The sequence below is a fragment of the Flavobacterium sp. LK-23 genome (assembly GCF_058135255.1).
Genome location: NZ_JBYUVT010000009.1, coordinates 114,037 through 171,707 on the forward strand (window position 1 = coordinate 114,037; position 57,671 = coordinate 171,707).

Genomic DNA, 57,671 nt, shown 5'->3' on the forward strand with positions numbered 1-57,671 from the left:
AAAAATCATTATTCAAATGTGACATTATTTCCGGGGGATGAAATTGAAGTTTCTGTATATAATGAAGGAGTAAAAGTTACTGGTAATGTGTTATTAACATCTGAGATACCGTATAGAAATGGAAAAGGATTTAAGTATTATATTAATTCTGTAGGAGGTGTAGATAGTAAGGGTTGGAAAAGAAAGGCATATATTATATATCCTAATGGAAAAGCGGCTGTAACAACCTCATTTTTGTTTTTTAAATCTTACCCAAAAGTAGAGCCTGATTCACAAATTGTTGTGCCTGAAAGACCAGAGAAGAAAAAGATGAGTGCTGGAGAATGGGCAGGGCTAGGAACTGCGTTTGCTAGTTTAGCATTATTAATTGTGACTGCTTTTAAATAATTGTTTTTATGAATAATAGACCAGTAGAAAACGAAGAAATTTCGTTGAAAGAATTGTTACAAAAAGTTAAAGAATGGTATTCATATTTACTGTTTAAATGGAAGTTAATTGTTTTAGCTGGAATACTAGGGGCTGGTATAGGATTAACATATACATATTTTAAAAAAACAATCTATACCGCTACTTTGTCTTTTGCTTTAGAAGATGATAAAGGAGGTGGAGGATTAGGTGGAGCCTTTGGTTTAGCGAGTACTTTAGGTTTCGATCTCGGAGGTGGAGGAGGTAGTATTTTTACAGGCTCAAATCTTAATGAACTGTTTAAATCCAGAACGATGATTTCCCAAACTTTAATGAGTCCGGTAATAATAGATGGAAAAAAAATTTCTTTGGCGGAAATGTATATTGGAATTAATGGATGGAGGGAAAAATGGAAGAATGATCCTGAATTAAAAGCAATACAGTTTTTGCCAGAAAAAGCTAACAGCTCGTTTACTAGGCTTCAGGATAGTATTATGGGGATCATGCATCAAAACCTTATAAATACGTCATTATCTATTGGTCAAAGAGATAAAAAAACATCAATTGTTTCAATGGATATAAGATCTACCAACGAAATGTTTTCTTTTTATTTCTGTGAAGCTTTAGCTAAAGAAGTTGGGAAATTCTATGTAAATACACGTAGTAAAAAAGCACGAATGAACATGGAAATTCTTCAACGTCAAACAGATTCAATTCGTAGAGAATTAAACAGCGCAATTACTGGAGTTGCTGTCGCAAATGATAATACTTTTATGCTTAATCCGGCTTTAAATGTAAAAAAGACACCTTCAGTTCGTCGTCAAGTTGATGTACAGGCTAATACAGCTTTATTAACGGAACTAGTAAAGCAAAGTGAACTGGCTAAGGTAACTTTGAGAAAAGAAACTCCTTTAATACAAGTTATAGACAGACCCATACTTCCGTTGAATAAAGAACGTTTTGGGAAATTAAAAGGTTTAATTTTAGGTGGAGGAATTGCAGTATTTTTAACCGTCCTATTTCTTATATTCAAACGTATAATAAAAGAAATAAGTAGATAGGTTTGTCGATTATTATACACTATAATTATCACCTTAATATTATCAAATTGAAATAAATAGTAATTATGTTTAAAGATAAAGTTTTGTTAATTACTGGAGGCACTGGTTCATTTGGATCTGCTGTTTTGAATCGCTTCTTAGATACTGACCATTTTAGAGAGATACGAATTTTTTCACGTGATGAAAAAAAACAAGATGACATGCGTAACTCATATAAGAATGATAAAATAAAATATTTTATTGGTGATGTAAGGGATTATAATAGCATTGAGTATGCAATGACTGGTGTCGATTATGTGTTTCATGCGGCTGCTTTAAAGCAAGTTCCTTCTTGTGAATTTTTTCCAATGCAAGCTGTAAAAACAAATGTTGAAGGGACACAAAACGTTATACGAGCAGCAGCGGCAAATAATGTGAAAAAGGTAATTTGCCTATCTACAGATAAAGCAGCTTACCCAATCAATGCAATGGGAATTTCAAAAGCAATGATGGAGAAAGTAGCTGTGGCGGAGGCTCGTAACTTGAAAGAAACGATTGTTTGTTTAACCCGTTATGGAAATGTAATGGCTTCTCGGGGTTCAGTAATTCCATTATTTCTATCGCAAATTCAAAAAGGAGAGGTTCTAACAATTACAGATCCAAATATGACGCGTTTTTTAATGTCTCTTGAAGAAGCTGTAGAATTAGTTCTTTTTGCGTTTGAACATGGTAAGCCGGGAGACCTATTTGTAAATAAAGCGCCAGCTGCAACTATTGGAGATTTAGCACAGGCAATATGTCAATTAAAAAACATAGATTGTAAATTTAATATTATTGGAACTAGGCATGGAGAAAAATTGTATGAAACTTTATGCACTAGAGAAGAAATGATGAAAGCTGAAGATATGGGGGATTTTTACCGTATACCCGCAGATAACAGAGATTTAAATTATGCTAAATATTTTTCACAAGGCCAAGAAATTAAATCTGAGATAGATGATTATAATTCGCATAATACGAAAAGAGAAGATGTTGAAGGCGTAAAAAAGTTATTAAATAAGCTTAATTTATTTAGTAATTAGCCATATTAAGAGATATTTTTATAGTTTTTTGAAAGTTTAATTGAATAGAAATTCATTCAATATTTTATGACAAAGTTAAAAGTTGCTACCATTTTAGGTACTAGACCAGAAATTATTCGTCTGGCTGAATGTATAAAAAAATGTGATATATATTTTGACCATATTTTAATTCATACTGGTCAGAATTATGATTACGAGCTAAACGAGATTTTTTTTGAGGATTTAGGTTTAAGAAAGCCTGATTTCTTTTTGAATGTCTCTGGGCTGCATTTAGGAGAAACCATTGGTAATGTGATTTCTAAATCATACGAAATATTAGCAAAGGAATTACCTGATGCTTTATTAGTCCTTGGAGATACTAATAGTGTTTTAAGTACTATTGCTGCAAAGAGGTTAAAAATTCCTATTTTCCATATGGAAGCAGGGAATAGATGTTTTGATCAGAATGTTCCAGAGGAAATTAATCGTAAAATTTCAGATCATATTAGTGATATTAATTTGACTTATACGGAAAATAGTCGTCGTTATTTGTTGAGTGAAGGATTTAGAAAAGATCATGTTTTTCTTACGGGGTCTCCTTTAAACGAAATTTTAATAAAGCATAATGAAAACATATTAAACAGCGATGTTGTTGATAGATTAAATTTAAAGAAAGACAATTATATTGTAGTAAGTGCACATCGTGAAGAAAACATCGATTTGAACGATAATTTTGAAGTGCTGGCAAATTCATTAAATACAGTTGCCGATCATTATAAGATGCCAATTATATTTTCAACACATCCTCGAACTAGAAATCGCATAGAAAAGAAGAAAATAAAATTTCATTCGTTGATTTCTAATGTGCCCCCATTGGGTTTTTTCGATTATGTTAATTTACAAAAAAATGCTTATATAGTTCTTTCTGACAGTGGTACAATAAGTGAGGAATCTGCTATGATGGGATTTCCGGCAGTAAGCATTAGAACAAGTACTGAGCGACCTGAAGCTATTGACTCAGGAACAATCGTTTTAGGTGGCATATCTTCGGAGCAAATATTAAATTCTATTAAAATTGCCAAAGGATTATTTGATTCAAATATAGAATTACCAAAAGAGTATTTAGTTACAAATACTTCAGATCGTGTTATTAAAGCAATTCAGAGTTATACCTCTATTGTTAATCAAGTAATTTGGAACAAATAGGATCTATGAAAAAAATCTTAGTTATAGGAATAAAAGGTATGGCTGGCCATATGATTTTTAATTACTTTAATAAAAACAGGGAATTTGATGTTTATGGAATAGCACGAAACATTGAAAATGGGGAGAAAATTTTTAACATTGATATTTCTGACACAAAGGCTTTATCTTCTATAATTATTGATAATCAATTTGATTATGTTGTAAATTGTATCGGAATTTTAAATAAAGAAGCTGAGGATAATCCAGCAAAAGCGATCTGGTTTAATAGTTATTTTCCTCATTATTTAGAAGAGATTACCTATGATACTAATATTAAGGTCATTCATATTAGTACGGACTGCGTGTTTTCAGGAAAAAAAGGAAACTATAACGAGCAAGATTTTAAAGATGGTTTAGGATTTTATGCTCAATCAAAAGCATTAGGCGAGTTAAATAATAGTAAGGATGTAACAATTCGTACATCCATTATAGGACCTGAATTAAATCATAATGGGATTGGTCTTTTTCACTGGTTTATGATGCAATCAGAAGGGAGTAATATAAAAGGTTTCACCGAAGCATATTGGTCGGGAGTTACAACCTTAGAGCTTGCAAAAGTTGTTAGTGAAATTATAAAGCAAAATATAACTGGATTAATTCAAATAGCTCCAAAATCTAAAATTGATAAATATAGTTTAATTTCTTTATTTAACTCTATTTATAAGGATAGTATCATTTTAATCGAGAAGAATGGAGATTACAAGGTAGATAAAAGTCTTGTAAGTATTAGAAAAGATTTTGATTATGAAGTTCCTGATTATAAAAATATGTTGGAAAATCAGAAGAAATGGATTTCAGAACATTCTTCTATTTACTCACAATACTTAAATTAAAATGATTTCAATAGTTACGGCTTATTATAATAGGAAAAGACTTTTTGTTCGCACTTTACAAAGTATTAGTTTAAATTATGGAAAAATTGATTTTGAAGTAATTGTTGTTGATGATGGAAGTGACGATAATGAAAGATTAGAGGATTTGCAGAAAGATTTTCCTTTTTTGAGGGTAATCCGTTTAGAAAAGGAAAATAAATGGTATAGTAACCCATGTATTCCATTTAATATTGGTTTCGAAGAAGCAATAGGGGATAAAATAATTATTCAAAATCCTGAATGCTATCATTTTGGAGATATCTTACAATATGTTAATGAAAATTTAAAAGAAAATCATTATTTGTCATTTGGGTGTTTTTCTCTAGATAAAAAGAATACAGATGATGATTTGCTTTTTTTTGATCGAGAAAATATTTCTTCAATTATTGAAGAAAACTCCTATGTTGTAAAAACTGATGGAGGGCTAGGCTGGTATAATCATTCTCAACATCGTCCAGGTGCCTATCATTTTTGTACAGCTTTAATGACAAGTGATTTGGTTGATCTAGGAGGATTCGATTCAAGATATTCTAATGGCTTTGGCTATGATGATGATGATTTAATATTTCGAATAAGACAGAAGGGCATGAAGATTAAATTTTTAAATAATATTGTTGCTATTCATCAAAATCATTATGTACATCAAGTTTCAATTGATGAGCAAAAGCAAAAATATACCAACGAGAAAGCAAAAAGAAATCAAAGTATATTCAACAATATAACGAAAAAAGCACGGTGCTATAGAGCGAATTATTTGAAAATTGGGAATTATTATCAGGAAGATAAAAATACTTTTGTCCAGTTGATTAAGAGACGCCTAAATTTACTATTTGCAAACTAAAGCTTTTCTTTTATATAAATCAATCGTAGAATGACCTATTCTAAAAATCGTACACTTCTTAATAATATTGCTTCGTTAGGATTAGTTCAAATTGTCAATTATATCTTTCCCTTAATAACAATACCATTTGTTTCAAGGATTTTAGGTCCTGATGGTTTTGGTATTATCAATTACATAACTGCATTTATCACTTATTTTATTTTAATTGTAAATTATGGATTTGATTTTACAGCAACTCGAAAAATTGCTGTTGATCCAGATAATTTGGAAGTACGGTCAAAAGTTTTTTCTGAAGTAATCTGTGCTAGACTCATATTATTAGTTGTTACGGCTATTTTTTTTGGAATTTGTATTAGTTTTATATCCCTTTTGCAGGAAAATTTTTTATTGTCTTTGGTTTTATTCCTAAATGTTGTTTCTGCGTTTTTAACTCCTCAATATATTTTTCAAGGGTTACAGAAGTTATCTATATTAAGTGTGATGACAATAATAAAAGGTGTAATTAATGCAAGTCTAATTTTACTTCTGATTTCCGAAAAAGACGATTTAGTTTTGTACGTTGCTATTGGGGTCTTTAGTAATTTTTTAATTAGCATTGTTTCTTTCTTCTATGTTTTATTTGTATTCAATATTAAGTTCACTTTTTATTCAATAAAACATTCACTTCAATTACTAAAAGAAGTTAGATTGGTTTTTTTTTCATCAATAATCTTTTCATTATATACAACTACTAATATTATAATTCTTGGTTTTTTTGCTAAAACAAAGTCAATTGGTTTTTACACAACAGCAGTTAGTTTTATATTGATTGTACAAAGTGTTGTCAATATTCCTTTAGCATCATCACTTTATCCATATATCGGCCGTGCTTTTTCAGAAAGCAAAGAAGCTGGGTTATTAAAGCTTAGAAAAATTCTTCCTATTGTTTTTTATTTTTCAGTATTAGTGTGTTTAGGGATTCTCGTTTTAGCGCCATTAATTGTTTTTATTATTTATGGTAAAAGTTTTGAAGGTTCAGTTATAGCCATTCAAATTTTAAGTTTTCTACCATTTCTATCATCTATGAGCAGCATCATGGGGGTACAGACGATGCTAAATTTAAATATGGATAAATTATTTTTAAGGATTACTAGTTTTGCGGCATGTTTAAGTCTAATCTTAAACGTAATAATGGCATATTATTTTAGCTATATAGGCACGAGTATAAGTTATCTGTTTACAGAAATAATTATTGGAGTTTCGTTTTTTATCGTTCTTAAAAATAAAGGTTTGATATTATTTGAAAAAGAAAATTTCAAACTAAAAAATGTTTTTATGCAGATTAAAACTATAAAGAATATCTAATTTTTATGGGAGGTACTTATTATATAACATATTTGTCAGATGAAATAAATGAAGGGGGTATGGCTAGAAATTTGGCATTTTCAAATAAGGTGAGCCATTTTGAAACTCTAAGGCTTAATATGTACTTATATAGAAATAACATACTTAAAAGAATTTGGAAAGGAATTATTTTTTTGTTGTTTCTTTTATGTAAAAAGAATAATACAATTATAGTTCATCAATCGGCAATAACTTTACTTTTTCCTTTATTAACAAAAAAAATAAGTAGAAAAATTTTCAAATCTATTTTAGCAGGGATTTCTAGTAAAAATAAATTAATTATCGAGGTTAATGACTTGCCATATGAACAGGCTATTGATTTAGATTTACCTGTACTGCAGTCTATGCTTAAGCTGGAAGATGTCTTATACAGTATTCCTAATTGTTATTATATTTTTGCTTCTACAGAGATGAGAAGGTTTGTAAACGAAAAATATAATATACAGCATGACCATTCAAATGTTGTTATTAATGGAGGGCCAAAACTCATAAGTAATAAATCTTTTTTAAACAATCAAAAATGGATTAGTAGTGATAGTACAAAATATGTTTACGCTGGCAGTTTAAATAAGGGTAGGCAAATAGAACCAATTATCGAGGTTTTTTTGCAAAATCCAGATAGTATTTTGGTACTTATTGGGATATGGGGAGAATGGTTAAATGAAATAGATCTACCACAAAATATTATTTATTTAGGAGATTTTGATGAAAATACCGCTCAAAATATAGTCTCTGTGTGTGACTTAGGAATAATTCCTTATGATGAAGAAAAGTTTTATTATAATCTTTGCTATCCTACAAAAGCTTCATTTTATATAACTGCTGGAATTCCGTTTTTATCTACTCCTTTAAAGGAATTAAAAAATGTTTTTGAAAGTCAAGATATGGCATTCTTTGAGAAATTTAATGACTGGAATGATTTTGTAAAAAAATTTGATAAATCAATTTTGGCGAAAAAAAAAGAAAAAGTTAAGAATGGAATTTCTAAATTTTATTGGGATAATTTAATTGATCAATGCTTTTGCGAAATTCTAACGGAATCTAAAAAATAATATAATCATCAAGAACTAATTTAAGAGAATTTAAATAATAATGTCAGGAGAAATAAAAAAAGTAAGTGTCGTATTATGTTCTTATAACGGAAGCTTATATATAGAAAAACAATTAGATTCTATATTAAAGCAAACATACCCGATTGATGAAATTATTATTGTAGATGATTGTTCAACAGATTCAACTCGAGATATTTTGCAAGAATATCAAAGGAGAAATGACATCATTAAACTTTTTTTTAATGAGAAAAATTTAGGATCCAATAAATCTTTTAAATATGCAATCTCTTTAGCTTCTAATGAATATATTTTCTTATCAGATCAAGATGATATTTGGTTTACTTATAAAATAGAGAAGCAAATGAATGTAGTTAAAAATGATAGTACAAAGCCGCTATTGGTTTTTCATGACTTATCTTTAATTGATGAGGATGGACAAGCGGTTTTTCCTTCATTTTGGGAACTACATGGTTTTTTTGCAGAAAAATTCAATTTTAAAAAACTCCTTATTTTTAATATTGTAACAGGATGTACATGTCTTATTAACAAAGCCATGAAAGATGAACTTATGCGTTGCGATATGCAGGATATCATAATGCATGATTATTTAATAGCACTAATTGCTTATGGGTTTGGCGAGCCAATTTTTATTAATGAACAATTAATGTATTATAGAACCCATTCAAATAGTGTAACCATTAAAGAAAAAAATACTTTTTTTGACAGGGTTAAAGGTTTTGTTTCAAGAGTGAAGAATAGAAATTATTTATTGCCCAATATTCTGCAAGTTCAAAAATATAATGAGCTTTATAAACATAACTTGAGTAGTGAGAATAAAAAATTAGTAGCTAAATTTTTAGGGCTTAAAAATAAAGGCACCTTACAAAGAATTATTTATAAGAGGTCGATAAACTAAATTTTAAACTTCAAAAAAAATATTCAAAAAAAATGGATTTTAGTAAAAAAAAAATATTGTTTATTGGACCAAAATTTCACGATTATGAAAATATGATTATGGAAAACTTCAAAAAAAATGGCGCGTCAGTGGATTTTTTTCCTGAAAGATCATATGGTTTTGATTTCAATTTTATAAATAATTTTTTTAATAGATACTTAGAAAAATACCAAATTAATCACTACGAAAAAATATTAAAATCGATTAATAACAAACATTACGATTATTTATTTGTAATAAGAGGTTATTTGATGCCTAAATCTTTTTTAGAGAGTTTTAAGCGAATTAATCCAGAGAGCAAAACGTTAATGTATCAATGGGACTCAGAGAGAACAAATACTTTTCAAAATCTTATTCCATTTTTTGACAGTGTAAAAACATTTGATTTTAAAGATAGTGATGACTTTAAAATTAAATACGTCCCTTTATTTTATACAAAAGATATAGAAGAATATCATTTAAAAGAGAAAAAAATAAAGTTCGACTTCTTTTTTATGGGATTTTTCTTTGAGGAAAGATATGAAGCAATATTAAAATTTAAAAAATTCTGTGAGATAAATGGCTATTCTTTAAAGCCATTTTTATATATGCCTTTTACTACTCGAGTTAAGTATTTTTTGAAAGGAAGAAAATTGGATAGATCAATTGTTTCCTTTATTCATATGAATAGATCTGAATATCTTCAAACGCTTTCGAATACAAGAATAATGGTTGATGTTAGCAATTCTAGACAAACAGGATTAGCAATGAGGGTCATTGAATCGTTAGCTTTTTGTACTAAAGTAGCAACGAATAATGTTTTCTATAAAAGTGATAAACTTGTAGAAAAGTCTGGGATGGTTGCGCTATTTGATTTGGAGAATATAAAAATAGATAAAGATTTTTTTGAAGCTGAATTTAAACAAGATCAGAAAATTGTACTTTCTTTAGAAGAATGGCTAAAGCAAATTTTCTTTGATAGATAAATTATGAGTAATAAAATATTATATCTTCCTTGTTTTGTATATGCAACTTCATTTGCATTGATACTTATATTATACCAAATAGGATGGTCAGATCTATTTCCAGAATTAAATGGATTTTTATTATATTTTTTATTTATAACAATTCTTATCGCATTAGGCTTAAGTTTTATACAATTAAAAACATTAAGAATTCCTGTTAATGAGGTAAACTTAAAGCCATCTTTTGTAAAAAAATCATTATTGTTTATTTTTGTAGGCTATTTCTTGGAGTTTTCATATGAGAGAAGTATACCTATAGTAACTACATTTCTAAATTCATCATATTCTTATCAAGATTTTAATGGTATTCCTACTTTTCATGTAATACTCAGTACATTTAATATTTTTTTTTCAATATTGATGTTTAATTTTTACTTGTGCAATAAAAAGAAAAAGAACTTGTTTTTTTTCATATTGACTTTATTTCCATACATATTAGTGATGAATCGTGGTGCTTTTATGATCGTATTTTCTGCCATGATCTTTATATTTCTAATGCAATTAAAAAAAATAAGTATAAAAACTATTATTAAACCAATTGTGGTATTGGGGCTAGTGTTATATCTATTTGGTGTTGTTGGAAACGTAAGACAGGAACAAAGTAAAGAAGATAAAGAATATTTATTGAGAGTAGGAGGGGCGACCGATACTTTTATAGATAGTGGTATTCCAGGTGAGTTTTATTGGAGCTACATATATCTTATTTCGCCAATCGGGAATCTTCAAAATATTATTAATGAAAAGAAAGATCAGTTCCTTGTTAACAATGTTGGCATTTTTATAACAAGTCAGTTATTTCCAGATTTTCTAAGTAAAAGGCTTGTGGCATTATTTGGATATACTGACATGATGGAAAATAGTGATGGCGAAAACTATCTAGTTACGCCAATTTTGAACGCTTCGACTATTTATTTTCCCGCATATTTTTTTCTAGGATCCTTTGGTTTGATCTTCATGTATTTAACTATGATGATCAGCTCTATAATTTACCCTTTATTAGTAAAAAAGAGCAGTATTTATTATTTTACATCTTTGGCATCCTTAAATTCAATAATCCTGTTGTGTACATTTAGTAATATGTGGTACGCTACAGGAACTATTTTATTATGGCCAATCATTTTTAATATAGCCGATCGAATAAAAATCAGATAAAGTTTTATGAGTATAAATATTTGCAAAGTAAGTGTTGTCGTTCCTTTCTACAATGTTGAAGAGTATTTTCATCAATTTTTGTTGAGCTTATTACCACTAGAAGATGGTTGTGAAGTGATATTAGTTGATGATGGTTCAAAAGATTCTTCAATCGACATTGCAATTGATTTTTCAAATCGTTTTAGTAATGTTACTTTATATAGAAAAGAAAACGGTGGATTAAGTTCTGCAAGGAATTTTGGTTTACAATTTGCTAAAGGAGAGTATGTTATTTTCTTTGATAGTGATGATTACATAGAGAGTAAAAATACTATCTATAAAATGTATGAAAAGGCTGTAGAAAAAACATCAGATATAGTTGTAGCACCTTACTACGAATTTTTGATTTTAGAGAAAAAGAAATTAAGATTAGATCGCGTTAATTTTCATGAAGATCTTATTACTTTAGAAGATAAAATGAATAAGTTGTTCGAAAATGACATATCCTTTGCAGTTTGGAATAAAATGTTTAGAAGAGAATTTCTAAGTGAAAATGCTTTAAAATTTAAAGAAGGTATATGGTTTGAAGATTTGGATTTTATATTTAAATCATTTTTTTATTCTAGAAAAATTTCAAAGATTGAGGATACCTTAATAGGATATAGACAAAGAGATGGATCTATAATGAAAACAATATCTCCAAAGATTTTGGATAAGATTTATGTTTTAGACGATTTGATGATTTTTTTACAAAATGAAAATGAGAAAAATCTATTTTATGAACAATTTAAAATTCTATATCTAAGGATGGTTTTTTCTGTTATTTATAGTATAGTTGTCAATAAGGGAAATAAAGAAGTAAAACAAAATCTTTTAAATAAAATTTTCGAATTCCCTTTTTTTATCACTATACTTAATGAAGATTTGGTTTTAAAGAATAAACTTTCTAAAGCTGAGAGAATTTTGTTTTATCTGATTATGAATAAAATTATAACTAAAAAAAACATTATTTATTTGAGGTATTTTAATAAACTTAGAGCATTATGAAAAGTTATACCTTACTAGGTTTAATAAAAATGTTCATATTTTTATTAAGAACTAAGTTTGTTTTTAAAAATGCAAGAATTATTAGGTTTCCAATAGATATAAGAGGAAAAAAATTTATTCAGGTTTCTAAAGGTTTTACTACAGGATTTGGTTGCCGTATTGAAGCATACCCTTTGAACGGTAATAAAGCATTATTTATTGGGAGAAATTTTCAGATGAATGATTATGTGCATATAACGGCAATGGAAAGTGTAATAATTGGAGATAATGTGTTAATTGCTAGTAAAGTTTATATTTCAGATTGTTCGCATGGAAGTTATTCTGGTGATGAGTTAGATAGTGATCCAGATTCTATTCCAAAGGACAGGAAAATGTATTCAAAACCTATTCTTATTGAAGACAATGTTTGGTTAGGAGAATTCGTTTCTGTTTTGCCCGGTGTAACAATAGGTAAAGGAACTATAGTTGGAGCCAATTCAGTAGTGACAAAAAGTTTGCCAGCAAATGTTATAGCCGTTGGATCTCCGGCAAAACCAATTAAAGAGTTTAATTTTGAAACAAAAAAATGGGAATTAATTAAAAAGTAAAAAATCAAATCATATCATAATAATGAAAAATATATTAATTACTGGAGGTGCGGGATTTATTGGAAGTAATCTTGCTCTAAAACTAATAGAAAAAGGACATAAAATTACGGTTTTAGATAATCTTTCTAAACAAATACATGGCGAGAATCCTGAAGTAACTTCTCCCCTATTTAAGAGTATAAAAGATAAGGTTGCATTTATAAATGGAACAGTTACATCGAGAGAAGATTGGACAAAAGCTATTCAAAATCAAAATGTAATAGTTCATTTTGCTGCCGAAACAGGAACTGGGCAATCAATGTATTGTATTGAAAAATATACAGAAGTTAATATTCAGGGTACTGCAATTATGTTAGATATTTTGGCTAATAGCAATCATTCTATAGAAAAAATTGTTATAGCTTCTTCTAGATCTATTTATGGTGAAGGAAAATATAAACATCCTGAGTTAGGAATAGTTTATCCTTCTCATAGAAAAGAAGAAGATATGTTGGCTGGAAATTTTGAACTAACATATAAAGATAATAAAATACTTGAGTTATTATCTACTGATGAAGAATCGAAAATTCATCCTTCTTCTGTTTATGGTATTACAAAGCAAAATCAAGAGCAAATGATTATGACTGTTTGCCCTACACTAGGTATAGCCCCAGTAGGATTTAGATATCAAAATGTTTATGGTCCTGGACAATCATTGTCTAATCCGTATACAGGCATTTTGTCTATTTTCTCAACCCAAATTAGAAATAATAATCCAATTCAAATTTTTGAAGACGGAAAAGAGACAAGAGATTTTGTGTTTATTGATGATGTTGTAAATGCGACAATTCTTGGAATTGAAAAAGAAGAAGCAAATGGACATGTTTTTAACGTAGGAACTGGTGTTGCGACAGATGTTCTTGAGGTTGCAAATTCATTGATTAAAGCATATGATATTAATGTTCCTGTAACTGTGACTGGAAAATTTAGATTAGGAGATATACGTCATAACTTTGCTGATTTAACTAAAATTAAATCCCTATTAGGATTTGAACCAAAAGTTTTTTTTAAAGAAGGTATTGAAAAATTTTCTGCATGGGTATTACAGCAAGAAATCCAAGAGGATAAACTTAGTCTTTCATTGGAGGAAATGAAAAAGAAAGGTCTACTAAAGTGATAAAAAAGAATAGTTTTGAAAACAAGAGGATTCTTTTTTTTTCTGTTAAATTATTTAATTATGAAAATATTATTGCAGATAAATTAAGATCGTTGGGGGCTCATGTTGATTATTATGATGAAAGGCCAAGTAATTCAATACTAACAAAAGGAATAATCAGATTAAAAAGAAGTCTCTATCATGTTAAGATTTCTAACTATTATAGAGACATTTTAAAGGATATTGAAAGTAAAAATTACGATTACTTTTTTTTGATTAAAGGAGAAGTTATCCCCCAGTATTTTATAGATAAAGTTAGAGAGTTAAATCCTAATATTTTTCTTTTATACTATACTTTTGATTCTTTTCAGAATAATCCAAATGGAGTGAATATCTTGAATAATTTTGATAAAAAGTACACTTTTGATTCAAAAGATTCGCAAACTTATAATCTTGAATTTAGACCTTTGTTTTTTTCTGACGATTATTATAAATTGGCAATTAATAATAATCCAAAGTATGATTTACTTTTCATAGGAACTGCCCATTCAGATAGGTATGTTATTAGTGAAAACGTAGCAAAGTGGTGTAAAGAGAAGAAACTTAAAAATTTTGCATTTTATTATTCTCCCAGTAGGTTAGTTTTTTTCTTTTTTAAATTGTTTGATGAATCGTTTAAAAAATTTAAATATAAAAACATTTCATTCAAGAGTTTAAAACATGAAGAAATAATTAATTTATATAAAGATTCTAAAGTTATTTTAGATATAAATCATCCGAATCAAAGAGGATTGACAATGAGAGTTTTTGAGGCATTAGGAAGCAGTAGAAAATTAATAACTACAAATACTGATATTAAACAATATCCTTTTTACAATACTAATAATATATATGTAATTGATCGAAACGATATTAGTTTGGATTATGGTTTTTTTGAATTGCCTTTTATAGAAATAAATGAAGATTTATATCATAAAATGTCAATATCTGGTTGGCTTGAAGAATTGTTCTTTGATGAACATTCATTAGATTGGTTAAATTAGGTTATAATTTTTAAATTTTAAGTTTTGGTTAATACACTTCTAACAGGAGCAAATGGATTTTTAGGATCAAGTATTAAAGAGGAATTGGTTAGCGATTTTAATGTCAAAACACTTTCTAGAAATAGTGCTGACTATCAAGTTTCTTTAGAAAAAGATAAGCTTGATTTTATAGAAAATTTTGATCTAATTATTCATGCAGCTGGAAAAGCTCACTCCGTTCCAAAAACTGAATCTGAAATAAAAAAATTTTATGATGTAAATGTTTTAGGAACATCAAATTTATTAAAAGCACTTGAAAAATCTTTGCCAAAAGAATTTGTCTTTATAAGCTCTGTTTCGGTTTACGGACAAGAAACAGGCAAAAATATTAATGAAAATCATCCATTATTAGCAAATGACCCTTATGGATTAAGTAAAATTAAAGCTGAAGAAATTGTAAAAAAATGGTGCCATGAAAATAATGTAATCTGTACCATTTTAAGATTGCCATTATTGGTGGGTAAAAAAGCTCCCGGTAACCTTGGAGCAATGGTAAAAGCTATCGAAAAAGGCTATTATTTTAATATTGGTGGAGGCAAAGCAAAAAAAAGCATGATCTTAGTAAAAGATGTAGCTTTGTTTATTAAAATTGTCAAATCTGTTGGAGGAATTTATAATATTACTGATGGAATACATCCAGATTTTAATCAGCTTAGTTTAATGATTTCTAAAAATAAAAAACAACAATTTGATCTTCCGATTAATGTTGCATTATTTCTTGGTAAAATTGGAGATATCCTTGGCAATCGTTTTCCTGTTAACTCTTCGAAAATAAAAAAGATTATATCAGATCTAACATTTGATGATTCAAAAGCTAGAACGTTTTTAAAATGGAATCCTCATTCAGTTCTAGAATACTTAGAAAAAGAAAGTATAAATTAAATATTTAAAGAATCAGAACAAAAAATGGAATACATATTTCTAGAAATTATATTAGTGACTATAATGTTGCTATATTTTAGAGTAGCTGATCGTTTTAATATAATTGATAAACCTAACCAAAGGAGTTCACATACAGAAATAACGTTAAGGGGTGGAGGAATCATTTTTTGGTTTTCAGCCTTGCTATATTTTGTACAGCATATTGATAACAATTCTTTCTTCTTTACTGGTATAACATTAGTTAGCTTAGTTAGTTTTTGGGATGATATCCAAAGTTTGTCAAATAAGATTCGAATTTCCATTCATTTCCTTGCAATCACTTTGATTTTTATAGATTTAAATTTATTCCATTTAATGCCGTTTTGGGGAGTTGGAATTACATATATTTTAGCCATTGGGCTTATCAATGCTTACAATTTTATGGACGGAATTAATGGTATCACTGGCCTTTATACTTTAGTAGTTATGGGATCATTATTGTATGTCAATACAAAAATCCAGTTTTTTACAGATGGGATGTTTATAAAATATGTAATGCTGGCCAGTTTAGTTTTCTTATTTTTTAATTTCAGAAGAAAAGCAAAATGCTTTGCAGGAGACGTTGGAAGTATTGCCATAGCTTTTTGGGTAATTTATTTGGTGTTAGAACTAATACTAAAAACAGAATCGGTTATTTGGTTGTTATTTTTGGCTGTTTATGGAGTGGATGCAGTTTGTACAATTCTGCACAGACTTTATCTTAAACAAAATATTTTTGAAGCTCATAGATTGCATTTATATCAAGTACTTAGTAATGAATATAAAATACAGCATAGATTGGTGTCTCTTCTTTATGCTTTAGTTCAAGCAGGAATTTCTTTAATAGCGATTTTTCTCTACCAAAAAGTTCAGGATGAAATTATATTCGTAATTGTAATTTTACCTTTATTACTCCTTTATTCTTTAAAATTTTATTTACTAAAAAAAGTAATTTACGATTGAACCATGGAACCTAAAATAATTCAGGGAGGAAAATTCTCAGATCATCGAGGAAGCATATCTTATGTAAACGATTTTAGTTTTAGAGATATTGAAAGATTTTATATTATAAGTAATTCTGGGGAAAATCCAATTCGTGCTTGGCAAGGGCATAAACTAGATGCTAAGAATTTTTATTGTCTTTCAGGTTCTTTTAATATTCATTTCGTAAAAATTGATGATTGGGAAAATCCTTCAAAGGATTTGATTATTGAGACTATTTTTGTTTCTGAATCTGACAGCAAAATTGTTCATATACCTGCGGGTTATGCAAATGCAATAGAATCTCTTGAAGAAAATTCAAAAGTAATATCTTATTCTACATTACCATTAGCAAATGTAACTGATGATGATGTACGTTATCCATCTGATTATTGGTTTTTTAAGTGATGAAAGATAAGAGGATTTATTTATCATTATCTCAAGAAAGTGGTTATGAGCAAGAATATATACAGAAAGCTCTAAAAACAAACTGGATAACTTCGGGAGGCCCAAATGTAGATGAGTTTGAAAATGTACTTCAGACTTATTTTGGAAATGAATACTTTGTTGCAGCATCAAATTCAGGTACATCGGCTATACATTTAGCATTAATTTTGTTAGGTGTTAAAGCTGGTGATGAGGTAATTTGTCAGAGTATGACTTTTTCGGCTTCAGCAAATCCAATTTTATATCAGAATGCATCTCCGATATTTGTAGATAGCGAAGTTGATACTTGGAATATTTGCCCTGAAAATCTTGAAATTGCTATAAAAGATCGAATAAAAAAGGGGAAAAAGCCAAAAGCAATTATAGCGGTTCATTTATATGGCATGCCTTATAAAGTAGATGAAATACATTTAATTGCTGATAAATATGAGATACCGATTGTTGAAGATAGTGCTGAAGCATTAGGGAGTAGTTATAAGGGAAAAAAGTGCGGTAGTTTTGGAGTCTTTGGTATTTTATCTTTCAATGGAAATAAAATTATTACCACTTCTAGCGGTGGTGCGTTAATTGTTAGACATAAAGAACAAAAGGAGAACGCAATTTTTTATGCTACTCAATCAAAAGAAGCAGAGGTTCATTATCAGCATAGTAAAATAGGCTACAATTATAGAATGAGTAATATTTGCGCGGGGATAGGTCTTGGACAAATGAAAATCTTAGAAGAGAATATTAATTTAAGACAGGCAAATCATTTATTTTACAAAGATATTTTTAAAGAATTTAAAAATGTAAAGCTCTTTGATAATATAAACGATGATTTTTTCTCTAATCATTGGCTGAATGCAATATTACTTGAAACAGTAGAAGAAAGGGAAAGCTTAAGACTTGCTTTTGAAAAATCTGGTATAGCGAGTAGACCATTATGGAAACCAATGCATCTTCAGCCAATTTTTGAAAAATATCCATATTATGGCAATAAGATCTCTGAAGAGTTATTTGAAAAAGGATTATGTTTGCCATCAGGATCAAATTTAACCAATACAGATAAAAGTAGAATAAAAGAGGTTGTTATTAATTTCTTTAAATGAATAAAAATTAAAAAATGAAAATCGAAGAAACATTTATAAAAGACTTAGTGGTTGTAGAACCAACAGTATTTGGAGACGAAAGAGGGTATTTTTTTGAGTCTTATAGTAAAACTAAACTTGAAGATTTAGGAATTAACATTGAGTTTGTTCAGGATAATCAGTCATTCTCAAAAAAAGGAACTTTAAGAGGGTTGCATTACCAAAATCCTCCTTTCGCACAGACAAAATTAGTTCGAGTTTTAGAGGGAGAAATTATTGATGTTGCGGTAGATTTAAGAAAAGACTCTCCTACATATGGAAAAGCATTTAGTGTTTTATTATCAGCAGAGAATAAAAAACAATTATTAGTTCCGCAAGGATTTGCGCATGGATTTTCAGTTATTAGTGACACTGCTTCGGTAATGTATAAATGTGATCAATTTTATAATAAAGCCTCTGAGGGCGGAATTAAATACGATGATCCGTCTTTGAGCATTGATTGGGGAATGAATCTGGATGAAGCAATAGTTTCAGAAAAAGATCAAATACTTCCTTTTATTGATAATTGCAATAGTTTATTTTAATGAAAAAAATTCTTGTAACCGGAGCAACAGGTCAGTTAGGGTCAGAACTTTTAGTTTTATCCTCTTCTTATTCAAGCTATGATTGGATATTTGCTGATCGAACAAAAGCGACATTAGATGATTTAGAATTATTGCAGTCACAGTTAAGTGGAATTAAGCCTGATATTATATTTAATTGTGGGGCTTATACTGCTGTTGATAAAGCTGAATCTGAAAAAGAGTTGTCATTTAAGGTGAATCATTTAGCTGTAGGATTAATTGCAAAATATGCCAGAGAAAATAACGTAAAAATAATTCATATTTCGACAGATTATGTTTTTGATGGTACGTCTTCAATTGCTTTAGATGAAGAAGCTGAAACAAATCCTATAAATGTTTATGGAGAAAGTAAATTAGCTGGCGAAACTGCATGTTTGCAAGAAAACCCCGAGTCAATTATTATTAGAACTTCCTGGGTCTATAGTAAGTTTGGAAATAATTTTGTCAAAACAATGCAGCGATTAATGCAGGAAAGAGATGAAATTACTGTCGTAAATGATCAGATAGGCTCACCAACCCATGCCGCAGATTTGGCACAAGCAATGATTAATGTAATTGAATCACCAGAATGGATTTCTGGAATTTATAACTATTCGAATGAAGGCGAAATTAGTTGGTATGAATTTGCAGAAAATATTAAAGAACTTGGAAGTTATAGCTGTAAAGTTACAGGGATTCCATCTTTATCTTATCCAACTCCAGCAAAAAGGCCAAGTTACTCCTTGTTAAATAAGGAAAAGATAAAAACAATTTATAATTTAGAAGTTCCAAATTATAAAGACAGTTTAAGAAAAATGTTTGCTTAAATTAAAAATGATTTGAAGATTTAGACTATAGAATTTCAAAAGAAATCTAAAGTCTAAAATCCAAAATCCAAAATCAAAATATATGAAAGGAATTATATTAGCTGGAGGTTCTGGCACAAGATTGCATCCATTGACATTAGCTGTAAGTAAACAGCTAATGCCGGTTTATGATAAACCTATGATTTATTATCCGTTATCAACATTAATGATGGCAGGAATTAATGAGATTTTAATTATATCTACCCCTCACGATCTGCCACATTTTAAAAAACTTTTAGGCGATGGGAGTACGGTTGGTTGTAAGTTTAGTTATGCAGAACAACCAAATCCGAATGGATTGGCTCAGGCTTTTGTAATCGGAGAGGAATTTATTGGTAAAGATAAAGTCGCCTTAGTACTGGGAGATAATATCTTCTTCGGTACTAATATGCAGCAATTGTTAAAAGAAAATGCGGATCCAGATGGAGGAGTTGTTTTTGCTTACCATGTTTCGGATCCTGAAAGATATGGAGTGGTTGAATTTGATGAAAATAAAAATGCTATTTCTATTGAAGAGAAGCCTTTGGAACCAAAATCTAATTATGCAGTTCCAGGACTTTATTTCTATGATAATTCTGTTGTTGAAATTGCCAAAAATATTAAGCCAAGCGCCCGCGGTGAATATGAAATTACAGACGTAAATAAAGTGTATCTTGAAAAAGGAAAATTAAAAGTAGGTATATTAAGCAGAGGAACAGCTTGGCTGGATACAGGAACTTTTAACAGTTTAATGCAAGCTGGGCAATTTGTACAAGTTCTAGAAGAAAGACAAGGTTTGAAAGTTGGTTGTATTGAAGAAATAGCATGGAGGCAGGGATTCATTAACGATACACAGCTTGAAGAATTAGCTCAGCCATTACTTAAATCAGGTTATGGAACCTATTTACTTGAATTTTTAAAGCAAAAGAAAAAAGGTGTTAAAATTTAATTTGCACCACTAAGTAATTATTTAAAACCTTTAATTTGTATTTTTGTATAAAGTTCAAATTTTACTGACTTAAAAAATGCTAAATTGAATACAGAAAAACCAAATAATATAGCTTCTTTGTTATATAGAACCTTTTCTCCAAGAAACCTTAGAGCAAATATCAATAATTTGAGTTATTTGCCTAGGTGGATTATTGTTGCTATTGATGTAATGGTTTTGTTTTTTTCATTTTCCTTTACTTATTTGCTTTTTGATGGTACTGCAATTGGTTACATTATAACTTCTCATGATTTTTATTTTGTAGCCAGTTTAATAACAGTCAATATATTTTTCTTTTGGCTCTTTAGAACATATTCAGGAATTATTAGACACTCATCATATATTGATGCAATAAAACTGCTTTTCTCTCAAATGTCAGTTTTGGTTTTCTTTCTATTTATAAATCTAATATTTGAATTATATACTGGGTATAAAGCATTTTTAAATACAGCTCTTTTTATAAATTTAGTTTTATCGTTTTGCGGTTTGTTTTTGTATCGTGTAATTGTAAAACAAACTTTTGAAATGTATTTTTCAGAGAAAACTACTACAAAGCTCGTTAGGACAGTTATTTATGGGACAGATGCAAATGCAATTTCTGTTGCAAATGCTTTAAAATTTGAAACACCTTCTAGATTTAAAATTGTTGGATTTGTTGATAAAAATAATCAGAATGCTTCTAAACGAATGCTGGATCTGCCAATCTTAATTTTAAGAAAAAAACTTCCAGCATTAATGAGATCCGTTGCTGCAGAAGGTGTAATTATTGCAGATAAAAGCTTGACGAAAGATGAACAACTTATTATTGTTGATCAGTGTTTAGAGTTCAATTACAGAGTATATACGGTTCCATTGATTTCAGATTGGGAAAATCAAAAAGAAATTTCTCAGAAAGTAAAAAATATACAGATTGAAGATTTATTAGAAAGGAAACCGATAGTCTTAGATAGTAAATCAATTTCTAAACAATTAAAAGATAAAACAATCTTAATAACAGGTGCGGCTGGTTCGATTGGGAGTGAGATTGTTAGACAGGTTCTGAATTTTAATCCAAAAAATGTAATTGTTTTAGATCACGCAGAGACACCGTTACACAATTTATGCTTAGAAACTCAGGGAATGAATTTCAGCACGAAAATTGTTGCAGTAATTGCTGATGTAAGAAGCAAAAAAGCTTTAGAAAAAGTTTTTAAAAATTATAATCCTCATGTTGTTTTTCATGCAGCAGCTTACAAGCATGTGCCTTTGATGGAAGAAAATCCATCTCAAGCAATTCAAACTAATATTAAAGGAACTAAAAACCTTGCAGATTTAGCTTGTAAATATCAGGTTAAGAAATTTGTAATGGTTTCTACAGATAAAGCTGTTAACCCAAGTAATGTAATGGGGGCAAGTAAACGTATTGCAGAAAAATATGTGCAGTCTTTATTCTTAAAAAACCAAAGGGAAAAGGTTGAAGGCGGTACAAAATTTATTACTACTCGTTTTGGAAACGTTTTAGGTTCAAACGGATCTGTTGTACCTTTATTTACTAAACAAATAGCAGAAGGAGGACCAGTAACAATTACGCATCAGGATATTATTCGTTATTTTATGACAATACCAGAGGCATGTCAACTTGTACTAGAAGCTGGAGCTATGGGTAATGGTGGAGAAATCTATATTTTTGACATGGGTAAACCAGTTAGAATTATTGATTTAGCACGAAAAATGATTAAGTTGGCAGGTTTCATTCCAGACAAAGAAATTAAAATTAAAATTGTTGGTTTAAGACCTGGAGAAAAACTTTACGAAGAATTATTAAATGATACTTCTAAGACTCTTCCAACACATCATAATAAGATTATGATTGCGCAAGAAATTCAAGATGAGTATGAAAATCTTCATAATGAGGTTGATGAATTGATCGGAATTGCTGATTTTTACGAAAATGATGATATTGTTTCAAAAATGAAAAAGATAGTTCCAGAATTCAAAAGTATGAATTCAACTTTTGAAGTTTTAGATAAATAAGATCAAACGAAAAATAAATTCAAATATATTCAAGAGGTGTTTTTTAAACGCCTTTTGACATTTTTAAACAATTTTTAAAATGTTAAAAATCTTGTTAAATTTTTAAAATCAAGATTTTTAAGCCCCTCAAAATGGATTCTAAAAACACAAATGATTGGCTGTTTGAAATAACACCCAAGAATAAATTTTTCTCGCTTAATTTTAAAGAAATTTGGCAATATCGAGATTTATTAATGCTTTTCGTAAAGCGAGATATAATTACAGTTTATAAACAAACTGTTTTGGGACCACTCTGGTATCTAATTCAACCTTTATTTACTTCTATAACCTTTACCATCATATTCAATAATGTAGCAGGAATTAAGACAGGATCCATTCCGCCATTCTTATTTAATCTCGCCGGAATTATGGTTTGGAATTATTTTACTGCTTGCTTAAATGGGACTTCAGATACTTTTAAATCCAACGCAGGAATATTTGGGAAAGTATATTTCCCTAGAATTATTACTCCTTTATCAATAGTTATTTCGAACTTAATAAAATTTGGAATTCAATTTGGGATATTTATTTTCTTTTACATTTTCTTTTATTTTCAAGGAGCAGATTTAAGCTTAAATGGATCAATACTATTTTTCCCAATCTTAATTTCATTTATGGGAATTTTGGGGTTAGGTTTGGGTATGATGATTTCTTCAATGGTTACAAAATATAGAGATTTAAATAATTTAGTTGGTTTTGGAGTACAATTACTAATGTATATATCTGCTGTAATGTATCCTATGGAATTGATAAAAGATAAACTTCCAAAATTTGGTTGGATTGTAGAATACAACCCATTGGCTTATGTTATAGAAACTTCTCGCTATATGCTTTTAAATATTGGCAGTATATCAATTTTAGGTTTAGTATATACAATGATAGTTACAATTGTAGTTTTCTTCATTGGGTTATTAATTTTTAATAGAACAGAAAAAAGCTTTATAGATACTGTATAAATGAAAGACATCATATTAAAAGCCGAAAATATATCTAAACAATATCGTCTAGGGCAGGTTGGAACAGGAACTTTAAGCCATGATTTAAATCGATGGTGGCATAAAATTCGAGGAAAAGAAAATCCATATCTAAAAATTGGTGATACCAACGATCGGTCTACAAAAGGAACTTCAGATTACGTTTGGGCTTTACAGGATATCAACTTTGAGGTAGAAAGAGGTGAAGTTTTAGGAATTATCGGAAAGAATGGGGCAGGAAAGTCTACCCTTTTAAAAATTCTTTCAAAGGTTACAGCGCCAACAACAGGTAGTATAAAATCTAGAGGACGTATAGCTTCTTTATTGGAAGTTGGAACGGGTTTTAACGGAGAAATGACCGGTAGAGAAAATATATTTCTTAATGGAGCCATTTTAGGAATGACCAAAAAAGAAATTGCTTCAAAGCTTGATGAAATTATTGAATTTTCTGGCTGTGAACGTTATATTGATACCCCAGTGAAAAGATATAGTTCTGGAATGACAGTTCGTTTGGCATTTGCTGTTGCGGCTTTTCTGGAACCTGAGATCTTAGTTATTGATGAAGTTTTAGCTGTTGGTGATGCTGAATTTCAGAAGAAGGCTATTGGAAAAATGCAGGATATTTCTAAAGGAGAAGGAAGAACTGTTTTGTTTGTGAGCCATAATATGGCCGCGGTTAAAAGTTTATGTACAAAAGGAATTGTTCTAGAACATGGGAAAGTGATTTTTGAGGGAAATGTTGAAGAAGCTGTTAATAAGTATTTTAACGATGAAAAGCAATTTGCTAATAAACAATGGAACCTAGAAACATGTCCAAAGACAAATTTCTTACGTTTGTTGTCTGCAAGAGTCCTAAACGAACAGGATAAATTGGAATTAAACCATTCAATAACAAATCCGATAACAATTGAATTTACATACGAAATCTTAGAGGACGGACATACTTTTACACATGGATTTAATTTGTTTAACAATGAAAATATTCATATTTTAAGCTCTCATGATAAAAAATCTTTAACATTGAAAGAAGCTCCGGCTAAAGGAATTCACTCAAAAAAAGTAAAAATCCCAGGGAATCTCTTAGCAGAAGGAACTTATTCATGTAGTTTTGCAATCATGAGATATAGCCCATTTGTTGTAGAATTTCATCAGATGGATATAGTTGGATTTAATGTAATTGATGAACTTGGCGGTGATACAGCTCGAGGGAATTATAATGGAAATTTTCCAGGAATTATTAGGCCAATCTTAAATTGGAAATAGAGTATTTATGAAAAAATGGACTGGAGAGAGGTTAGAACCTTTTATTTATAATCGAGTTGCAATTGAGCATTTACATAGATATGCAATTACAGATACTTATATTACAGATAAAATTGTACTCGATATGGCTAGCGGCGAAGGTTATGGTACAAGTTTAATGAGTAAACATGCTTCATTTGTATATGGTGTTGATATTGATAAACAATCTATTGCTCTTGCTAAATTAAAGTACAAAGCAGGGAATATAGAATATTTAGAAGGGAGTACGAGCAATATTCCTTTAGCAGACAACAGTGTTGATGTTGTGGTTAGTTTTGAAACAATTGAGCATCATGATGAACATGAAAAAATGATGCTAGAAATAAAAAGAGTTTTAAGACCAGAAGGCATATTAATTATATCCACACCTGATAAATTGTACTATTCTGAGCTACGAGATGTTGTAAATGAGTTCCATGTTAAAGAATTGTACAAAAATGAGTTTACTAGTTTAATTTCTAATTATTTCAGTAAGTTTCAATTGCTATCTCAAACGTATAGCAATGGAAGTTCAATTATTCAAGAGGATACCATTGTAAAAAACTCAAATTATTTCTACGGTAATTATACTACGATTAATAATAGAGTAATAAACCCAATGTTTCTAATAATTATTGCTTCCGATCATATTATTGAAAAATATGATATCTCTTTTTTTGATGGCGGAGATTTTATAAAGAAAGGCTGGTTAGAAGAGGTTAAAGCTAGTCATACCTATAAAGTTGGACATGCAATTTTACTACCATTTAAGTTTTTAAAGCGAATTCTCAAATAAGACTATCCTAATTTAATATGCATAATAAAATTTTTGTAGTTATTGTAACTTATAATGGAATGCAATGGATAGAGAATTGTTTAAAAAGCATTTTAGAGAGCTCAATTTCTACCAATGTTATTGTTATAGATAATTGCAGTAAGGACGGGACAGATGAATTTATTGAAAAAAATTTCAAGAATGTCCTCTTATTTCGGCAAAATCAAAACTTAGGTTTCGGAGCTGCGAACAATATTGGACTAGAGATTGCTTTAGAAAAAGGAGGTGAATATTTTGTTTTGTTAAATCAAGATGCATATTTAAAAAATGATACAATAAGTCTCCTGATAGAGCAAATGAAGTTAAACTACGAATACGGAATTTTAAGTCCAATTCATTTAAATGGAAAAGGAGATAAAATAGATTTATTTTTTGAATCATACATATCGGGTAATTATTGTAAAGATTTTTATTCAGACCTTTTTCTAAAAAAAGATTTGCAAAATATATATGATGTTAGTTTTGTTAATGCTGCAATTTGGTTGCTGTCAAAAAAAACATTAAATAATGTAGGAGGGTTTAATCCCTATTTTTTTCACTATGCGGAAGACAATGATTATGTCAATAGATGCAAGTTTAAGAAATTAAAAATAGGGATTGTACCAACAGCCGTTGCCCTGCATGATAGGGATTTAATTGGAAGAAAGCATAGCCGAAAAACGTTTGTTAATATTAATGACTTAAAACTACTGAATCCTAATAATTCTTGGACAGTAAATAGAATGCTCAAGTTTATTTTAAAGAAATGCATCTTGTCAATTTTAGCTCTAAATAGAAAAGATTTTTCATATAATACTTATTATTTAAAAAAGACCTTAAAAAATTATAACCTTATAAAAAGAATTCAGAGAGAGAGCTTAGTTAATAATTACGCTTTCCTCAATTACAATAATTTAAGAAATGAACAATAATTTACCTAAGTTATTAGCTGTATTGGTTAATTATGGCGATGAACAAGTTTCTTTTTTAGAAACAGTCGTAAAAGAACTAAAATCATTTAAAAAATTCGATGTTACTGTCATTGTTAATTCAAATATAGATTTGAGTATTGAAGGGATTGATAAGGTTAACACTTTTACTTTACCAGATTATCAATTATTGCCATTAACTTGTAGACGCATAATATGGAAAAATAGAAATGACTACGATGTATTTATTTATGGAGAAAATGATCATTTATTTTTAGAAAAACATATCGAAAAACATATTGAATATTCTAATATTCTACCGAAAAATAAAATTTCAGGCCTTATACAATTTGAAGAAAATGAAATAGGCAAATATTATCCAGCATTTCACGCTAAATACAATTGGGATTTAAAATCAGTTAAAGAATATGGAGGAAAGAAATTTGCTCATTTTACCAATGTACATCAGGCGTCATTTATTTTAACAAAAAAGCAAATGTTACGGGCATGTGCAAATTTTGATTTTTTAAAATTAGTGAATGAAAACACTTTGATGAATAAGATAAAAAGAGAGTTGTGCAAATTTGGATTTAAAATTGAAAGACAAGATAATAAGTATAGTGTTAAGTGTAAGGTAAATACAGATGTATATTTATATGGTGGAATGAAAAAAATGATTTGTATATCAGAATTTAATGATAATTTAATTCATCATTTGCCTAATCTATATATCGATGGAAAGGCTGGTAGACTAAAATTACGAGCAGATCAAAATAAAATGGATGACTCAATAAAAAGATTATTAAATCATAAATCTTAAAGTTTGATTTATTCTATTAAATTAATTAAATGAAATTATCAGTAATAATATTAGCGTACACTACCACAGAAGGTTTATTCGATATGAGTATGAATTGTATCAATTCTTTACTAGCTTCTGAGAAAGAAATTGAAATGGAAATTATTGTGGTAGAATCTAATAAAGGTTATAATAATTCTGATTTTACATACCCTGATTTTGTTAAAGTAATTATTCCCGAAGAGGACTTTAATTTTCATAAATTTCTTAACATTGGAATTAAAGAATCAAAAGGTGATTTTATTGCCTTGTGCAATAATGATCTTATTTTTTATGATAATTGGTTTACTAGAATTTATAATATAAGTCAAAATAATCCTCAAATTAAATCTTTTTCCCCAAGTGGTCAAATAGATAATTTTAGTTTTGAAAAAGAGTATGAACTGGGGTATAAAGTGAGAACTCATGTATTGGGCTGGTGTTTGGTTACATTTAAAGAGGTAATGGAAAAAATAGGATACCTAGATGAAACTTTTAATTTTAGTTACGCTGATAATGATTATGCTCTTACTTTAAAGAAGTTTAATATTAAACATGCACTAGTAAACTCATCTAAAGTTGAACATTTAGAAAGAGAAAAAGTAACACAAAATAGAATTGGATTAAGTGAAGGGTATAAAAAACTTAAGAAAAGTGCAAAAGTAAATCATAATAATTTACCAAAATACGTTTTTAGCAAAGGTAACGAGTACCTTCTTGAAGATGTTCAAGGACTAAGTGACTATCTGAAATATCATAAAAAGTGGGGGAGTCCAAATTGGTTGTATAGAAAAAATAAAATTGCAGATTTTTGTATACATTATAATTTAGGTTTTTTTAATAAAGTTATTTTGTAGAAGTAATATTTGATGAAAAAAGATAGTTTTGGATGAATGATCCCTTTTATAAATGAATTTTTTTTAATTTTTATTGCTTCTGTCAATGATTCCGAATTTGGAAACGATATAACTTTTAAATGAAAATATTAATTACAACACCATTTTTTCAATTTGCTGGAGGTAGTGAGTTAGAAACTATTCACACAGCAAATGTTTTTGCATCTTTTTCAGAAGTGAGAGAGGTTTCTGTCTTTGTCGCTGGGGAGTTTAATTTAGGTTTCACAAAAGACATTTATATTGATAAGAAGATAAAATTTTTTAAACAAAATATTTTTTTTAATAATAAATATATTAAAAGAATAAACAAAGAGCTAAAGAAGAGGTTAAAGTTAGAATTCTCCCCTTTAGATTTATTTTACTGGAAATTTAAATGTTTGTCAAGATTTGATAAACTATATATTATTACAAAAACCACTTTAGCACGAGATTATATTCCTTTAATAAAAGTATGGAAATTAAAGGAAAATATAGTAGTAAAGTATACGACAGTCTTTTTTGATCCATTGGAAAACACTACTGTAAAGTATTTGTCCCAGATAAAATACAATATTGTTACATCAGAAAAGCAGAAAACGTTTTTTGTACAGAATTTAAATTTAGAAAATACTACGACACAAGAAGTTTTAATTTTTAATGAAAATTATTGCTTAAGTAAAAAAAGGACTCATAAAGATAAAAGATTATATGACTTTGGAATATTGGGAAGGTATTCAAAAGAAAAACAGTTTGAACATGCCATAAACTTAATTGCTAATCTAAGAAAAAAAGGGTATAGAAGTACCTTAATTATCAAAGGCGGGAGTTCTGAAGATTATTATAAAAAGATTTTAAAGTTAGTAGAAGAACAACAGCTTCAAGATCTAATTACTCTCGATTTTGAAGAGGTTCCTTACAATAAAGCATATGACTTTTTTGATAACTTAAATTGTTTTTTAATTACTTCAGAATACGAGGGAGGGCCAAATGTAGCATTGGAAGTAATGGCTTATGGTTTGCCTATTTTATCTTATGATGTTGGAGCTATGCCAGATAGATTGGTTGATTTTCCAGAATTAATTGCAATTGATCAAGAAAGTTTAACAGAAAAAGCAATTGAAATTATTAATTTTAAAGATTCTGTTTTCTTAGAAAAATGTAATGATTTAAAAGAAAAGTATATTGCAAAATATTCTAACGACATAAAAATATCTTTTTTAAAAGAATTTATCTCTAGTAATTGAAATCACCTCAATAATTATTTTTAAAGCGAAATTAACTTATGATTAAAAGTAATAAAAAAATAATTCTAGAAATTTACTGCTAACTAGTGTATAAATGAAAATTTTATTTGTCTCCATGCCGTCTGTTCATGCAATCCGATGGTTTGAAACCTTGAAGGATAGCAATTTCGAGTTATATTGGTTTGATGTTCTAGAGAGAGGGGAAATCAAAGTGCAAAATTCTGTTCATCAGTTTACAAATTGGAAAAAAAGAAAACTACCTCATATTAAAGGAGAATTTTTTTTGAGTAAAAAATATCCTAATTTATACGAAAAAATACTGCCTTACATTGAAGTAACTGCAAATGAGGTATTAGAAAAAATAATTTTAGAGATAAAACCAGATATAGTTCATAGTTTTGAAATGCAGAGTTGTTCTTACCCTATTTTGAAAACAATGCATAAATTTCCAAAAGTAAAATGGCTATATTCTTGCTGGGGAAGTGATCTTTTTTATTATAAGAACTTTAAAAAACATAATTATAAAATTAAAAATGTTTTAAAAAGAGTTGATTTTTTGCACACAGATTGTAAAAGAGATTATGACTTGGCGATTGAGTTAAATTTTTCCGGAAAATTTCTTGGAGTAATACCTGGTGGAACAGGTTATAAAATAAAAGAATTAGAATCTTTTAGATTACCAGTTTCAGAAAGAAAAATTATTTTAGTTAAAGGCTATGAACATCATGTTGGGAGAGGTTTAAACATTGTAAAAGCAATTCATTCTATAGAAAAAGAAATACAGAACTATGAAGTAATTGTTTTTGGTTCACATTCAAAAGTAATCGAGTATATTAAGGAAAACAAGTTGAATTTCCATTTTTTTCATAGACATGAACTTTCGCACAACAAATTGACTGAATTAATGGGGAAATCTTTGCTTTATGTAGGAAACAGTCTTTCAGATGGAATGCCTAATACTTTATTGGAAGCAATTGTAATGGGAGCTTTTCCAATTCAATCAAACCCCGGTGGAGCTACAGAAGAAATAATTATCAATAATGAAAATGGATTTTTGATTCAAAATCCTGAATCAGTAGGAGAAATTAAAGAGATTATTTTAAAAGCTATTTCAGATTTAAGCCTGCTTGAAAATGCTTCAGTAATAAACCAAAAAATTGCTAACGATAAATTAGAATACTCTCAGAATAAATTAAAAGTGATTGAAATGTACAAAAAAATAATGTTGTGAGATTAGGCTTTAACCCAAATAAAAATAAAGGAATTTTAAATTCTGATTGTTTTCATCAAATTATTATACCAGTTTATATTCCAAACCATAATGATTATTTTAAAGATAGTTTGGCAATTCTTAAATTATGCTTGGAATCATTGTTTCGCACAGTTCATAAAAAAACATTCATAACTATAGTAAATAATGGAAGTTGTCAGGAAGTGACAAATTATGTACAGGAATTGTATTTGCAAAATAAGATTCATGAAGTATTGGAAACAACCAATATAGGGAAACTAAATGCGATTTTAAAAGGTATAGTTGGACACAATTTTCCATTGATAACAATCACAGATTCAGATGTGTTATTTCTGGACGAATGGCAAAAAGCTTCGTATTCTATTTTTGAAAATTTTCCTAAAGCAGGAGTCGTTTGTCCTACACCGTCATCTCGCTCATTAAGGACTTATACTTCTAATGTATATTGGGATAGTTTTTTTTCGAAAAAGCTCGCTTTTTCAAAAGTTAAAAATCCTCCAGCTTTAAAAAAATTTGCTGTTAGTGTCGGAAATCCAGATTTTTACGATCGGGCTCATTTAGAAAATTATTTTACAGTATCAAATAAAAATGAAAAAGCGGTTATTGGAGCTGGACATTTTGTAGGAACATACAGAGGTGAGATTTTTAATAGTTTGGAAGTAAAATACTCTAATTATAAAATGGGAGGAGACAGCGAAAATGAAATTTTAGATATCCCAGTGGTAAAAAAAGGCTTATGGCGTTTATCTACAGAAGATAATTACGCTTATCATATGGGAAATGTTGTTGAAGATTGGATGCGTCACGAAGTGTCAAAAATAGGGCAAAATAAATCAGAAGTTGATTTTAGTATTAAATCGGTAGAAGGTAGTTCTAAGTGGCTTTTTATTATAAAAACTAAATTTTTTGGAAAAATTATTTTAAATAAAAAAATAATGAAGTACTTCTTAATATGGAAAGGACTTTCAAAGGAGGATGCTGGTAACTATTTGATTTAAAGCGGATATGCAAAACAAAATTAAAGTAGCTTACCTCATAACAGCCTATCATGATTATGAACATTTAAAGAAATTGATAATAGCTTTAAATGACACCAATATTTATTTTTTTATTCATATTGATAAAAAATCTTTAATGCCAACAAATTTGGATGAATTTGAAAATATTAAGTTTATTAAAAGACATAAAGTTTGGTGGGCGGGCTGGTCGCATCAAAAAGCAATTCTTAATTTAATGGCAGAAGCGATTAAAGGAAATTTTGACTATTATTCCTTAATTAGCGGAAGTGATTACCCTATAAGAAAGAATGATTTTTTGTATTCATTATTAAATCAAGGAGGAGAATTTATAAGTATAAAAGAAGGATTTCCTGCAGAATTTAAAAAAAAATGGATAACCAATTTCTATTTTGATCTGTTTTATCGTAGGAAGCCCAACAAGCCAATTTGGATTAAAATATTATTACGTACGGAGAAAAAAATTAGTTTTTATTTTCCTAAAAAGAAATACCCATTCGAGAGGATTTTTTTTGGCCCGACTTGGTGGATTTTAACACATTCGACAGTTCAGTATATTCTTGATTTTTTAGAAGCTAATCCAAAATATGAGAGATTTTTTAAATATTCGTTTTGTAGTGAAGAAATTCTAATACCAACTATTATTGGGAATTCAAATATTAAAAATTTGAAAGGAAACTTAACGTATGTTGATTGGGCAGTTGCCCCAGGACCAGCTTTTATTTCGAAGGAGCATCTTACAATTTTTGAAAATGATATTGTTAATAACGAATATGGAGATAATTGTGCTTTTTTCGCAAGAAAATTTAAAAATGAAAGCTTAGAAATTTTGCAATATATTGACAATAATTTGAGGGGTTAATTTATGATAACAATAATTTATCCATATAGAGGTAGAGAATCTGAGCGAGTCAAACGTTCTTTAGATTCGTTGAAAGAACAAACAAATTCTGATTTTGAAGTGCTTTTGGTTGATTATGGCTCAAATTTATCCTGTGCATCCATTATTAAAGATTTGATTTCCAATTATAAATTTGCAAAATATCTCTACAATTATTCAGGATTTCAGCCTTGGTCGAGAGCTAAAGCAATTAATATTGGACTTAAAAAGACTACTACAGAATATATTTTTACAGCGGATGTCGATATGATTTTTAGTCCAAATTTTGTTTCTAAACTTCATGAATTAAAAAATCCGTTCAAGGCTTATTATTTTAAAGTTGGTTTTCTTAATGAAAAAGAATCTAAAACGAATAAGAAATTTGATAATTATTTAATTGATTTTAGTACTGAAGTTGGAGCTCAGGGATTATCATTGTTCTATGTTAAAAGCCTGAAAGAGATTACAGGTTATGATGAATTTTTACATTTTTGGGGAGCTGAAGATATTGATGTGCATAATCGATTAGAGAGAAATGATACAGAGAGTATTTTTTATTCGGAAGAAATTCTAATGCTTCATCAATGGCACGCCAGTTATAGGAAATTAGAAAAAAATGGACTTACAAAAGATTTGCAACTGACAGATATTATTAAAATAAACCATCAAAAATTATTAGCAAATAATAGTAGTAAAGAAGCAAAGGCAAATAATCTAAATTGGGGAGCTGGTGTTTTAGAAAATGATTTTGAAGATTTAAAGAAGAATAAGGAAGAAAGAATAATGCTTAATAAAAAGGAGATTGTCACTCACTTTCTGTTTTGTGAATTGCCTAATTTTAAAGATGGAGTTTTAAATATTCGTTTTGTTGAAGATCCTTTTCAGAATTCGTCGAAATATAAAATGAAAAAAATTTTAGGTAAAAAAGTGCCTAAATATTATACTTTAAAAGAAATTAATGATTTACTGCTTTTGCATATTATTTCGTTTTATCATACTCTTCCTTATTTTTTAGAAGTCGGAGATGATTTAAATAGTATTACATTCAAAATAAAAAAATAAGTAAAGATTCAAAATCAAAGTGCTCAAAATGCCTAAAGTAATTCTGATTTCCCAAGTTCCATTGCCTTACTCTCATATTGGGAGCTGGACAACTTTATATGATAACTATTTAATCAATAACCATTCTATTGATTTTATTATTTGTGAGAAGCCAGAAACTTTATACAATGGAATAGATTATGGCTTAGTGGTCAATAATAATCTATTAAAGGCGCAAAAGAAATTTTTTAAAAATTCTTACTTAGGATATTTTAAAGAACTTGAAAAAATTATTAAAACAAATGATAAGTTCATAATTCAAATCATTGATAATTTTGGAATCGTAAAGCCGCTACTTGATTTTTTAAACATGAAAAAGAAAAGAAATCAATGCTATTTGCAATTCTTTTATCATGGATTTTCTCCATTTTATGAAAATTTTTTAGGGAGATGGTTCTTTGAAGGGATAGATGAAATGGTTTTGTTGACTCATGACTCCTATAAAGCACATAAAGACTACTATACTGTTTTACCAATCAAATTTTCGGTTTTGCATAATGGAATTGATACTTCTAAGTTTCATAAAGTAAGTTTTGAGGAAAAAGAAAATTTAAGGAAACAGTTAGGTTTTACAAATAAAAAAGTATTTATCTGGTGTTCTCAAGATCGTCCTAAAAAAGGATTGGATTTTATTTTGGATGTTTGGAAAAGAATTAATATACAAGAGAAAGATGCTGTTCTTTTAGTGATTGGTGCAAATCGAGATTTAAATATTAATGGCGTGTCTTTTTTAGGAAGAATACCCAATAATGATTTACCAAAGTATTATCAAATGGCAGATTGCTATTTGTTTCCAACACTTTGGCATGAAGGTTTTGGATTGAGTTTAATTGAAGCTTTACATTGTGGTTGTTATTGTATTGCTTCTGCAAATGGAGGGGTTCCAGAAGTTTTACAATATGGAAAACTAGGAAAACTGATTGAAACCCCCAACTTTATTGAAGATTGGGTAAAGGCTATAGAATCATTTTTGGATGAAGAAGAAACGCATAATATTTTGATTCCTGAAAATTTATACTCTTCAAAAAGTTGGAATGAAGGAATGAATTCAATTGTTGAAAACGCAAAAAAGAATTTTAGCTAATGAAAACTATTGCCATAATTCCTGCCCGAGGAGGATCAAAACGATTACCAGAAAAAAATGTAAAACTCCTAGGCAATATTCCTCTTTTGGCTCATTCTATTTTGTATGCAAAACAAAATAGCGCAATAATCGACGAAATTTATGTTTCAACAAACGATGATGAAATAAAGAGAATCGCATTGGAATATGGGGCAAAAGTAATCGATCGTCCAGATTCTTTATCGGGAGATTTAGAACCAACTATAACAGTATTAAAACATGTCTTAGAATCTATAAAAAATGAAGTTGAAAATATTGTCTTGCTGCAGCCAACAAATCCCTTACGTCCAGAAAGCTTACTTAAAGATGCATTAGATTTTTATTTAAAGGGAAATTATGATAGCTTATTTACTGTTTCTCGAAATCATCAGAAATTTGGAAAAATAATTGACGGTAAGTTTGTTCCTTTTAATTACGAAATAGGCCAAAGGAGTCAAGATTTAGAACCTCTTTTTTTTGAAAACGGCTTGCTTTATATCACAAAATCAGAAAAAATTTTGAATGATATAATTATATCAAAAGATGTTTTCCCATTTGAGATAAATCATATTTTTGCTAGCGTTGATATTGATACGCAAGAAGATTTTGATTACGCTCAATACGTATATAAAAACAAATAAAAAATGAATCCATATATCGAAATAGTGGGCCGCAAAATTGGTCTAGATTACCCACCATTAGTGATTGCCGAAATAGGAATTAATCACGAAGGATCTCTTCAAGTTGCAAAAGAAATGGTAGATGCTGCTTATAGAGCAGGTGTAGAAGTTGTAAAACATCAAACGCATATTGTTGAAGATGAAATGACTGGTGCTGCCAAAAAAGTTATTCCGGGAAATGCAGATGTTTCAATATATGAAATTATGGAACGCTGTTCGCTTAACGAAGCAGATGAATTAGAACTTAAAAATTATGTAGAAAGCAAAGGCATGATTTTTATTTCAACGCCATTTTCTCGTGCGGCAGCTGAAAGGTTAAAAAAGTTTGATATTCCTGCTTACAAAATAGGATCTGGGGAATGTAATAATTATCCTCTTTTAGAGCATATTGCTACTTTTGGAAAACCTGTTATTTTGAGTACAGGAATGAATACGATTGAAAGTATTCAAAAAGCAGTAGCGATATTTGATAAATATAATATTCCAGTTGCTTTATTGCATACTACAAATTTATATCCCACACCAATTCACTTAGTTCGTTTTGGTGCGATGGTCGAATTGAATCAGGCTTTTCCAAACAAAGTTTTTGGACTAAGTGATCACACTTTAAATAATAATGCTTGTTTAGGAGCCGTAGCTTTAGGAGCCAGTATTTTAGAAAGACATTTTACAGATCATATGCAGCGTACAGGTCCGGATATTATATGCAGTATGGATGAAAGTGCCTGTCGCGAATTAATTATTTCAAGCGCAGAAATGGCTCAAATGCGTGGAGGATCAAAAAAACCGGCAGATGAAGAACAAGTAACAATTGATTTTGCCTTTGCAACAGTTTGTTCGATAGCATCAATTAAAAAAGGAGAAACCTTTACCAAAGATAATATTTGGGTGAAACGCCCTGGTACTGGAAAAATTTTAGCTGAAAATTTTAATGATATCTTGGGAAAAACTGCTACAAGAGATATTGAAAACGATGAACAATTAGATTATAACGATTTAAACTAATGGATAAATTATACGATTTAGATAAGAAATTTGCATACGAAAACGGATTTTATGCTACAGCAGATCCGTCAAGATTTAGTAAGTTTATCACTCATTTAGAATTTTTTAAGCAAACTTCCAATGTTCGTGGAGAAATAGTAGAGTTTGGTATTTTCAAAGGAAATTCTTTTTTCCGATGGATAAAATTTCGTGATTTACTTGAGCAGACGAATAGTCGAAAAGTAATTGGATTTGATATTTTTGGTGATTTTCCAGAAGCAAATTTTGAAGAAGACAAAGAAAAACGAGATGCATTTGTCCAGGAAACCAACGGAGGAAAAAGTATATCACTGGAAGAAATTAACGAACTCCTACAAAAGCAGGGTTTGCATAAAAATGTAGATATTATTAAAGGCGATATTTTAGTGACATTAGATGAATATTTGGAGAAAAATCCACATCTTAAAATTTCACTTTTACATATTGATGTTGATTTATATGAGCCGACAAAACATATTCTGGAAAAACTTTATCAAAGAGTTACTACAGGAGGAATAATAATATTGGATGATTATGGAGCTTTTGCAGGAACAAATAAAGCAGTAGACGATTTTTTTCAAAACAATGCTGAAATTAAGAAACTTCCTTTTTCTCACGCCATTTCTTATATTGTTAAATGAGAAAAATCCTCTTTTTAACAGGTACTAGAGCCGATTTTGGGAAGATAAAATCATTAATTGCAATTCTCGAAAAAAAGAAAGAATTTGAGGTTTTTGTTTTTGTGACTGGTATGCATTTACAGAAAGAATATGGCTATACCTTAATTGAAATTGAACGATGCAATTTTAAAAACATCCATACTTTTGTGAATCATACTCATGAAACCACAATGGATCTCACTCTTGCAAAAACGATCGAAGGATTTTCAAGTTATTGTAATACAATAAAACCAGACATGATCGTCGTTCACGGAGACCGTGTAGAAACTCTGGCTGGTGCAATAGTTGGTTCTCTTAATAATATTCTCGTAGCGCATATTGAAGGAGGTGAAGTTTCAGGAACTGTAGATGAACTGATAAGACATAGTGTAAGCAAACTAAGTCATATACATTTTGCATCTAATGCTGAAGCTGAAAAAAGACTTATTCAAATGGGTGAGATAAAAGAATCAGTGTTTACAATTGGTTCTCCGGATATTGATATTATGTTTTCTGAACAACTGCCAGATTTGACAACAGTAAAAGATTATTATAATATTCCATATGCTGATTTTTCAATTGTAATGTTTCATCCGGTTACAACAGAAGTAAATGCAATGAAACAATATGCAGAAAATTTTGTTTCTGCATTACTTAACGATAATCACAATTATGTAGTTATTTATCCGAACAATGATTTAGGGAGTCAATTTATTTTGGATAGCTATGAAAAGTTAAAAAATAATGAAAGATTTAAAATTTTTCCCTCGCTTCGGTTTGAGTATTTTTTAACTCTTTTAAAAAACAGCAAATTCATTATTGGAAATAGTAGTGCCGGTATTCGCGAAGCGCCTTATTATGGTGTTCCGATTATCAATATTGGTACTAGACAACAAAATAGAGCTGTACATGCCGATATAATAAATGTTGATTATTCTGAAAAAGAAATCGAAGCAGCCCTTTCAGTTATAGACTCTCATATAGTACAAAAATCTGATAATGATTTTGGACAAGGAAATAGTGCAGAATTATTTCTTAATTGTCTTCAGAAATCGGATATTTGGCAACTTAATCACCAAAAACAATTCAGAGACAGTTAATGCCTAAAAAGATTTTTATTCTTCTTCCAGATGGAGTGGGACTCCGAAATTTTGCTTTCTCTAATTTTTATAAAATAGGATTAGAAAAGAAATTTGATATAACATACTGGAATAATACTCCATTTGATTTACATAGTTTAGGTTTTAAGGAGATTAAAATAAATAATGCTAAATCAAGCCCTTTAACTGATAGTTATAAAAACGCTAGAAAACATATAGAGCTAAATCTCAATATAAGAAGAGAGAACGATAAAGTTTATGACACATATCGATTTCCTTTTGCATATAAAAGTGTAAAGGGGGCTTTTAAAAGTTATTTTGCCAGATTTTTGATTTCATTGTACAACTCAGACAAAGGATTAATAAAAGTTAAATCAAAAATAAAAAGTATAGAAAAGAAAACTGATTTCTATAAACAATGTGTGCAGACACTCGAAAGAGAAAGGCCAAATTTTGTTTTCTGTACAAATCAAAGACCAGTATTGGCTATTGCTCCATTATTGGCGGCAAAAGAACTAAAAATCCCAACAGGAACATTTATCTTTTCTTGGGATAATTTGCCTAAAGCAACAATGGTGGTTGAAACTGATTACTATTTTGTGTGGAGTGAACACATGAAATCAGAACTCCTTAAATACTATCCAGAGACAAAAGAAAAACAGATTTTTGTTGTAGGAACACCTCAATTTGAAAGTCATTTTGACGAAAAAAATCTTATTGATAAAGTCCAGTTTTTCAATCATTATAAATTAGATTTAAACAAAAAATATATCTGTTATTCAGGAGATGATATCACAACTTGTCCAGATGATCCGCAATACCTATCTGATGTTGCAGATGCAGTAAGAAAGATAAATGAACAAGATAATAAATCACTTGGATTAATATTCAGACGTTGTCCCGTAGATTTTTCAAACAGATTTGATGAGGTTTTGGCCAGAAATAAAGATCTAATAGTTCCAATTAGTCCTATTTGGAAAAAAATAGGGGAACAATGGAATACTATATTACCAACGGAAGAAGATGTTAAATTACATGCAAATACAATTTTTCATACAGAGATGGTGGTTAACCTCGGTTCTTCAATGGTGTTTGATTATGCGTGTTTTAAAAAACCGTGTGCTTACATAAATTATGATGTGTCGAATAGAGATAATGAAAAATGGTCGGTTTCAAAAATTTATAACTTTATGCATTTTCGTTCGATGCCAAGTAAAAAAGCAGTTATTTGGCTGAATTCTGCTGATGAAATTGCAGATAAAATTAGATTAGGACTAGAAGGCAACAATGAAACAATTGAACATGCTCAACAATGGTTTGAAATTATAAACCAAAGCTCTCCTAAAAAAGCCTCAGATAGAATATGGGAAGCAATAGAATTAATTGCTGACTAATTTATTATAAAATCATTTTAAGTTATGTTTTTTAACTCTTTGGCTTTTGCCATATTTTTGCCAATAGTTTTTTTCTTGTATTGGTTTGTCTTCAATAAAACGAAAAGCACACAAAATGCTTTGTTGATTGTTGCCAGCTATTATTTTTATTCTTGTTGGGATTGGAGATTTTTGTTTCTGCTGGTTTTTTCTACATTTTTAGATTATTTTACAGGAATTCAAATTGAGAAAAGCAACTCAGAAAAGGGACGGAAATTTTGGTTTTGGCTTAGTATTTTAGTGAATTTAGGATTTTTAGGAATTTTTAAATACTATAACTTCTTTGCGGCTTCATTTGCAGAATTGTTTACTTCTTTAGGCTTTAAGGTAAGTCCAATGCTACTGAATGTAATTTTACCGATCGGAATTTCTTTCTACACTTTTCACGGATTATCTTATGTAATTGATATTTATAATAAAAGAATTAAAGCAGAATATAATTTTATAGATTATTCTTTATTTGTGAGCTATTTTCCACTTTTAGTGGCGGGACCAATAGAAAGAGCAACACATTTATTGCCGCAAGTAAAACTAAAAAGAGAGTTCGATTTTGAAAAAGCAAAAGAAGGATTTGCTCAAATTGTTTGGGGAATATTTAAAAAAGTAGTTATTGCAGATAATTGTGCTGTTTTTGCTAATCAAATATTTAACAATTACACGACAATGGATTCATTTTCGTTGATTTTGGGATCATTTTATTTTGCTTTTCAGATTTATGGTGACTTTTCAGGATATTCAGATATTGCCTTAGGTGTTTCAAAATTGTTCGGTATTGATTTATTGCGCAATTTTAATTACCCTTATTTTTCAAGAGACATTGCAGAATTTTGGCGCCGTTGGCATATTTCGCTTTCATCTTGGTTTCGAGATTATTTATATATTCCGCTTGGAGGAAGTAAAGGGTCAAAACTAAAACAAGTAAGAAATGTTTTTGTCATTTTTTTAGTTAGCGGCTTTTGGCATGGAGCCAATTGGACCTATATCGCTTGGGGACTTATTAATGCGCTTTACTTTTTGCCTTTATTATTGTTAAAAATAAATCGTAATAATTTAGAAGAAATAGCTCTTTCATGGAATGTTTCCTCATTTAAAATGATTGCGAGTATGTTATTTACTTTTGGATTGACTTGTTTTGCTTGGATCTTTTTTAGATCCGAAAATATATATATGGCTTTAGGGTATATTAAAAGAATAGCCTTATTTACTTTTAAAATAAATGATTTAAAGAACCAAACGAGTTATCTTATTGTAATTGTTTTGTCTTATTTCATTCTAATGGAATGGATTAATCGAAAACAAGAATGTCCGTTGTTTAATAATTTTTCGAGAATTAAAATAATAACAACGGTTTTGCTTATTTTATTATTTGGGCAGTTTGATATCCAAAGTAAGTTTATTTATTTTCAGTTTTAATATGAGTTTTTAATGAAGGATTTTTTGAAATATATTATTGGAACTATTGTAGTCATTTTTATAATTGCTTTTAGTATTCAGTATTTTTTAGACTTTGGTTTGCGTAATCATAAGAACACTCAAATAAATGATTGGAAAAATATTTTAGATGGTAAAATAAACAGTGATATTATAATCAATGGCTCTTCAAGAGGTTTTGTAGGTTATAATGCGAGTATTATTGGAGAAAAACTAAAATCAAGCTGCTTCAATTTGAGTTTCAATGCAGGTGGTTATAATTTACAACAAGACAAATTTGATATTTATATAAAAAAAAATAAAACTCCTAAAATAGTAATTCAAAATATTGATTTGGCATATTTTATAAAAAACAACGAACTTCCAGAAGAGTGGCAATTTTATCCCTTTTTGAATAACGAAGATTTAGAAAATTTAACTTCAAAATTTGATACAAAAATTAGGTACTTTAAAATTGTTCCATTACTTAAATACAATCAAAATTTTGGGCTAGTGAAAGAAGCAGCAGTTGCTAATTTTTCTAGTTTAGTAAAAAAAAATGGTAAAACTTTTAACGGATTTTGTCCTCAAAATAGAGCTTTTAAATTGGATAGCCATAATTTGAAAAGATTTTATAGTCAAAAAGTAAAATCTAACGGTGAGGAAGAAATAAAACTTTTAAATCAAATGATCGAGTTTTATAGATCGAGATTAAAATCTAATTCAAAAATTATATTGGTCTGGATGCCTGAACACAACTTGAGATTAACAGAAAACTATAAACTGCTAAGAAAATCTATAATTAATGAATTAATTTTGCTGCAAAAAAAGGATAAAAATATATTGTTTATTGATATGGCTTATGATGATATTTCAAATTTTAATGAAAATTATTATGATACATTTCACTTAACAGAAAAAGGTGCTAATGAGTTTTCAAAGCAAATGCCAGAAAAAATCAATAAATTTTTAAATTAAGTTATGTTTTTCAACTCTTTGGCTTTTGCCATATTTTTGCCAATAGTTTTTTTCTTATATTGGTTTGTCTTCAATAAAACTAAAAGCACACAAAATGCTTTGTTAATTGTTGCTAGTTATTATTTTTATTCTTGCTGGGATTGGAGATTTTTATTTCTTCTAGTTTTTTCTACATTTTTAGATTATTTCACAGGAATTAAAATTGAGAAAAGTAACTCAGAAAAGGGACGAAAATTTTGGTTTTGGCTTAGTATTTTAGTAAATCTAGGATTTTTAGGAATTTTTAAATACTATAACTTCTTTGCTACCTCATTTGCAGAAATGTTTACTTCTTTTGGATTTAAGGTAAGTCCAATGCTATTGAATGTAATTTTACCTGTCGGAATTTCATTTTACACTTTCCACGGATTATCTTATGTTATTGATATTTACTATAAAAGAATAAAAGCAGAATATAATTTTGTTGATTATTCACTTTTTGTTAGCTATTTTCCTCTTTTAGTAGCTGGGCCAATTGAAAGAGCAACGCATTTATTGCCAGAGCTAAAAGAAAAACGCGAATTTAATTTAGAAAAAGCAAAAGAAGGAGTTTGTCAAATTGTTTGGGGTTTAGTAAAAAAAGTAGTTATTGCCGATACCTGTGCCGTTTATGCAAACGCTATTTTCGATCATTATCCGTCAATGAATTCTTTTTCATTGATTTTAGGAGCAGTTTATTTTGCTTTTCAGATCTATGGAGATTTTTCTGGATATTCAGACATAGCGCTGGGAGTTTCTAAATTATTTGGTTTAGAGTTATTGAGGAATTTCAATTACCCTTATTTTTCAAGAGATATTGCAGAGTTTTGGCGCCGTTGGCATATTTCGCTTTCTTCTTGGTTTAGAGTTTATTTATATATTCCGCTAGGAGGAAGCAAAGGTGGCCTTTGGATGAAAATCAGAAATACTTTTATCATCTTTATTGTTAGTGGTTTTTGGCACGGTGCCAACTGGACATACATTGTTTGGGGATTTATAAATGCTCTTTATTTCCTTCCTTTATTATTATCCAATAACAATAGAAACAATATTGATTCTATTACTTTAAAATGGAATTTTGATTCTGTTAGAGTACTATTTAGCATTTTAACCACTTTTTTATTGACTTGTGTAGCTTGGGTGTTTTTTAGAGCAAAAACAATCACGGATGCCGTTTTATATCTAAAAAAGATATTCACTAATGGAAAGTTTAGCGCTCAATATTTAGATAACGAGCGATATAATTATGAATTATTACTAATGATTGGCTTGTTCGCTCTGGTTGAATGGAACAATAAAACCAAAGTAGAGCCAATTTCAGGAAAAAGGAGTATCCTTAAAATGGCTTTAGCTATTATGGCTATAATCGCTTTCGGAACTTACTCAGATTACAAAGAATTTATTTATTTCCAATTTTAATGAAGAAGTTTTTATTATACATATTAGGAATTTTTCTATTAACAGTCTCAATAGCGGTTATTTTAGACGGATTGTATACTTATGTTTTTATGCAGTCAAGAAACCGTGGAAAAATGGAAACTGTTTTTAATTCTAAAGCACAAAAATATGATGTAGTAATTCTTGGGTCTTCGAGAGCGAATAATCATTTTGTCTCACAAATGTTTGAAGATAAAGGATTAAAAACATTTAACTACGGGATGAGTGGAGCACATTTGTTTGAAGCTTCTTTAATGTTGAAATTGATGATAGAAAGGAAATATAAAATTAAGAATGTAATTCTAGAAGCAGATCTTAATCTTTCTAGTGATCATCAAGCAGAAGGCAGTTCAGCATTGTTTTTGCCATTTATTCATAATTCGGAAGTAATTAAAGATCATTTTAAAAATGAAAGGGATTTCAATGAATTGTATTATATTCCTTTTTATAGGTATGTGAAAAATGAAAGTAAAATTGGCTCTAGAGAAACATTTTTTACAGCAGTACACAAAAAAACTAATACTTTGGATAATTTGGGTTATCGCCCATTAGAAAAGCATAAAAATGGCAATATGAAAAATAATATTGTTAATTTAAATCCGCTACCTCATAATAAGTATTATGAAGAGATTAAAAATATTTGTAAAAAAAATAATATCAATTTCATAGCTGTAATGACTCCAATGTGTGAAAATGTAGTTGGAATGGATTATTTTGATAAGGTTAAAAAAGTATATCCGGAAATTTACAATTATGAAAATGTAGTTCTAGAAAATAAATATTTTTCTTCTTGTGGACATATGACAGATGAGGGGGCTAAATTATTTACAGCTAGAATAATTAAAGATTTTTTTAATAAATAATTATGCAGATAGCATTTCTAACTCCAGAATACTCTCATCCCAATATTACACAATCAGCAGGAATAGGGACAAGTATTAAAAATCTGGCGACATCTCTGTATAATTCAGGAAACGATATTGCGATTTTTATTTATAATCAGCCTGTACAAGAAATTATAGATGACAATGGAATCAAAATTTATCGTATTAAAAAAATAAAATATAAATTTTTAGGATGGTATTTGTACCGTAAACACATTGAGAAATTCTGTAATCAAATTATAAAACAAAAGAATATTGAAGTAATTGAATCTGTAGATTGGACTGGAATTACGGCTTTTATGCATTTTGAAATTCCTTTAGTAATTCGTTTTCATGGGAGCGACACCTATTTCTGTCATTTAGAGAATAGAAAACAAAAACTTAAAAATTTCTGGTTTGAAAAATTGGCAATAAATAGAGCTCAGGCATTTATAGCACCAACAACATTTGCTGGAGAAGTTTCAAAAAGGCTTTTTAAGATAAAAGGAAAAGAAATACAGACTATTTATAATGGTGTAGATCTTAAAGAGTTTGAAAATAAAGAACCAGAAAAATTCGAAAAAAATGCAGTTCTTTATATTGGTACTTTAATTAGAAAAAAAGGTGTTTTAGAACTGCCAGAAATTTTCAAGAAAGTTCGTGATGTTATTCCTGAAGCCAAATTAGTTTTAATAGGTGCAGATTCTTTTGATATAAAAACAAATTCAACTTCTACATGGCAATTGATTAAAAGTCAATTTACCTTAGAAGAATTAAAGGACGTAACATATCTTGGTAAAATTCCTTACGGTGAGATAAATAATTATATAAGAAAAGCTCATGTTTGCGTTTTTCCAACTTTTGCGGAAACATTTGGAATGGTTACTGTCGAATCAATGGCATTGCAAAAAGCAATTGTAAATAGTAATATTGGATGGTCACAAGAACTTATTGTAGATCAAGAAAGTGGTTTTTTGGTGCATCCTGCGGATCATAGTTTATATTCTGACAAAATAATTCAGTTACTGAAAAACGATTCACTATGCTTAGAAATGGGAGAAAAAGCTAGAGCTAGGGTAGAAAGTAAATTTGATATATCTGTATTGGTGAAAGAAAATATCAAGTTTTATCAAAGAATAATTAATCATCAAATCTAATGGTAGTTATTTATCACCAAAACAATAGAGTTACAAAAGTCTATAGAGATGAAGAAAAAATTTCGTTTGATACTTCTTTAAATATTGCCTCAACTTTAATGAAGTTAGCGGAAAAATTTCCAACAGATATATTAATCTGGAGCCATAGCACTATTGAGTCTAATATCGATTGGGATGCTTTAGATTTAATTTTTCATCATGATAGAATTATGGTATCTTTCAATAATAATCAAGAGAAATATTTTTGCGATCGTATTGGTTATATTGACGAATCTATTTTTCTGAATATTAGAAAGGATGTTGTTTATCCAACTTGGTTGACTAGTAGCGCTATAGGAGGAATAAGCTCAAAAGCATTGTTGCAATTTGAAAATAAAATTAAACTTGGAAATGATTTTGACTATTTCTTGCATAGTTTAGCAAAAATAGGTTCAGTAAAAGGGTTATTTTGTTATTCAGATCTAAGATTTTTAAAAGATAAAAGAATTTCAATTCCAGTTCAAAAGGCGAGTATTTATACTTTATTTCAATTTGTACAGCAACATTATCGTACACGTTGGATCTTCATACTTTTTTTTAATTTTTTAATTTTCGAAAGACGCTTTCCAGTTATTCCTTTATTAGGGGCTTTACGATTCAAAAAACGAAATAAAATCAATATTCAATTGTCCAGTGTAAAAGTTCAATCAAAATTGAAAGTTATTGAATTTAAGACTATGGATGTTATTATTCCGACAATTGGACGTAAAGATTGTCTATATGATGTATTGCAAGATTTAGTAAAACAGACTCATTTACCTAAAAATGTCATAATTGTAGAACAAAATCCTTTAGCAGAGAGTACTAGTGAATTGGATTATTTAGCAAAGGAGCAATGGCCATTTGAAGTTAAACATATTTTTACCCATCAAGCTGGAGCTTGTAATGCTAGAAATGTTGCTCTTAGTCACGTTTCTAGTGAATGGGTATTTTTAAATGATGATGATAACAGGTTTGATAAAGATTTAATACGTAATGTTTTTGATAAAATTGAGCAGTTCGGCATTTATGTTGCCACAACATCTTATTTGCAAAAACATGAAAAGTTAGTATTTAAAGATATTCATCAAACAAGTATTTTTGGATCTGGAAACAGTTTTGTAAAATCTAGCTGTCTAAAAAAAGTTTCATTCTCAATGGCATTAGAGTTTGGTTATGGAGAAGATTTTGACTTCGGTATGCAGTTGCGACAAGCTGGCTTTGATGTGATATACTTCCCAAATCCAGCTATTTTACATTTAAAAGCCCCTTTTGGAGGGTTTAGAATTAAGCCACAGTTTGCATGGGAAAGTGAAAAATATGAGCCAAAACCATCACCTACAATTATGTATACAAAGCAGAAATATTTAAGTTCAAAGCAAATTGAAGGTTATCAGCTAAAGCTTTTTATGAAATCTATTAAAAAAGAATCTCCTTTTAATTGGATTGGATTTTATATTTCGTTTAAGAGAACATGGAATACTAGTGTAGATTGGAGTAAGAAAATATCCAAAATGAAATAATGTTGCAATTAAAATTAAAGAGTTTTAATTTTTGTAGCTAACAGGAAAAAAAATAAATGAAACAGATTTTATAAAAGCAATGCTAAAAATATATACAGAACAACAGTTTTTAACTCCAGAAAACAGAAAAAATGTTTTTCCTCTGCTTTTTGATTTGGTTTATGTACCTAACGAAAAAGCGATGGCAAATTTTTCTTTAACAGATTCTATTTTGTTGGCAGATATTGCAATTTTTCCTGTAGACATCGTTTCTTTCATGAAAAAGGATAAAAATAACTTCTTAAATAATTGGATTGAAAGTGTATCAAAATATGATATCTCAATCTGGGTATATGCTGCAGGTGATTTCGGATTAAGTTTAAACTACCCTAATGTTACAACATTTCGTTTGGGAGGTTTCAAATCGAAGATGACTTTTCTAACCAATATTTTACCTTCTTTTATTGTAGATCCTTATAATCGAGTAATAAAAAACGACTTTTTCGTTTTGCCAAAAAATGAAAAACCAAACATAGGATTTGTTGGAAATGCCAATGGTTCTGTATTAAAATTTGTTAAAGAGCTTTTGTTGTTTACCAGAAGAAATTTAATTTATGAAATATTGAAAAATCCAGAAGATTATCATCCCTTTTATCCCTCTGGATGGAAGAGGTTTCATTTTCTAAAAAAAATCTTGAAAGAAGATAATATTGAAAGCGATTTTATTTTTAGAAATAAATATAGAGCCAGAGATACTGGCTCTAAAGAGAATTCTACAATTGAGTTTTTTAATAATATTCAGAATAATTTATATATTTTTTGTTTGAGAGGAAATGGAAATTTCTCAGTTCGTTTCTATGAAGCTTTAATAATGGGAAGGATTCCGGTTTTGGTAGATACAGATGTAAAATTGCCATTGGAAGATGAAATTGATTGGAAGCAGCATTGTTTAATAGTTTCTGAAAAATCAATTATTAAAGAATTAATTAATTTTCATTCATCAAAAACAGAAACAGAAATTGAAGAAATGCAAAAAAACAATCGAAAATTAATATTGGAAAAATTAAATCGCATTGATTATTTTATTCAGATAACAAACGCAAAACGGAAAAAGGCATGAAGTTTTCTTTAATAGTATGTACATTTATGCGGGCAAAGCCTCTGTTGAAGCTTCTTAAGTCGGTTGATAATCAAACCATCTATCCTGATGAAATTTTGATTATTGATGGATCATTAGATAACGAAACAAGGAAAGTTTTATCTGAAAATGAATTTAAAAAACTACAATATTTTTTGGTTTCAGATGAGAATCGTGGACTTACAAAACAACGTAATTTCGGAATTGCTCGAGTTGCTTCTGACTCTGAAATAGTCTGTTTCTTAGACGATGATACCATTCTGGAAAACAATTATTTTGAAGAATTATTAAATACATATAAGCATTATCCTGATGCGGTAGGTGCAGGAGGTTATATAGCAAATGAAGTTAATTGGCAAAAAGCTGAGGATAATTATAAACCGTCGATAAAAGAATTCTATTTTGACGGTTGGGTACGCAAAGATGGAAGCCGTTTTATGATGCGGAAAAAATTAAATTTAGACAGTGATTGTTTGCCTGGATTTTTACCAGCTTTTTCTCATGGAAGAAGTTTGAGTTTTTTGCCTCCAAGTGATAAAATTTATCATGTAGAACAATTAATGGGAGGAGTTTCTTCATTTAGAAAATCAGTTTTTAAGAAGCTTTCATTTTCGACTTATTTTGAAGGCTATGGTCTATATGAAGATGCAGATTTTACACTAAGAGTTTCAAGAATAGGGAAACTATATTTAAATACTCGAGCTAAACTTGCGCATTTTCACGCAGAGAATGGCAGACCAAATCAATTTTATTACGGAAAAATGGTGGTAAGGAATGGTTGGTATATTTGGAGGTTAAAAAATGAAAACCCAAGATTTAAAGATCGATTAAAATGGAATTTTATTACAATTCTATTAATCGTGGTGCGATTTACAAATGTTTTTACGAAAAAAAATAAAAAAGTCGCTTTCTCAGAAGCTCTAGGAAGAACCATTGGTTTTTTAAGTTTATATATCAAAAAACCTAAAGTAAAACAATGAAATTTGCCATAATTACTCACGTTAATCATTCTAAACAATTAGACGAATTCTTTGGTTATGGACCTTATGTCTGGGAAATGAACATTTGGTTAAAATATGTTGATGAAATAATTATAGTTGCCCCCTTAAGAAACAATGGGCCAACAGTAATTGATCTAGCTTATAAACATAATAAAATTACTTTTAAGAAAACTGCCGATTTTAATTTGGTTAATTTCAGGAATGTACTATTATCAGTAGTTAAGTTGCCTATAATTTTTTGGAAGATATTTTGGGTAATGAAAGCCGCAGATCATATTCATCTGCGTTGTCCGGGAAACATGGGATTAATAGGTTGTCTTGTCCAAATTCTTTTTCCAAACAAAATAAAAACGGCAAAATATGCAGGTAATTGGGATCCAAAAAGCAAACAACCCTGGACTTATCAATTGCAAAAATGGATTTTAAATAACACTTTTTTGAGTAAAAATATACGAGTTCTTGTATATGGAGAATGGAATAATTACTCAAAAAATATAAAATCTTTCTTTACTGCTTCTTATTATGAAAAAGATAAATTGCCATTAAAAAAAATGGATTTAAGTGGAATAATAAATTTTATTTTTGTTGGAACTTTATCATCTGGTAAAAATCCCTTGTATGCTGTAAAGTTAGTTGAAAATCTATTTAAAAAAGGCTATAAAGTATCTTTGCAATTGTATGGAGATGGAGCAGAAAGAAATACTTTAGAAGAGTATATTTTATACAATAAATTAGAAAACTATATAATATTAAAAGGAAATCAAAATCAAGAAATTATAGCGAATGCTTACAAAAATGGTCATTTTGTAATTTTGCCTTCTAAAAGTGAAGGATGGCCGAAAGCACTTGCAGAAGGAATGTTTTGGGGCTGTGTTCCTATTGCAACAGATATTTCTTGTGTGCCATATATGCTTAATTATGGAAAGAGAGGTATCCTTTTGCAAAGAAAATTAACAAAAGATATTCAACAATTAGAAGAAATATTAAATCATGAAGAACGATTTGATTATTTCAGGAAAGAATCATCAGAATGGTCAAGAAAATATACTTTGGATTTTTTCGAATCTGAAATAAAAAAAATACTAAAGAAATGAAGAAATATATAATAAGTTTAATACTGTTTTTTGGAGTTTTAGTCCTATTCGTAATACATTACAGAACCCCTTTTTTTCAACAAGATAGTGGCGGCTGGTCGATTGGGTATGGGGAATCTAAAGTATATCCGGAAAATATTGATGTAAAGAAAAACCAAATTTATTCTATTGAGAAACTAAAAAAAAACAATGACAGTACCTTTTTTCTTGCAGATCCATTTTTTATAAAAGAGAAAGATACTTTTTATATTTTTTTTGAGCATCAAAAAAATGATTCAAATGCTGATGTAGGTTTAATGACCTCTATTGATGGAAAAAATTATCAGTATAGAGGAACAGTGCTGAATGAGAAGTTTCATTTGTCTTATCCTCAAGTGTTTAAATACAGGTCAGATTTCTATATGATTCCTGAATCAAAACAAGCAAATGCGGTTTTATTATATAAAGCGAAGCGGTTTCCTTTTGATTGGAAAATTTGTGACACTTTGTTGAAAAATGTTAAATTAAAAGATCCATCAATTTACTTGTCCGATTCTCTGAACATTATGGTGGCATCGGATGATAAATTGAATATGTACGTTTATCAGGCAGATTCTCTTTTTGGGAAGTGGAAATTGCATAAAAAACCAATTGCTTTAATGGGAACCGAAGCTAGAGCTGGTGGTCGTTTTTTTGCAGATAAAAAAGGATTAATACTTCCTGTGCAAAATTGTACGCATGGTTATGGTTATGGTTTGTCTTTGTATCGTTTTTCTTTTAAAGGTGATACTTATAGTGTAAAAAGAAGTATTCCATTTTTTTTAAAAGAGAATAAAGAAATTAAAGAGTTTAATGCAGGAATGCATCAATTTGATATTCAAAAAATAGGAAACAATCGTTACTATTATGTATATGATGGAAATAGATTGAATAGTGACTCAAAAAAAATTAATTTATATGGTCCTTTAAAATGGACTTATATTGATATTAAAAATTGGATTTTAAATTAATGAGAATTCTTCAGATTATTGATTCTCTTGACGCTGGTGGTGCCGAGCGGATGGCGGTAAATTATGCCAATGGATTGGTCAATGTAGTTGAGTTTTCAGGACTCGTTGCAACGCGCAAGGAAGGTTTGCTATTAGATCAAATTTATCCATCTGTTTCATATTTGTTTTTAAGAAAAAAAACTAAATTGGATATTAGTGCCGTTTTTAGATTGAGATCTTATGTCTTAAAAAATAAAGTAACACATATTCATGCACACAGTACCTCTTTTTTTCTTGCATTTCTTCTAAAACTAACTTTGCCTTCTCTAAAAATTATTAGACATGATCACTATGGCAATAATGAATTTTTAGAAGACAGACCTTACTCTGTTTTGAAATTAACAGCCTTTTTATTTGATGGAGCTATTACAGTAAACCAAAACCTTAAAGAATGGTCAGAGAAAGTATTAAAAGCAAAAAATGTAATTTATTTGCCAAACTTTGCAGGTACGGAGGTAAACGTGGAAAAAAGTACAGCGCTTAAAGGATTTAAGGGGAAAAGAATTGTTTGTTTAGCTAATTTAAGACCTCAGAAAAACCATTTTTTATTATTGGAAGTTGCTGAGAAACTAAAAGTTTCATATCCAGAATGGACTTTTCACTTAGTGGGGAAAGATTTCGAAGATGAATATTCAAATCTAATAAAGGAAAGTATTAGAAAAAAAGAATTAGAGAATAGTGTTTTTATCTACAATTCAAGACGAGACATATTTAACATACTAAATCAAGTAGATATTGCTGTTCTAACTTCTAATTCAGAAGGTTTTCCAGTTGCTCTTTTAGAGTATGGACAAAGTAAAAAACCCGTTGTGGTAACAAATGTCGGAGAAGTTCCATTTATAATTAAACATTACTATAATGGTTTACTAGTTACAAATTCTAATGCTGAAACTTTTTGCGAAGCCATAGTTGAATGTATTGAAAATATAAATTTGCGATTCTCTTTAGGTGACCACTTGGCAAATACTATTTCGGAAAATTTTTCTGAAAAAGCAGTTATAAAAAAATACTTAAATTGGATACATATAAGTTAAAATGAAAAAAAAAATATCAGCATATACTTTATTAATTATTATCCACACCATTTTAGGTGTATTGATTTTTGTATTGCCATTTATTTCAAAGTTATACACTTTGGCAACATTCATATTTGGTCTTTATTTTATTATCAAGACCAAAAACAGTAATAATGAGGTACTCATTATGTGCGCTTATATTGTAAGTATGGAAGTCCTTTTAAGAATGACTAATGGCATGCTTCTAAACGAGTTTGGTAAATATTCAATATTAGTTTTTCTGCTGCTTGGAATGATTTATACTGGCTTTTCGAATAAAGGTTTCATATATGGGATTTTTTTATTGCTCCTGGTTCCGGGCATTATTTTATCATCAATTTCATTAAACCTAGGTACAGATATAAGGAAAGCACTGGCTTTTAATATTTCTGGACCTGTTTGTTTGGGAATTTCTTCTATCTATTGTTGTCAAAGAAAAATATCATTTGATAGACTAAAAGATGTTATTACTTCATTTTCTTTTCCATTGATTAGTATGGCCATATATCTTTTTCTTTACACTCCAAGTGTAAGAGATGTAATAACAGGAACACAATCTAACTTTGAAACATCTGGAGGTTTTGGGCCCAATCAAGTGTCAACATTATTAGGACTAGGGGTTTTTGTCTTTTTTGTACAGATGTTGTTTAATTCTAAAAGCTTGTTAATGCAAATAGTAAATATTGGATTGGTTCTGATTTTTGCATTTAGAGGAATTGTTACTTTTTCAAGAGGGGGAATGATAACTGCAGTTGTTATGATTTTTTTTCTTCTAATAGTGATGTATTTTCAAGCCAATTCTAATATCAAACAGAAAATTGGGATAATTGTTTTAATGTCTTTTCTTGCAGGAATAGGAGTTTGGACTTATAGTTCGATACAAACTCACGGTTTTATTAATAAAAGATATGCAAATGAAGATGCTATAGGAAGGAAAAAAGAAAGTCAATTAAGCGGAAGAGAAGTTTTAATGGAAACAGAGTTGGAGATGTTTTTAAATAATCCAATATTTGGAGTCGGGGTTGGTAAAAATAAAGAGCTTAGAAAAGAAAAAACTGGAATTGATTTGGTAACACATAATGAAATTACTAGATTGTTAGCCGAACATGGTTCTTTCGGAGTAGCAGCTTTTTTAATACTATTATTTACGCCTATAATTTTTTTTATAAACAATAGGCAAAACATATTTGCGCTTTCATTTTTGATTTTTTGGCTCCTAACAATAAATCATGCGGCAATGCGAACAGCTGCTCCTGCTTTTGTATATGCATTATCGCTTCTTTTTGTGCAAGTGAAAATTCCTAAAGAAACAGAAAATTAATAGATTAGTTATATTTTTTTGCGATACATTTGCTTTGCCCTAACCCAATTAAAACCTACAAATGATGTTCTCAAAAAAGAAAATGCATTTCGAAATTTCGGAGAGGAAGATATTGCTCCTTTCTTTCGATGCTATTTTTATTTTATCCGCGTTATATTTATTAAGTTCAGTATTTGACTATCATTATTTTGAATTTGATATTCACAGTGTGCTGAGCATTCTTTTGCTAATTGCCTATATTTATATTTTCGGAGTAATTTTTGAAATTTATAATTTACAAGTGGCAAGCAATCAGCTTCAGATTCTGCAGAATGTCGTTTTTACTGTAAGTGCTACCGTTCTGGCTTATTTGTTTACGCCAATTCTTTCTCCTGTATTGCCTAAACAGAGGCTCGTTATACTAATATTTTACTTTACAATATTAATTACCCTGTTGCTATGGCGTTTATTTTACTGTTATTTTCTAGCCTCTCATCGTTTCTCTCAAAGTGTAGTTTTGATTTGTGACCAAAGCGAAGTTGAAGAATTAGTTTTAGGATTAGAAAATGTCGATCCGCATTATAAAATTATTGGTTTTGTAAACTCCGATTCTGTTGCAGATGAAAATCTAGATTTTCATTACGTTAAAGAAATAAAGAAGGATGTCCTAGAACATTTTGTATTGACACATCATGTTTCGGAAATCATTATTGCTTCTCAAAATACAGATGGTATAACTCCAGATTTATATCAGCAATTGCTTCATTTATTAGAAAAAGGAGCTATTATACGAGAATATACTCAGGTTTACGAAAGTAAAACACAACGCATCCCCGTTCATCATATAGAAAAAGATTTTTATAGATTTTTTCCTTTCAGCAGAAGTAATAGTAATAAACTTTATTTGTCTTTTGTTCGGCTTATAGAAATCATGTTCTCTATTTTGGGGTTATTAATATCTCTAGTTTTTATACCAATAATTTTTCTGTGCAATATCTTTGCAAATAAAGGAAGCCTTTTTTATACTCAAGAAAGAGTAGGGAAAAATGGAGATGTTTTTAAGATTTATAAGTTTAGAACTATGACAGAGAATTCAGAAACCAATGGAGCTGTATTTGCTGTTCATAATGATAAAAGGGTTACTCCGTTTGGTAAATTTATGCGAAAGTCAAGAATTGATGAACTGCCTCAATTTATTAATGTTTTAAAAGGAGATATGGGGGTAATTGGCCCTAGACCTGAGCGCCCTTTCTTTGTTGAAGAAATCGCAGCTGTAATGCCTTTTTATGAAACGCGTCATGTAATTAAGCCTGGGCTTACAGGATGGGCGCAGGTTAATTATTCTTATGGAGAATCTATAGATGAGAGTTTGATTAAACTTCAATATGATCTATACTACATCAAGCACAGAAGTGTTTTTCTTGATTTGAGTATCACTTTCAAAACCATTACTACGGTTTTGTTCTACAGAGGTCAATAATATTTTTTAGATTATAATCGGAATTGGTTTTTTGTTGCGAATAGCTGTTCGCACTAAAACCACTCCGCTTGTAATGATTAGTGGTAAAGTGATAAAGAAATGTGCTTTGTTAATCAAAAACAAAAAGTAGATCATTAAAAGCACAAAGTTGATTAACGAAAATCGATACGTCCATAATTTGTTTTTGAAAATTGAAAAGAATACTAAAAGCAATAAAAGCGGACTGAATAATAATACATTATAATTCATTGCTAGTTCTTGGTGAAAAGAATAAAATCCCATAATTACAAAGAATATTCCAATAAGAGATAAAATCAAAAAGTAGATTTTATCGACTGTTTTGTTTCTGGCGAAGATTACAAAAAGTAAGATAAAAAGATAGGTATAAATATTATTCCACAAAGATTTTGGAGTCTCTTTTGTAAATTCTAATAACGTTTTGCTTTTGGCAGCAAGAGGCTTATTTTGGAAAGTAGTTTGGTCTAAACTGTTTTTCAACTCAAATGGAAGAAAAATTCTTGTTCCCATTTGATCTACTTTTGTTCCAAAAATAATGCTTGTTCCCAACTGATCGTAGAAATGACCATCAAAGTAAGGAAATAGAATAGAGCGATAGGTTTTGTCTGTGTCTTCTGTTTTGGCAATTACATTTCCGCCTAAAGTTTTATTCACTACATCAACGACCATCGAAGTGCAATTTTTATCGATAAATTTGTACGTATAATAACGCTCGTCAGAAGCTAAAACGGCATTTAATTGATCGAAAAGTTTTTGTTTTAAATCTTGAGAAATTAGTAATTCCTGCTCATAAATACTTCTTTTTTCATAAGTATATTCATTAAAAAAATCTGCGTAGGAATGTACTGTTGCAAAATATTGAAGATCTCCTTTTGCGAACTTTAGAACAAAATTTGGAGTTCTAAAATCAAAAGTTCCATAATTGTAAACAACGTCAAAATTGTTTCCAGGATCTAAAACCCTAATTCCTGTGTGTCCGAAATAAGAATACGTTTCGTTTCCAAGTCCGCAAGTCAGAATGCTAATTTTAGCGTCTTTAGATAAAGCTAAACTTTGGCTGAAACCAATAAAACTGGATAAGAATAATAAAATAAAAAGTGCTTTTTTGGACATGACAGTTTTCATGATTTAAAATTTTAATGTTTTTTGGTTTCTAATTATTATCTAAAGATACCTAAATCTACTTTCAGCGAAAAAATATTAGAATACAAGGCAGTACTTTGATTTCCTAAATCAGTTAAGGCATAATCAATTTGTATGCCTTTATATCGAAATCCTAAACCGATATTAGGCTGGAAGTTTACTTTTTCAGTATTGTCCAATTGTGTTACATTCTGAAAATTTCCTGCACCAGCTCGAACGAAAACCAAATCGGTATAACCAAACTCAAACCCTAGAGCTGGGTCTATACTTATAGGTTTTGAAGAAATGATATCGTTTGTCTGTTCAAATCGCATATTTAAATTCGCAGAAGTCACCAAACTGCATTCGTTATGAAAATCAAATCTTTTTGAAACTCCCAATTGTGCTTTTGGCAGTGTTATTTCGGTGCTTTCTGGCAATTCGTTATTTTCTCCCGGAATTGCATTAGCGATTTTGGCATATTCTTCTTCATCAATATTCCAAATGTTGTAAGTTGTGGTAATGTCTCGAAGCATTAAACCAAATTTCCAATCGTTTCTTTCAAACTGAAGTCCAATATCAAATCCAAATCCCCACGAATTAGCAAATTTTCCAATTACTCTTCGAATTACTTTTGCGTTTACACCATATTGAAATCCGTCAACAGGCAGTTTTCGAGCATAAGAAAAAGTAAAACCATAATCTGCAGTAGAGAAAAGACTAATTCTATTATAATCTATATTTCCTTGATTATCGATTAATTGTGTGGTATCCATGATATCGTCGACTCCAAAACGGATCATCGAAATTCCCCAAGCACTTCTGTCGTCAATGGGGCTTGCGTAGCCTATGTAATCGTATTGCGCAATATTAGCAAAATAGCTGGCGTGCATTAAAGCAATTTGATGATCTTCAAGATGCGTTAAACCTGCAGGATTCCAGTAAACAGCATTTACATCATTGCTAGAAGCAGTTACAGCACTTGCCATTCCAAGAGCCGCGGCATCGACACCAATATTCATAAATTCATTCGAATATTTTCGAACGGTTTGTGCATACTGAAAAGTACAACTCCAAAGTAATAAAAACACTAAATATTTCTTCAACGTATATGTTTTTGCAGATCGAG

At 29.3% G+C, this 57,671-nt stretch carries 55 protein-coding genes (1 of these 55 running past the window's edge); 53 read left to right on the forward strand and 2 right to left on the reverse strand.

Annotation, left to right across the window (positions count from 1 at the left end):
- The 53 genes from AC3Y25_RS14920 to AC3Y25_RS15180 all read left to right on the forward strand — a co-directional run.
- Positions 1 to 387 carry the final stretch of an SLBB domain-containing protein gene (locus tag AC3Y25_RS14920; RefSeq protein ID WP_489903252.1) on the forward strand. The gene continues 2,109 nt to the left of window position 1, outside the view, so only the last 387 of its 2,496 coding nucleotides appear in the window; its start codon lies off the left edge, out of view; the stop codon is at positions 385 to 387.
- Positions 388 to 395: 8 nt separating this feature from the next.
- Positions 396 to 1,466 (forward strand): lipopolysaccharide biosynthesis protein, encoded by a 1,071-nt coding sequence (locus AC3Y25_RS14925; RefSeq protein WP_489903253.1) that lies wholly within the window; start codon positions 396 to 398, stop codon positions 1,464 to 1,466.
- A 65-nt stretch (positions 1,467 to 1,531) separates the two neighbouring features.
- Complete coding sequence (locus AC3Y25_RS14930; protein WP_489903254.1) at positions 1,532 to 2,527, forward strand: polysaccharide biosynthesis protein; 996 nt, start codon at positions 1,532 to 1,534, stop codon at positions 2,525 to 2,527.
- Positions 2,528 to 2,593: 66 nt separating this feature from the next.
- Complete coding sequence (wecB, locus tag AC3Y25_RS14935) at positions 2,594 to 3,712, forward strand: non-hydrolyzing UDP-N-acetylglucosamine 2-epimerase (RefSeq protein ID WP_489903255.1); 1,119 nt, start codon at positions 2,594 to 2,596, stop codon at positions 3,710 to 3,712.
- Between the two features lie 5 nt (positions 3,713 to 3,717).
- On the forward strand, positions 3,718 to 4,584 hold the full coding sequence (locus AC3Y25_RS14940; RefSeq protein WP_489903256.1) for a dTDP-4-dehydrorhamnose reductase family protein: 867 nt from the start codon (positions 3,718 to 3,720) through the stop codon (positions 4,582 to 4,584).
- 1 nt (position 4,585) lies between these two features.
- Positions 4,586 to 5,464 carry a glycosyltransferase family 2 protein gene (locus tag AC3Y25_RS14945; protein ID WP_489903257.1) on the forward strand — a complete coding sequence of 293 codons (879 nt, stop codon included), beginning with the start codon at positions 4,586 to 4,588 and terminating at the stop codon, positions 5,462 to 5,464.
- A gap of 30 nt (positions 5,465 to 5,494) precedes the next feature.
- Positions 5,495 to 6,808: an oligosaccharide flippase family protein gene (locus tag AC3Y25_RS14950; protein WP_489903258.1), complete on the forward strand. Its 1,314-nt coding sequence runs from the start codon at positions 5,495 to 5,497 to the stop codon at positions 6,806 to 6,808.
- 5 nt (positions 6,809 to 6,813) lie between these two features.
- A complete protein-coding gene (locus AC3Y25_RS14955; protein WP_489903259.1) occupies positions 6,814 to 7,899 on the forward strand; it encodes a glycosyltransferase family protein in 1,086 nt (361 codons plus the stop codon).
- Positions 7,900 to 7,939: 40 nt separating this feature from the next.
- Positions 7,940 to 8,815, forward strand: a complete 876-nt coding sequence (locus AC3Y25_RS14960; RefSeq protein WP_489903260.1) for a glycosyltransferase family 2 protein — start codon at positions 7,940 to 7,942, stop codon at positions 8,813 to 8,815.
- Between the two features lie 32 nt (positions 8,816 to 8,847).
- On the forward strand, positions 8,848 to 9,819 hold the full coding sequence (locus tag AC3Y25_RS14965) for a WaaS/CpsH family glycosyltransferase (protein ID WP_489903261.1): 972 nt from the start codon (positions 8,848 to 8,850) through the stop codon (positions 9,817 to 9,819).
- A 438-nt stretch (positions 9,820 to 10,257) separates the two neighbouring features.
- Positions 10,258 to 11,010 (forward strand): hypothetical protein, encoded by a 753-nt coding sequence (locus AC3Y25_RS14970; RefSeq protein ID WP_489903262.1) that lies wholly within the window; start codon positions 10,258 to 10,260, stop codon positions 11,008 to 11,010.
- Between the two features lie 6 nt (positions 11,011 to 11,016).
- The gene (locus AC3Y25_RS14975; protein ID WP_489903263.1) at positions 11,017 to 12,036 is read left to right on the forward strand and encodes a glycosyltransferase family 2 protein; all 1,020 of its coding nucleotides are present in this window, start codon (positions 11,017 to 11,019) and stop codon (positions 12,034 to 12,036) included.
- Positions 12,033 to 12,623 (forward strand): DapH/DapD/GlmU-related protein, encoded by a 591-nt coding sequence (locus tag AC3Y25_RS14980; protein ID WP_489903264.1) that lies wholly within the window; start codon positions 12,033 to 12,035, stop codon positions 12,621 to 12,623. The genes AC3Y25_RS14975 and AC3Y25_RS14980 overlap by 4 nt, the downstream gene beginning before the upstream one ends.
- A gap of 22 nt (positions 12,624 to 12,645) precedes the next feature.
- Complete coding sequence (locus AC3Y25_RS14985) at positions 12,646 to 13,779, forward strand: NAD-dependent epimerase/dehydratase family protein (protein WP_489903265.1); 1,134 nt, start codon at positions 12,646 to 12,648, stop codon at positions 13,777 to 13,779.
- A complete protein-coding gene (locus AC3Y25_RS14990; RefSeq protein WP_489903266.1) occupies positions 13,776 to 14,801 on the forward strand; it encodes a WaaS/CpsH family glycosyltransferase in 1,026 nt (341 codons plus the stop codon). Before AC3Y25_RS14985 ends, AC3Y25_RS14990 begins: the two co-directional genes overlap by 4 nt.
- A gap of 24 nt (positions 14,802 to 14,825) precedes the next feature.
- A complete protein-coding gene (locus AC3Y25_RS14995; protein ID WP_489903267.1) occupies positions 14,826 to 15,722 on the forward strand; it encodes an NAD-dependent epimerase/dehydratase family protein in 897 nt (298 codons plus the stop codon).
- A gap of 24 nt (positions 15,723 to 15,746) precedes the next feature.
- Positions 15,747 to 16,703 carry an MraY family glycosyltransferase gene (locus AC3Y25_RS15000; RefSeq protein WP_489903268.1) on the forward strand — a complete coding sequence of 319 codons (957 nt, stop codon included), beginning with the start codon at positions 15,747 to 15,749 and terminating at the stop codon, positions 16,701 to 16,703.
- A gap of 3 nt (positions 16,704 to 16,706) precedes the next feature.
- Entirely contained in the window at positions 16,707 to 17,129 is a 423-nt protein-coding gene (locus tag AC3Y25_RS15005; RefSeq protein WP_489903269.1) for a WxcM-like domain-containing protein, read from the forward strand.
- Positions 17,129 to 18,256 carry a DegT/DnrJ/EryC1/StrS family aminotransferase gene (locus AC3Y25_RS15010; RefSeq protein WP_489903270.1) on the forward strand — a complete coding sequence of 376 codons (1,128 nt, stop codon included), beginning with the start codon at positions 17,129 to 17,131 and terminating at the stop codon, positions 18,254 to 18,256. The genes AC3Y25_RS15005 and AC3Y25_RS15010 overlap by 1 nt, the downstream gene beginning before the upstream one ends.
- A 14-nt stretch (positions 18,257 to 18,270) precedes the next feature.
- A complete protein-coding gene (gene rfbC / locus AC3Y25_RS15015; RefSeq protein ID WP_489903271.1) occupies positions 18,271 to 18,819 on the forward strand; it encodes a dTDP-4-dehydrorhamnose 3,5-epimerase in 549 nt (182 codons plus the stop codon).
- Positions 18,819 to 19,664 (forward strand): dTDP-4-dehydrorhamnose reductase, encoded by an 846-nt coding sequence (gene rfbD, locus AC3Y25_RS15020; protein WP_489903272.1) that lies wholly within the window; start codon positions 18,819 to 18,821, stop codon positions 19,662 to 19,664. Before rfbC ends, rfbD begins: the two co-directional genes overlap by 1 nt.
- An 82-nt stretch (positions 19,665 to 19,746) precedes the next feature.
- Entirely contained in the window at positions 19,747 to 20,631 is an 885-nt protein-coding gene (gene rfbA / locus AC3Y25_RS15025; protein WP_489903273.1) for a glucose-1-phosphate thymidylyltransferase RfbA, read from the forward strand.
- An 84-nt stretch (positions 20,632 to 20,715) separates the two neighbouring features.
- Complete coding sequence (locus tag AC3Y25_RS15030; protein WP_489903274.1) at positions 20,716 to 22,683, forward strand: polysaccharide biosynthesis protein; 1,968 nt, start codon at positions 20,716 to 20,718, stop codon at positions 22,681 to 22,683.
- Between the two features lie 131 nt (positions 22,684 to 22,814).
- Positions 22,815 to 23,678: an ABC transporter permease gene (locus AC3Y25_RS15035; RefSeq protein WP_489903275.1), complete on the forward strand. Its 864-nt coding sequence runs from the start codon at positions 22,815 to 22,817 to the stop codon at positions 23,676 to 23,678.
- A complete protein-coding gene (locus AC3Y25_RS15040; RefSeq protein WP_489903276.1) occupies positions 23,679 to 24,959 on the forward strand; it encodes an ABC transporter ATP-binding protein in 1,281 nt (426 codons plus the stop codon).
- A gap of 7 nt (positions 24,960 to 24,966) precedes the next feature.
- Positions 24,967 to 25,773 carry a class I SAM-dependent methyltransferase gene (locus tag AC3Y25_RS15045; RefSeq protein ID WP_489903277.1) on the forward strand — a complete coding sequence of 269 codons (807 nt, stop codon included), beginning with the start codon at positions 24,967 to 24,969 and terminating at the stop codon, positions 25,771 to 25,773.
- 17 nt (positions 25,774 to 25,790) lie between these two features.
- Positions 25,791 to 26,723, forward strand: coding sequence for a glycosyltransferase family 2 protein (locus AC3Y25_RS15050; protein WP_489903278.1), 933 nt, complete (start codon positions 25,791 to 25,793; stop codon positions 26,721 to 26,723).
- Positions 26,713 to 27,540, forward strand: a complete 828-nt coding sequence (locus tag AC3Y25_RS15055; protein WP_489903279.1) for a hypothetical protein — start codon at positions 26,713 to 26,715, stop codon at positions 27,538 to 27,540. Before AC3Y25_RS15050 ends, AC3Y25_RS15055 begins: the two co-directional genes overlap by 11 nt.
- A gap of 29 nt (positions 27,541 to 27,569) precedes the next feature.
- On the forward strand, positions 27,570 to 28,415 hold the full coding sequence (locus AC3Y25_RS15060; RefSeq protein ID WP_489903280.1) for a glycosyltransferase family 2 protein: 846 nt from the start codon (positions 27,570 to 27,572) through the stop codon (positions 28,413 to 28,415).
- A gap of 119 nt (positions 28,416 to 28,534) precedes the next feature.
- Complete coding sequence (locus tag AC3Y25_RS15065; protein ID WP_489903281.1) at positions 28,535 to 29,677, forward strand: glycosyltransferase family 4 protein; 1,143 nt, start codon at positions 28,535 to 28,537, stop codon at positions 29,675 to 29,677.
- A gap of 94 nt (positions 29,678 to 29,771) precedes the next feature.
- Positions 29,772 to 30,908, forward strand: coding sequence for a glycosyltransferase (locus AC3Y25_RS15070; RefSeq protein WP_489903282.1), 1,137 nt, complete (start codon positions 29,772 to 29,774; stop codon positions 30,906 to 30,908).
- The gene (locus tag AC3Y25_RS15075; RefSeq protein ID WP_489903283.1) at positions 30,905 to 31,927 is read left to right on the forward strand and encodes a glycosyltransferase; all 1,023 of its coding nucleotides are present in this window, start codon (positions 30,905 to 30,907) and stop codon (positions 31,925 to 31,927) included. Before AC3Y25_RS15070 ends, AC3Y25_RS15075 begins: the two co-directional genes overlap by 4 nt.
- Positions 31,928 to 31,934: 7 nt before the next feature.
- Positions 31,935 to 32,807: a beta-1,6-N-acetylglucosaminyltransferase gene (locus AC3Y25_RS15080; protein ID WP_489903284.1), complete on the forward strand. Its 873-nt coding sequence runs from the start codon at positions 31,935 to 31,937 to the stop codon at positions 32,805 to 32,807.
- Between the two features lie 3 nt (positions 32,808 to 32,810).
- Positions 32,811 to 33,887: a glycosyltransferase family 2 protein gene (locus AC3Y25_RS15085; RefSeq protein WP_489903285.1), complete on the forward strand. Its 1,077-nt coding sequence runs from the start codon at positions 32,811 to 32,813 to the stop codon at positions 33,885 to 33,887.
- 28 nt (positions 33,888 to 33,915) lie between these two features.
- On the forward strand, positions 33,916 to 35,010 hold the full coding sequence (locus tag AC3Y25_RS15090; protein WP_489903286.1) for a glycosyltransferase family 4 protein: 1,095 nt from the start codon (positions 33,916 to 33,918) through the stop codon (positions 35,008 to 35,010).
- Positions 35,010 to 35,669: an acylneuraminate cytidylyltransferase family protein gene (locus AC3Y25_RS15095; RefSeq protein ID WP_489903287.1), complete on the forward strand. Its 660-nt coding sequence runs from the start codon at positions 35,010 to 35,012 to the stop codon at positions 35,667 to 35,669. The genes AC3Y25_RS15090 and AC3Y25_RS15095 overlap by 1 nt, the downstream gene beginning before the upstream one ends.
- Before the next feature lie 3 nt (positions 35,670 to 35,672).
- Complete coding sequence (gene neuB, locus AC3Y25_RS15100) at positions 35,673 to 36,713, forward strand: N-acetylneuraminate synthase (protein ID WP_489903288.1); 1,041 nt, start codon at positions 35,673 to 35,675, stop codon at positions 36,711 to 36,713.
- On the forward strand, positions 36,713 to 37,372 hold the full coding sequence (locus tag AC3Y25_RS15105) for a TylF/MycF/NovP-related O-methyltransferase (protein ID WP_320493040.1): 660 nt from the start codon (positions 36,713 to 36,715) through the stop codon (positions 37,370 to 37,372). Before neuB ends, AC3Y25_RS15105 begins: the two co-directional genes overlap by 1 nt.
- The gene (neuC, locus tag AC3Y25_RS15110; protein ID WP_489903289.1) at positions 37,369 to 38,490 is read left to right on the forward strand and encodes a UDP-N-acetylglucosamine 2-epimerase; all 1,122 of its coding nucleotides are present in this window, start codon (positions 37,369 to 37,371) and stop codon (positions 38,488 to 38,490) included. Before AC3Y25_RS15105 ends, neuC begins: the two co-directional genes overlap by 4 nt.
- Positions 38,490 to 39,884 (forward strand): UDP-glycosyltransferase, encoded by a 1,395-nt coding sequence (locus tag AC3Y25_RS15115; protein ID WP_489903290.1) that lies wholly within the window; start codon positions 38,490 to 38,492, stop codon positions 39,882 to 39,884. Before neuC ends, AC3Y25_RS15115 begins: the two co-directional genes overlap by 1 nt.
- A 24-nt stretch (positions 39,885 to 39,908) precedes the next feature.
- Positions 39,909 to 41,336, forward strand: coding sequence for an MBOAT family O-acyltransferase (locus AC3Y25_RS15120; RefSeq protein WP_489903291.1), 1,428 nt, complete (start codon positions 39,909 to 39,911; stop codon positions 41,334 to 41,336).
- A gap of 12 nt (positions 41,337 to 41,348) precedes the next feature.
- Entirely contained in the window at positions 41,349 to 42,311 is a 963-nt protein-coding gene (locus AC3Y25_RS15125; protein WP_489903292.1) for a hypothetical protein, read from the forward strand.
- Between the two features lie 3 nt (positions 42,312 to 42,314).
- On the forward strand, positions 42,315 to 43,748 hold the full coding sequence (locus tag AC3Y25_RS15130; RefSeq protein WP_489903293.1) for an MBOAT family O-acyltransferase: 1,434 nt from the start codon (positions 42,315 to 42,317) through the stop codon (positions 43,746 to 43,748).
- Complete coding sequence (locus tag AC3Y25_RS15135) at positions 43,748 to 44,629, forward strand: hypothetical protein (protein ID WP_489903294.1); 882 nt, start codon at positions 43,748 to 43,750, stop codon at positions 44,627 to 44,629. The genes AC3Y25_RS15130 and AC3Y25_RS15135 overlap by 1 nt, the downstream gene beginning before the upstream one ends.
- A gap of 2 nt (positions 44,630 to 44,631) precedes the next feature.
- Positions 44,632 to 45,786, forward strand: coding sequence for a glycosyltransferase family 4 protein (locus AC3Y25_RS15140; RefSeq protein ID WP_489903295.1), 1,155 nt, complete (start codon positions 44,632 to 44,634; stop codon positions 45,784 to 45,786).
- Positions 45,786 to 47,327, forward strand: coding sequence for a glycosyltransferase family 2 protein (locus AC3Y25_RS15145; protein ID WP_489903296.1), 1,542 nt, complete (start codon positions 45,786 to 45,788; stop codon positions 47,325 to 47,327). Before AC3Y25_RS15140 ends, AC3Y25_RS15145 begins: the two co-directional genes overlap by 1 nt.
- A gap of 79 nt (positions 47,328 to 47,406) precedes the next feature.
- Positions 47,407 to 48,426: an exostosin domain-containing protein gene (locus tag AC3Y25_RS15150; RefSeq protein WP_489903297.1), complete on the forward strand. Its 1,020-nt coding sequence runs from the start codon at positions 47,407 to 47,409 to the stop codon at positions 48,424 to 48,426.
- A complete protein-coding gene (locus tag AC3Y25_RS15155) occupies positions 48,423 to 49,424 on the forward strand; it encodes a glycosyltransferase family 2 protein (protein WP_489903298.1) in 1,002 nt (333 codons plus the stop codon). Before AC3Y25_RS15150 ends, AC3Y25_RS15155 begins: the two co-directional genes overlap by 4 nt.
- A complete protein-coding gene (locus tag AC3Y25_RS15160) occupies positions 49,421 to 50,539 on the forward strand; it encodes a glycosyltransferase family 4 protein (protein ID WP_489903299.1) in 1,119 nt (372 codons plus the stop codon). The genes AC3Y25_RS15155 and AC3Y25_RS15160 overlap by 4 nt, the downstream gene beginning before the upstream one ends.
- Entirely contained in the window at positions 50,536 to 51,528 is a 993-nt protein-coding gene (locus AC3Y25_RS15165) for a glucosamine inositolphosphorylceramide transferase family protein (protein ID WP_489903300.1), read from the forward strand. The genes AC3Y25_RS15160 and AC3Y25_RS15165 overlap by 4 nt, the downstream gene beginning before the upstream one ends.
- Positions 51,513 to 52,601: a glycosyltransferase gene (locus AC3Y25_RS15170; RefSeq protein WP_489903301.1), complete on the forward strand. Its 1,089-nt coding sequence runs from the start codon at positions 51,513 to 51,515 to the stop codon at positions 52,599 to 52,601. The genes AC3Y25_RS15165 and AC3Y25_RS15170 overlap by 16 nt, the downstream gene beginning before the upstream one ends.
- A 1-nt stretch (position 52,602) precedes the next feature.
- Positions 52,603 to 53,943, forward strand: a complete 1,341-nt coding sequence (locus AC3Y25_RS15175) for an O-antigen ligase family protein (RefSeq protein WP_489903302.1) — start codon at positions 52,603 to 52,605, stop codon at positions 53,941 to 53,943.
- A gap of 64 nt (positions 53,944 to 54,007) precedes the next feature.
- A complete protein-coding gene (locus AC3Y25_RS15180; RefSeq protein WP_489903319.1) occupies positions 54,008 to 55,402 on the forward strand; it encodes a sugar transferase in 1,395 nt (464 codons plus the stop codon).
- A gap of 6 nt (positions 55,403 to 55,408) precedes the next feature.
- On the opposite strand, the gene AC3Y25_RS15185 is transcribed toward AC3Y25_RS15180, so the two are convergent.
- Complete coding sequence (locus AC3Y25_RS15185) at positions 55,409 to 56,545, reverse strand: lipoprotein N-acyltransferase Lnb domain-containing protein (protein WP_489903303.1); 1,137 nt, start codon at positions 56,543 to 56,545, stop codon at positions 55,409 to 55,411.
- A gap of 35 nt (positions 56,546 to 56,580) precedes the next feature.
- A complete protein-coding gene (locus AC3Y25_RS15190; protein WP_465254289.1) occupies positions 56,581 to 57,648 on the reverse strand; it encodes a putative type IX sorting system protein PorV2 in 1,068 nt (355 codons plus the stop codon).
- Between the last annotated feature and the right edge of the window lie 23 nt (positions 57,649 to 57,671).

Bases quoted from the DNA above. Each gene is read 5' to 3' on its own strand.
- AC3Y25_RS14945 (WP_489903257.1), top strand. From the start codon at position 4,586: ATGATTTCAATAGTTACGGCTTATTATAATAGGAAAAGACTTTTTGTT.
- AC3Y25_RS15050 (WP_489903278.1), top strand. From the start codon at position 25,791: ATGCATAATAAAATTTTTGTAGTTATTGTAACTTATAATGGAATGCAA.
- AC3Y25_RS15150 (WP_489903297.1), top strand. From the start codon at position 47,407: ATGCTAAAAATATATACAGAACAACAGTTTTTAACTCCAGAAAACAGA.
- AC3Y25_RS15165 (WP_489903300.1), top strand. From the start codon at position 50,536: ATGAAGAAATATATAATAAGTTTAATACTGTTTTTTGGAGTTTTAGTC.
- neuC (WP_489903289.1), top strand. From the start codon at position 37,369: ATGAGAAAAATCCTCTTTTTAACAGGTACTAGAGCCGATTTTGGGAAG.
- AC3Y25_RS15090 (WP_489903286.1), top strand. From the start codon at position 33,916: ATGCCTAAAGTAATTCTGATTTCCCAAGTTCCATTGCCTTACTCTCAT.
- AC3Y25_RS14925 (WP_489903253.1), top strand. From the start codon at position 396: ATGAATAATAGACCAGTAGAAAACGAAGAAATTTCGTTGAAAGAATTG.
- AC3Y25_RS15185 (WP_489903303.1), bottom strand. From the start codon at position 56,545: ATGAAAACTGTCATGTCCAAAAAAGCACTTTTTATTTTATTATTCTTA.
- AC3Y25_RS14950 (WP_489903258.1), top strand. From the start codon at position 5,495: ATGACCTATTCTAAAAATCGTACACTTCTTAATAATATTGCTTCGTTA.
- AC3Y25_RS15155 (WP_489903298.1), top strand. From the start codon at position 48,423: ATGAAGTTTTCTTTAATAGTATGTACATTTATGCGGGCAAAGCCTCTG.
- AC3Y25_RS15125 (WP_489903292.1), top strand. From the start codon at position 41,349: ATGAAGGATTTTTTGAAATATATTATTGGAACTATTGTAGTCATTTTT.
- AC3Y25_RS15065 (WP_489903281.1), top strand. From the start codon at position 28,535: ATGAAAATATTAATTACAACACCATTTTTTCAATTTGCTGGAGGTAGT.
- AC3Y25_RS15140 (WP_489903295.1), top strand. From the start codon at position 44,632: ATGCAGATAGCATTTCTAACTCCAGAATACTCTCATCCCAATATTACA.
- AC3Y25_RS15180 (WP_489903319.1), top strand. From the start codon at position 54,008: ATGTTCTCAAAAAAGAAAATGCATTTCGAAATTTCGGAGAGGAAGATA.
- AC3Y25_RS14985 (WP_489903265.1), top strand. From the start codon at position 12,646: ATGAAAAATATATTAATTACTGGAGGTGCGGGATTTATTGGAAGTAAT.
- AC3Y25_RS14960 (WP_489903260.1), top strand. From the start codon at position 7,940: ATGTCAGGAGAAATAAAAAAAGTAAGTGTCGTATTATGTTCTTATAAC.
- AC3Y25_RS14965 (WP_489903261.1), top strand. From the start codon at position 8,848: ATGGATTTTAGTAAAAAAAAAATATTGTTTATTGGACCAAAATTTCAC.
- rfbD (WP_489903272.1), top strand. From the start codon at position 18,819: ATGAAAAAAATTCTTGTAACCGGAGCAACAGGTCAGTTAGGGTCAGAA.
- AC3Y25_RS14930 (WP_489903254.1), top strand. From the start codon at position 1,532: ATGTTTAAAGATAAAGTTTTGTTAATTACTGGAGGCACTGGTTCATTT.
- AC3Y25_RS15105 (WP_320493040.1), top strand. From the start codon at position 36,713: ATGGATAAATTATACGATTTAGATAAGAAATTTGCATACGAAAACGGA.
- AC3Y25_RS15175 (WP_489903302.1), top strand. From the start codon at position 52,603: ATGAAAAAAAAAATATCAGCATATACTTTATTAATTATTATCCACACC.
- AC3Y25_RS15115 (WP_489903290.1), top strand. From the start codon at position 38,490: ATGCCTAAAAAGATTTTTATTCTTCTTCCAGATGGAGTGGGACTCCGA.
- AC3Y25_RS15160 (WP_489903299.1), top strand. From the start codon at position 49,421: ATGAAATTTGCCATAATTACTCACGTTAATCATTCTAAACAATTAGAC.
- AC3Y25_RS14940 (WP_489903256.1), top strand. From the start codon at position 3,718: ATGAAAAAAATCTTAGTTATAGGAATAAAAGGTATGGCTGGCCATATG.
- AC3Y25_RS15055 (WP_489903279.1), top strand. From the start codon at position 26,713: ATGAACAATAATTTACCTAAGTTATTAGCTGTATTGGTTAATTATGGC.
- AC3Y25_RS15040 (WP_489903276.1), top strand. From the start codon at position 23,679: ATGAAAGACATCATATTAAAAGCCGAAAATATATCTAAACAATATCGT.
- AC3Y25_RS15000 (WP_489903268.1), top strand. From the start codon at position 15,747: ATGGAATACATATTTCTAGAAATTATATTAGTGACTATAATGTTGCTA.
- AC3Y25_RS15005 (WP_489903269.1), top strand. From the start codon at position 16,707: ATGGAACCTAAAATAATTCAGGGAGGAAAATTCTCAGATCATCGAGGA.
- wecB (WP_489903255.1), top strand. From the start codon at position 2,594: ATGACAAAGTTAAAAGTTGCTACCATTTTAGGTACTAGACCAGAAATT.
- AC3Y25_RS15080 (WP_489903284.1), top strand. From the start codon at position 31,935: ATGCAAAACAAAATTAAAGTAGCTTACCTCATAACAGCCTATCATGAT.
- AC3Y25_RS14980 (WP_489903264.1), top strand. From the start codon at position 12,033: ATGAAAAGTTATACCTTACTAGGTTTAATAAAAATGTTCATATTTTTA.
- AC3Y25_RS15085 (WP_489903285.1), top strand. From the start codon at position 32,811: ATGATAACAATAATTTATCCATATAGAGGTAGAGAATCTGAGCGAGTC.
- AC3Y25_RS15135 (WP_489903294.1), top strand. From the start codon at position 43,748: ATGAAGAAGTTTTTATTATACATATTAGGAATTTTTCTATTAACAGTC.
- AC3Y25_RS15120 (WP_489903291.1), top strand. From the start codon at position 39,909: ATGTTTTTTAACTCTTTGGCTTTTGCCATATTTTTGCCAATAGTTTTT.
- neuB (WP_489903288.1), top strand. From the start codon at position 35,673: ATGAATCCATATATCGAAATAGTGGGCCGCAAAATTGGTCTAGATTAC.
- rfbA (WP_489903273.1), top strand. From the start codon at position 19,747: ATGAAAGGAATTATATTAGCTGGAGGTTCTGGCACAAGATTGCATCCA.
- AC3Y25_RS14955 (WP_489903259.1), top strand. From the start codon at position 6,814: ATGGGAGGTACTTATTATATAACATATTTGTCAGATGAAATAAATGAA.
- AC3Y25_RS15130 (WP_489903293.1), top strand. From the start codon at position 42,315: ATGTTTTTCAACTCTTTGGCTTTTGCCATATTTTTGCCAATAGTTTTT.
- AC3Y25_RS15035 (WP_489903275.1), top strand. From the start codon at position 22,815: ATGGATTCTAAAAACACAAATGATTGGCTGTTTGAAATAACACCCAAG.
- AC3Y25_RS15145 (WP_489903296.1), top strand. From the start codon at position 45,786: ATGGTAGTTATTTATCACCAAAACAATAGAGTTACAAAAGTCTATAGA.
- AC3Y25_RS15010 (WP_489903270.1), top strand. From the start codon at position 17,129: ATGAAAGATAAGAGGATTTATTTATCATTATCTCAAGAAAGTGGTTAT.
- AC3Y25_RS15045 (WP_489903277.1), top strand. From the start codon at position 24,967: ATGAAAAAATGGACTGGAGAGAGGTTAGAACCTTTTATTTATAATCGA.
- AC3Y25_RS14975 (WP_489903263.1), top strand. From the start codon at position 11,017: ATGAGTATAAATATTTGCAAAGTAAGTGTTGTCGTTCCTTTCTACAAT.
- rfbC (WP_489903271.1), top strand. From the start codon at position 18,271: ATGAAAATCGAAGAAACATTTATAAAAGACTTAGTGGTTGTAGAACCA.
- AC3Y25_RS15070 (WP_489903282.1), top strand. From the start codon at position 29,772: ATGAAAATTTTATTTGTCTCCATGCCGTCTGTTCATGCAATCCGATGG.
- AC3Y25_RS15060 (WP_489903280.1), top strand. From the start codon at position 27,570: ATGAAATTATCAGTAATAATATTAGCGTACACTACCACAGAAGGTTTA.
- AC3Y25_RS15095 (WP_489903287.1), top strand. From the start codon at position 35,010: ATGAAAACTATTGCCATAATTCCTGCCCGAGGAGGATCAAAACGATTA.